Genomic DNA, 57,671 nt, shown 5'->3' with positions numbered 1-57,671 from the left:
ATTTCTTCTAATATATTCTAAAGCACAAATCAATGCAGCGGCCCTATCAAATTGCTGAGAGGTAAGAAGTCTAAGTGTATATCTCATAATAACACTAACCCCACTAGAATTTGTACGTGTTAATTTTCTGAAAAAAATGACTGCTGCTATTGCAAATAAGTACGCCTCAGTCTTTCCACCACCAGTACTTACCCAAATTAAGTCCAATTCATTTCGTTCATCACTTTCATCATTTAGAATCGATTCGAGTGAATTAAGGACAAAAGCCAATTGAAAAGGGCGCCATTTAAAATCAACTGAATCATAATCTTTAGTTTGATACAGCATCTCTTTCAATTTACCATCTTTAATTCGTTGAAGTACCATAGCCTCATTTGCATATTGAAAAGCTGTCCAAGCCGCTTCATTGTTTTGAAGGAAGTCAATTGTTTTTCTCATCCTTTGACTACTACATCTACAGTTATTCAAATTTTCCTGTGCCACATCCTTAAAATGATCTTCGATTTTTTCTAACTTTTCACTCAATTTATCAATCCAAGCATCATAAAGAGAAACAAACTCTAATAAATTATTTATTTGTTCTTCTTTATTTGTTCCTAAATAGGTATCCGGTCGAAGAATTTCCTCGCTCAATCCAGGTATATCAAATCTCATTGGTAAAATTTCATATGTTGGAATGTAAGTGGTCTCTATGGCAAAGCTACCTTTGCTCTCTCCCCAAATGACTGAAACTCCATGCCCTACTGCGTAGCTTTTTTTATTTTTGTAAAGAAAATAATTTTTTTGATCCTCTTTACTTAATTTATTAAGGCTTGGAAGTTTTACATCTTCTACTGGAAAAAATTCAAATAAATCGTTAGCAGTTATTTGAATTTTGGGCTGAAACACCTTTTTTCCAGATGTATTTTTTAATATTATTGTTAGAGAAAAAATATCAAATTCAGATAATTCTGATATCTTATTAACATTTGATATAATCTCTAAGAAGCCCTCATCAAGCGGCGATATTTTTTGTTTGTGATACCCTTCTCTCAATGGTACTTTCATTTTAAACTGGTGGGGAGAACGTTGATAGTAATCATTATTCTTATTTGCTGCCTCATAAGATTTCCAGAGATAAAATCTTAATTTCTTAAATTCGATTTTATCATTCGAATTAATAAATTCTTTAAAAATAGACCTTTCTTCTACACTTTCTAAGACTGCTCTAATCTCGTATTTTCCACCGTCCATGACTAATAATTTTTGTAACTTTTCTTTGTGTATAAATTTCTCAATCTGTCTGTTCAAAAGAAAATATATATCTTTGCCAATAAACACGTTAGGATTGGTTATTTTCACATAATTTGAATACTCCACATTAAGCTCTAAATCAGTCAGATTAGACTTAAAATAAAAAGTCATTCCCATAGAACTTGGCAACAAACTGTTATCAAACGTAATCGTTTCATCATCTAACTCATCCAAATCATTATCGGATGTAGACTCTTTACTGTTACTAATTCTTCCTACTGGATATAAAATTCCTGTAACATACCTAGCTTCTGGTTTATCAGATATAATTTCATTTAGATTATCCTCATTCAGGCACTCTGAACCAGGTCCTAATAACAAACTAGAAGTCGCTTCCATCAATTTTCTTCTAACATTCTTTTGTCTTTCTACGTCTTCCTCTATTGTTTTCATCGCTCCTCTTCCCCCTCGATCATTTTATTTGTTAAGTATCTTGGAATATTGTTATAGTCAATTTTTTCTACATAAAGAATTGTTGACACATTCGGAGATGGAATGCTCTTCATCGTTTCGATTTGTCTTAAATCTTTTCCCTCAATGGACTCTAATAACTTCTCTCTGATGTTTTTCATATTCTCTTTTACATGCACACTCGCCTCATAATAACTCTGATAATTTTTTTCAATATCCATATCGCCTATAACTTTACCAACATAGCTAATAAACTCAATATCCTTTGGAACCATAGGCATTTTATAAGGATTAGTCCATAGATTATAGAATGTTTCACTTTTTGACGGATAACCAGATATCTTAAATTTAGCTGCCAAATCCGTTCCTTTCAAACTTCTGTTTGATTTGAACTCAATTAAACTTCTTTTCCAATGTATATCCATTCTCTCATATTCGAGGGCTTCAATTATTTCTGAAGATTCATTTTCTGATAAACTGTAAGTTAAAAGTCGATCATGATAAATTTCATTAGCATACGGTATATTAAACTGCACAACGACATCAAATTCTTTCACATTTTGTAACTCTCTATTTACCAATTTTCCGTGCTCAAGGGCATGAACTTTACCATACTCCGTACCTAAGATAACCATACCATTATCTAAAAGAATTTCAGTATTTATATCAACAAGATTATTATCTTCCCCTTTATTTTCTTTACTTAAACTAATGTTTTTCTCAATTATTTTTTCCAATTTACTATCAAAGATGCTTTCAAATAGTACCTCAACTTCAAGTATATCTTTATCTACTTCTATTTCATTTTCGTTTAGTTCAACTTTTTTATACCAATCAATATACGTTTCAATTGCATTCTCATAACTATCAAAAAGATTACTCACTTCTACGGATTTTGTTATTCTGTTTAAGAAGTTCCTATCATTTTTTATAGAACTGACGAAAATCTTCTCATTTACTTGCGGATACAAAATATAGTATTGTGCATTAAATGAAGCAGCAACCCATTTCCTCCTGTGAGTCGCTGTCATTGAGCTCAATATAACCACATCAAAGAAGTCTAGCATATCTTCCGTTATCAACAGGTCCACAGGAAACACTTCAACATTTGTGTTATTCCTAAACCTGATAGAGGTTTCTTCCGACAACTCATTATTTACTACTAATGCAACTTTCATTCCTGAATTCAGTGTATTTTTAATAACTTTATGTGTGTCATAACCAAATCGATTAGCATACAAATCATATAAATTTTGGTCAATGGTTTCGCTATCTTCAATGTCTATCACTTCTAAGTATTCAGATATCTTAATCATCATGCTTTCAAGACATTTATATGTTCCAACTACTTGTCCTAGAATACTTCTTAAATATATAACTAGCATTTTCAGAAGATATTTGTGTTGTGGACTAAATCTTATTTTTTCAATATCTCCCCTTAGCTTTTCAACTGACATAGTGAACTCTCTATTATGCTGGATTGGAATAAAATTAAACATCGTACTAGTTTCAGCAATAATTTTGATTGGCGAAAAGAGATGATTCATCTCCAGATTCTTTATTGGATCAACTCCATCTTTTTGCATCAAAATATCTGCTGAACCAAATAAGGCAATTGCTATGTTCTCATCATCATGGATATCAATCAATGAATATAAATAATCGCGTTGCTTTCCTTTAAAAAATTTATTTCCAAGTATGAATATTTTTTCCAGTACTGTCTTGTATAATACATCATCGTAGTATTGAGCCGCCACGCTAGTACTGCTACAAAAATATACCATCGGGTCAGAGTATGATAAATCATGAGGAATTCTTCTTTCCTCCCCCTCTTTTGTAATATAGACAGCAGAACAAAGTTCACCTATATAGCACTCAGTACCGCCAAATGTAAGTTTAATTTCAAATATTTTTTTCAAAATAGACATATCTGCAATAATCATGATTTTCTTGTTATTATTGGCATTATAATCTTCCAAATTTATATGTTTAGCAAGTATTTTTCGCAAATCTTTAGCTTTTCTAGTTTTAGTGTTGCTAGCTGTTGCTACTCTATTTTTCAAAATCGCCTCAGTCACAATTAGTTTTACAGGATTTCCAACTTTTTTTACGCTTTGTAAAACATAACCCCCTTTTCCATCCTCAGACTCACCTTTATATTTATAATATTCTCCTTTATACAACAATGAATCATCTTTTTGTAGAGTGCTAATATCTAATCGGCTATCGTCTTTCATATTCTCCATTAACTTATTCATTAATATTTCATAAATTAAATTTCCATAATAATCTTCATGGTAATAATAGTATGAATAAGACCTCTTTTCCAGTTCTAAATAATCGATAGTTTCCATCATTTTCTTAATATTATTTGATTTGTATCCAAAAGGATAGTTCTTATTCACAAAATTTTTTTCCAGTTCCATCTCATTCCCTCCCTGTCCCTATCATTATACAATAGCGTTTTCACTTTTTGAAATCTATTATTTTTCTTTTTTTGTTCTATTTATTTAACAAACCTGGTATAATATCATTGAGGAGTGATATTGCATGATTACTATTATTGATCTGTTTTCAGGTGCAGGGGGGCTAACCGAAGGATTTAGAAACGAAAATTACGAATTAATCGCTCATGTTGAAATGGATTCCCAGGCCTGTAAAACACTTCAAGCAAGAGATGCTTTTTATTACTTAAAAAGTAATAATCAATTAGAAATATATAAAAAGTACCTTAACAATGAAATTACATTAAGTGAATTTCTTAATTTAGTTCCAAAATCTGTTACTGACAAAGTTATTAATCTTGCTATTTCTGAAGAAAATCTCTCACAAATCTTTAGTGAAATAGATGTAAAACGATCAGATAAAAAAATTAACGGAATAATCGGCGGTCCACCTTGTCAAGCCTACTCAACTATAGGAAGGGCGCAAAATGAAAGAATTAAACATCGTGACACGAGAATTTATCTTTATCAGTATTACACATTATTCCTAAAACAATATGAGCCAGATTTTTTTATATTTGAGAATGTAAAAGGTCTACTTTCCTTTAAGGATTTAGACGGCACCAATCTTTTACCTAAGATAAAAAAAGCGTTTGAAAACTCACTTCCAAAGAGCGGTTATCATATTGACTATAAAATAGTAAATAGTGCTGATTATGGAGTTCCGCAAAAACGAGAGCGTCTTATCATTTTTGGGTATAAAAAAGATTATTCTAGAGTTAATTTCTTTGAATCACTTAAAAAGTATGAAGAAACCCCGCCAACAATTAATCAATTATTTAAAGATTTGCCGATTCTTGAATCTGGTCAAACACTCAATATCTATAATGAATCCAAACCCGCAAAGTATGTTGATAACCATATCAGAAATTTTGAACTTCCATTAACTCAAAATATAGCTAGAAAAAATAACTCCAATGATTTAGAGATTTATAAAATTGTTGCAAAAGAAAAACTAAAAAAAAATAATGTGCGATATCCTGATTTACCTTCCAAACTAATCAAACATAAAAATGCAAATATATTTCTTGATCGGTTCAAAGCAATAGATGGTACAAGCGTTTGTCATACAGTTGTGGCCCATATTTCAAAAGATGGACACTATTATATACATCCAGATTTCAAACAAAATCGTTCAATTACTGTGAGAGAAGCTGCAAGGATTCAAACGTTTCCAGATGATTTCTATTTTGAAAATTCAAGAACTGCAGCCTTTAGGCAAATTGGTAATGCCGTTCCTCCATATCTTTCTAAGGCGCTTAGTCAGACTATAATAGATGTACTCTATAAATAAAAGATGTTGTATCTTTCAGATTCTGAATAGGTACAACTTTTTTTATTTTTGTAAAGAAAAGACACTTTCAGGACTTATAATTATTATTTATGAATAAGACATAACTTACGATCTTAATATTTTTTTCTTTAACCTGCTATACTTAAAAGATTTTAGCCCGTTTTCTGCATTAACTACATCCTTTTTCATATTTGAAAAGGCAATGGCTTGAGCAATGACGAAACCTCAATACCACTTTATAATAGTTCAAAACTATGAAAACTCTTTAAATTTTTATACTCGTTTTCATACTTATCATCTTTATTAATGGTCCAATCTCATTCAAGTATTTAGAAGTTTTTGATAATTTTTATTTGATTGTTATGCTTACCAATACTATCATTTTCTTTCAACTGAAATTTCTTTATACATCTCAATTATCGAGATACTGAAATGCCCTATCAATTTTGAACTTCCCTAATATTCCCTCGATTGTTTAGTAGTTTGTTGCGAAAGTACACCTCAAATAGTGAGGAGTTGCATTTTAAGCAATTCCAAAAAATATCTTGGTATTTATAGAAAATATTTTCAATTCCGTAATTTAAAAGTTCGTTGCCCGCATCTGAACTCCGACACTGCCGCAAGCTTCTCTCCCAGACTCAAAAGGCTCAACTTCCCTTTTCGGTTTGCATATAGTTCACATTTCGATACAATTGACTCACTAGGTTTCTTGATAATTGCTCTCACTACTTCAGACAAAAGTTTTCACAATTTCTTTAGCCCTTACTCTAACTGGGCGCTCTCCAGTTAGTAATTAGCGGCTTACTTGACCGAAAATCAAAAACGAACTGCTCTTTTATAGTTTTAAGAGCAATCCTTGAAGAGGTATAAGTAAGTTTTTATATACCTAATCGTTTTCACAAGTGAATATAGAAATTTCTTCGTACAAAAGTCTCAAATCCCCTTCATTTTCAACTTTTTGGCATGTCATTCCATTCATTTTTAATAAACTATATGGCTCCGATTTGTAGTCTCTATACTCCACTTTGACTTGACTTTTTCTAAATATTTTCCAAACCTTGTAGAGTATAAATGGTAAATAAGTATAATTACTCAAATATTTACTTTCTTCTTCAGTTTCATCAATGTACACAACAATCAACTCTTTTGATTCATCATATGATTCCAATCTCAAGTTCATCAGCGACAAAGTAATTTCAAAGTCCGCTATTAATAGTTCTGACTTAATTGCCGGTATTGACTCTTTTAACTTCATCATTTCAATTTTAGAAAGCTCCGTAATTTCACCTGTAAAATCCGCAATAAACAACTCTCTCGCTAATTGCAGTAAATTAGCGATTCTAGTTATCTCGGCGTAATATCTTAGCATTTCGTCTGTCGACAATTCATGAGAAATGTATTTCCTTCCAGTTTCAAATCTTAATTCTGCCTTCAGACCATCAATTACATAATTTTTATGTTGAGCCAAATTTCTCCAATTACTAATTTTATATCGAACAGGTAATTCAGTTCGAAATAGATGACTCATATTTAAATTACATTTTTTTAGTAAATAGTCGTTCATTACTCCCAATTTTATTTTCTTCAACTTACCTGTTTCTAGTTTATACCCATTTTCTAAATAATAAATTATCTTATATAATTCTCTAAAATGGTACTTTATCATTCCCTCTGTCATGTCGCCAATAAGGTTTAATGCCGTTTCAAAGGTATCATAAGGATCACTATTATCATATAGTTTACTAATTTGATCATGCTTTTTTTGCCATAAATTATTTTCGTTCGTGATATCTTTATCTTGTTCAATAATAAATGTTAGTATGTTGGGGCCGTATGTATCAAGTCCTTGCCTGTATATTTTTATTACTTCTAACAAGTCGTTTTTAAAATCGACATCTCCGGCCTCCTCATAGTTACTAATAAAGGAAGCAGCTCTTATAGATAGCGGATCTACAGATGCTTTGTCCAATTGATGCTCATTTGCGAAGAACCCTTTTAAAATCCTCTTTGTATTAAATTTAATATCATTATCTCTTACATCCATTACGTCCCCCCTAATCTTTTTGATTTTCAGCGGAAAGCGGTTAAATTGAGGAATTGCTTGTCAAGTTAAATTTCAAATCTCCTCACTAAAAAACTTCTTAATAAACTTCAGACACTAACTTTGATGCTGGTCTCTCCATAATGACCAAAAGGCGGGTTACCTATATCATGCAATAAACCTGCAGCGCTAACAATTGCGGACATTTGACCAATCATCTCGACCATAATCGCCTTTCTACTATATTAACGTAGAGAATTTTTGAATGATCAATTTAGCAAAGTAAGAGACTTCTATAGAGTGAGTTAGCCTCGTTCTAACAAAATCATTTTTATCCAGTGGAAATACTTGCGTTTTATCTTGTAGCCGTCTAAAAGCCTGATTCGTCACAATTTTCAAATAGTCAACTTCATATTCGCTCGTTGTCCCTCTGACATGAATATTATTCTGTGATTTGTACCATTTCTCCAATAATAGCTTAGATCAATCCATCGTCTTTTTTTTCATCCTACTCCTCCTATTAACTTATTACGAGGGTTAATTAAATAACTCCTTCTAATCAAATTAACGTTTTAATAATTACAGTTTATTAATTTTTATTTGGATATAATAAACATATCATAAAATAACATGCTTAAATAAATAGTTTCATATAGGAAAAGGCGGAATATTGGCTGAGAGATTTGCCTCTTTTTGACCTATTTGTATTTTGGCACAAGTTCTATATGATAAACGGTTTGATGAAATAGTTATTTCCATTTTTCGAATACGAAAATAGAAAAAATGTAATCACGTGTGTGCTAAATGATTATATAGAAAAGAAAAGGGACAAGCAAAACCACAGAGTCATTAACAGTATTTTAAATGACTCTATTATTTTATTTAGGTATTATGGATTATTTAATAGGCGAAAACTTTTGGGGGTGTTTATAGATGAGCGAAATTAGCTTGTTATTGTCATTAAGAGAAGTAGGAGTTGATATTTATTAGAAAAATACTAATATGCATGTTTATTTTTTTATTATCAGGATGCAAGGAAAAGGAAGTTGAATAAAATACTACTAATTATGTAAACGAACGACCACCTGTGGTATTAAAAGGTGAAATTATTTCTAAGTCCGCCGAAAACAAATACCTTACATTTGTACCAAATGAAAGGCAGAATAATGTTCCAGAAAAAAAATTTTGGATCTTTCTGCCATTGAACTGGATGAGAATGGTAGGAAACCTTCAGAAGCTAAAAATTAAGTAAAATGTCGATTCATTTAATGAAAATAGAAAAGTTAAAATCACTTATAGCCGGGGATCTATTACTTCAAAATCAAAAGAATATAATCTTGAATCATTCAATGCTATAAAAAATAGGCGGCTATTATGTGAAGAATAAAGATTGCATTGATTAACTTACTGTTAAGATCCACTGTATTTACCAATGCAGATACTACAATATCAACGAACACTCGTTTTCAACGTCTTTAAAACATCGAATAGAATTACTTATTATTACCATTGTACAAACAAATTTCTGTTTTTCCTATTGATAGCTTACAGGCAATAGACGATTTTCGCTCTTGTATTTGCTTAGAGATGGGTTTGTCTGCAAATTAAACGGGAACAATCTTTGAATGTCGACTCATTCAGTTTCCCGCCTCGGATATTTCATAACCCCAGTATAAACCGAAAAGGAACCCCCCAATCCGTTTGGGACTAGCTACTTATGAAACTTATGTAAAAATCGAGCAGATATGACACTATTTGCGCATCCATGCTGTAATACTCGCTTACTCATATTCACGTATATTTTAAGCAACACAAAAAAGCAATTTCACCACAATTGATGAAATTGCTTAAGAAAATTCATTTCAACCAATTTCTAGCCATTCACACTATTTGAAAAATAGCCATTTTAATTAAGGTTTTTCAACCAATTGAAAACTCTCAATTCCTTTAATTTAATGAATTGAGTTTACTTTCTTGTTTAGCTCTGTACTATCAAAAATGATAATGATTGTAATTTATTTACATTGCAATTCCATTATGTGAAACAATAGAATAACTATCATAATTATCTATAACTAATCCTGAAGCAATAAATGGTTGAATCTTTTTTCTAATCTCATTTGAAGACAGTTCAATTTCATATTCTTTCAATAAGGATTGAAGTTCTTCAACCGAAATAACGCTTCTCTTCCTATCAAAAAATAAATTATAAATTATAAAATTCACATTCTTCATTGATTTTTCTACATAGATTTTGCACATGAATACATCTCTCCTATTATTTTATAAATTTTTTATCCAGTCTTCAATATTATCTAATAAATCTTTTCCAATTTTTTCTCCCAAACTTTCTAAAAAAGAATTTTGCTGGTTTATTATATCACTTCCATTGTACACAAAAATGTAGAACATTGGCAAGCTTTTCACTTTGGCTTCGAAAGATTTTTGTAACCCACTAATTGTATTGAATGATGTTAACTCATTATTATGCCCATAGAGCATAAAAGAATTACTAGTTTTTGAAGCAATCTCATTGAAAACAACAAAAATGTCTTTATCCTCATTCTCAGTGTGTTTAATTACAATATCTTCTAAAGACATTGTTGTTCCCAAAAAATCATACCATGCACTTATATTAGACAATAAGAACGGTGTATTTATAAAATCAATATGTGAGATTTTTAAAAAGTACTTTATAGCCTCAATCGACGGATCAGCTACTATTTCCTTCTTATCTTTATCTTCACCTCCGTCCCCATGATGAATAGTCTTAGTTTCGAGTAACTCAAGAATTCTATCTATTTGACTTCCACTTTGAGATAAGAATTTACGAAATGTAGTATCTATTATTTTGAAGTGTTCGCTTCTTTTTATAATACTATGATATCTTTTCTCACTAGTCACAATTTCAGTCAACATATCTATTACAGGTTTCTGCAATTCAGCGCGCTTCGTTCTATCATAATATATTTGTTTTAGCAACGTCATTAACCATGAATCATTCCATTGGGCAAGCGCACTTTCTTTTTTCACTTCAGAATTAGCCTCTAAAAACGTCCATAGACCTGATATATTTTCAGGTAATTTCCGGTTAAATGCTGGCTGAAAGTTTTCTCTTAAAAGTATATTATTAAACGCTTCTTGCTCTGTTTTTGGAATTTTATTTTTTTCAAATAATTTTTTCAGTTCATCTTCAACTGGTTCTTTACTTTGATTGTTTATAAAGAAACTTTCAATTAAAAGTTCTATACAATTTTGTAATAAGTAATCCATCTTTCGAACCCTATGATGACCGATAATATTTTTATACTCATCGAACCTCCTATCAAAAAAATCCTCAATTGCATCGACTGATTTAACCGGTGCAAGAAATAAGAAAGATTCATCCTTTTTGATTAATTTCATTTCATTAATAATTCTTTTGTAATCAATTGAACCTTTTTGTAGCCCTGAATTTAATGGATCTCTAGTAACATAATCAAGTCTATCACCATCTAACGGGGAGTCAATTATCTTATGTAAATCTTTAAAAAAATCACTATCTGCCAAGATTTTATTCACTAAATCTCCAATAATCAAATAATTCAAGTTTTTGTCATAAGTCTTATCACTCTGGTTACTATCAAGGTCACAATCCTTAAGTTCTGTAACAATTCCTTTCAAAACCGTTTCAGAAATTGATTGTCCCATTTTTTCGTGAAAATCCGCTTCACTATCATCTTTTGGACAATACTTTTCTAAAACTTTCTTGTAATTACTTTCATTTGTATTTAAATTTTCTTTCTCGCTTAATTTGTTGAATACACCGTTCATTGCATTTTCAATTGTGTGACTATAAGGAGGATGACCTATATCATGAAGTAAAGCAGCAATTCTAATTGATTGCATTAATAAATAGTGAATATTCATATGCTCTTTCTGTACATTATACGGAATCAATTTATAATCTGATTCTTTATAATCTATGACAGGAATCCCCTGTGCCTCAGAATTTTCTTTGCCACCAGCAAGATAGGTATCAATATTTACGGTATTCGCACATACTTCTGAGATACTTTTTACTATCTCAATCTTTGCCCGATCAAAAAAAACATTTCGAATTGATTCATCTGCATTCAAAATTGAGTTAAAAAAAATCTCACTACACAAACTCATAGTTCCAATCGAATGTTCAAAACGTTTAGTTCTATTCGAAGGAAAAGTAAGATACACTGTGGCATTTTGATAAACATCATGCAGCCTATTAAATCCTGTGCTTGATAATATTTTTTTTTCCATCTCAGTCAAAAATATTAATCCATGAATTGAATCATTTATATATGTGCCTTTCCCCATTAAACCATCTCCTTTATAATCAGATAATACAATTATACAACAAACAAACGATAAAAGTACATAATAACCTTAAAAAAAAAGCAATCTATATAATTGTATAGATTAAGCGTTATCACTTACATATAATTATATTTTAAAAATCAAATTACGTATCAGGAAACAATTAAAAGAATATTTACAACAAAAAAAAACCAAACAGCCCCTATCTCTATTAAAAAATCATGTTACTAATCCAACCTTCACAAAATAGAGTCTTGAAGAAGATTACGTTAAGAAAATAGTAAAGTGCTTTGCTTAATGAAAAAAACCGTAGTAGTCTCTTTCTTCTATAAACTTGAAAATTAAAATAAATAAGTATTTCTCTGTAACTGAATCCTTTCAAATTCTATTTCGTAAAAATTAACTATATCCATCCCGTATAATAATCCGAACAGACAGTTCCATTGGATTATCAACATAATGACGAGCGAAGAGTCATACTTTCAGCTTCTCTTTAGTTGGAAGTTTAACGACTGATCGTGATTATTTAATAGTAACTAGATAGCCAATCATTTTTATCCAGATTAAAATATAGAATATCACCTAAAAAATTGAATACAAATTTTCATATTTCTTAACATAGTTCTTCCTGCTTTTCCGCTTAAATTATCCCTAACAGTTAGTTACGTTTTGACTGCTCTAACAAGCATAGGCTACATATTTCCACCCATTTTTCTAGATCACCAATTTATTGTCGTACTGTTTAATTTAAACATTCACACTACGGTTTCATAGATTTAAACTTTAGCTTAGTTACTTTAATCATTATTTTACTTAAACTTAAAATACTTGAAGCAGTTATCAAATCTTGAGCGAAATATTGAATACTAATTAAATCAATTTCAGAATTCACTTTTTTCTAAAACAAACACTTGTCCATTTTCAAAGAATCTTCTTTTTTGAGATTAGACAGCTAAGACAATATCTTCCATAAAACAGATAGGCAAACCATCTCGAGTAGGAAAATTCCGTCGTATTCTCTAACACTAAGCTGTCTATCTTATTTGATATCATTTAATCCCAAAAACCGCCTATTTTCCTACAATTTAATTTTGTCCTTAATACAAAGGTCATCTGCTTCATATGATTTGTGTGAAAAATAAAATTCGGCAGATGGCTGACCTAGTTCATTAATGGCCATAATCTCTATCTATTTTAACTGACAGAATTCTGTAATTTTTGTTGGTAATGAATAGGCACCATTCGATTTTCTTATGTATTCTCCATCATTATTTTGAGTATAGTACTTTTATGTTTTTATTATGTGGAAGAATCATAACAGGAGGGGAGTAGTTAATGATAAGGAGACTGATTAATAATTTTGTAGAACCCTACCGAAAGAAAAATGGTGGATTAATAGTTAGACCTAATGACGCCCCTTTATTGGAACAACAAATGGTAGAAGTGAAACCAGAAGGCCAACTATGGGATATCTTATGTTTAGTGGCCTTTGGAATAATAATTAGTGGAGTTCTTGCTGTCTTTTGGTTGTATGTGACCCGGAACGCTATGAGAGGGAAACAGATTGTAGTTTCAGGAGGTCAAGACGTTGGACGAGCTACGGCAGCGGCGGCATCATTCATGGAAAACGCCCGACAAACCGACTTGCTTAAAGAAGCGGTTAGAGATAAGGGGCCGGGCGACATGGTGTTATTAGATGTCACGAGTGTTTAAAAACTTCGCCATTAAGAAGGGTTCAGCATTTTTACTTATGCGAGAAGCATTATGCAGAGCGGAAAAAGGTATCTGTGTAATAGCTATTGAATTAGGAAGGTGGAAAATAATGGAACAACAAACTTTAGCTCAGATTGTCCGTAGTCGAGACATACTGTACTATGCGATTAAGCACAATATTGGATGTTGTAAACCTCTTGTGCCATATTTCCAGTTCAATTCTTAATTCGCATTATCGTCCTGAGCCGCAAAAGCGCATTATGCAAGGATAGAAAAACTTTTACCATCCCATTTAATAGTAATAATATCGACATTTTTGATTTTAGGCTTTTTTCGCAACATTTCTTTTGAAAACAAATACAGTAATGTTTTAATAGTAAAGGCATGAGTAACAATCAGGACGTTTGGATTGTTTAAGTGAGTAAATTTATCAGCTGTATCTTTGAGAAAACTTTCCAATCTATCTGTAATCATATCAAACGGTTCAACCATTCCTGTGATGTCGGATTTATAAATAATCTCATGAACTTCTGGCAGACGGAAATTAAGTTCTGAAAAATCATTTTGTATCTGTAATTCATTCATCATACTGGAAATAAACTTATCATTATTTTCTGCTTCCCAGCAACCCAAACACCACTCACGGAGTCTTTTATCAGTAATAACTTGCAGTTCATTTTGCCCCTGTGCAGTTAATATGGTTTTTCCAGTCTGTAAAGCTCTGGATGTATCACTGGAAAATGCGGACGAAAATTGAACATTTTTCAGTTGCATTCCTAGTTGTGAAGCTGCTTGGATTCCTCTTTCAGTTAATGGGGAATCTACCCAACCTTGTGCTTTATGTAAATGGTTAAGTAATGTTTCCCCGTGTCGAGTCACATAGAAAGTAACTGTTGAATTCATGTTTTATCCTCCAAAATAATTCTATTTAATAGCTTCACCTTATCGGCAGTAGTCAAGCCAAGAAATTACTAACATTGTACCAGAACCCCCCGCCCAAAACAACGCTAAAGTAAAAGCGTAATGGCGGGATGTAGATATTACTTAAAGCAATAAAAAGAAGGTTATTAAATGGAGTACAAAGTAGAATTTACCCTAGAAAGATACTATGAAGGGACAATTGAAGCTGATAGCTTGGAAGAAGCTAAAATCAAGTTTGACAATGTAGAAGTTGAGAATGTGGTTTGTCGTAACAGTGAAATTGACCTAGTGGAAATTAAAGAGTTGTAATACCTAGAGGATTAGTAAGGTGGATACGGTGAGTAAAAAAAGTGATGTACTACAACAAATCCAAAATTATTTCATGTTTCTGAATTATGAAGAGAGGTTTATAACCGTGGTCGTGACAGACTATCTTACTCAAAAAAAGATAGTCTGAAAGTTGGGCATATTTGGTTTGAGGAATTAAGTAGTAGAATATAAACGGATTATCAGAAAGATGAATCTACTGATTTTGGGAGCGGGCAGTGTGCCAGCAACGGAGCAAACCGAAGTTTTGGCAAATATCATAAACGGGCAAATCAAGAAGGACTCTAACAAATTAATTTCATCACAGCTGACTGATTTATATAGTAAGCTTTTCCTTGATATCCGTATCCATAAATTCTATATATGGTATCAAACTTCCGTTCTGTGATGTTCATCTATCACTCTCCTTCTCTGTGAACAATTCATATCGTTTTTGATAGTTGATACATTAAGAACATAGAATTATTTTCTGTGTGTAGTTTTGTAGGGTTTTCCTTCGGTATCATATGTAATCCATTCACCAACAGTTTGCCCATTGATGAAATTGCCTGATCTTTTGAGTGTTCCATCGACTCTAAACCATTCCCAATATCCATCTGGTTGGCCGTCAACGACTTTCCCTTTTGACCATACAGTATTTCCATTCGCATGGTATTTAATAGTATAACCATTTATGATTTCTTCCTTTTTAGTCATTATATCCACTCCCTTTCTAATCGTTTTTGAAAACATCAAGTTGCTATGATTAACAAATTTTAAATTTATTTTTTTTCATATATTTCTAACATATTATTGTTTGGATAAATCAATTTTGTTGGCATAAATTCATATTTTTCATATAAGTATTTAGCTTGATCATTTTGTTTGTGACAAGCTAATTTTATTGATTTAACAGTTCCAAAAGGCGCTGTTCGAATATATTTTATAACTTCTTCAAAAGCCATGGAACCGTGACCTTTACTTTGATAATTTGAATCAATGATAAAAGCATCAATGAAGTAACTATCCTCTAAAAAGAAATGTGGTTCCGTTTTAGCTGGCATGAATACAATTTTTGTAAAGCCAATTATTTTACCATTTAATGTAATTCCTAAACAAGCAGCAGGATATCCAAGTTTCAAATTTACATATCCCTGAGATAAAAATATAGCCACTGATGGTACATATACTTGTTGCTGTTCATTCAATTTTATATTGACCGTATCCCAAAAATTCTCCCAAGTAATTTCAACTAATTTAACCATATTGTCCTCCTAATTCTTTAGCTATATAGTTCCCATTAAATAATAGAATTGCGACAAAAATTCTATTATGTGAGTCTTTTATCGATGCGATAAAATGGTTATTGCTTTTTTATCTCTTTCATCTTAACACTAATAAGTTACCAGTAACTTTACGATATCATGTCTAGTTTAATGTTGCTAGTATTTTTGAAATGAATTAGACGATTTAAATGGTGTGTACGGGAATTTTAGGATATTATTTTTAAAACAGCTTAAAATCTCTTGTTATGCACTATTTTCTCTCTGTTTTAGGTATCGGTATAAGGTTGAAGCACTTAATTCCGTTACAGTTTCCATCTCTGAAATGGTATACTTTTTTTATCATAGAGCTTCATAGCTTTTTCAATTTTTGTTCTATTGATTTTGGGACGTCCGCCAATATGCCCTTTTGCAATAAGAGAACTTAAAGCTTGTTGTATACGGTTTTATAGTCTGCCAAAAATCAATTTTATGATAGTTTTACCTTCAAATACTTTAGGTGGTCATGTATCATTAAGTTAACATAGACCTCTTTGAAATGAATATCACATTTAAAACATACTTACATTAGTGACTAAAAGTATCACTGTTTGATTAAGAAAGGAACTGAATTATGTATAAAACTATCGTACTGTATCTTATTATGCTTCCTGCTATATTTATCGGAACTATGGCTATGGTGAAAAATAACCTACCTTTGAGTATCTGGATTCAAAATATTATTATTTGGATGCTGGGTTGTTTCTTAGGGCTTCTTTTTTTGAACCTTTCGAAAAAAAGGAAGTCAACTAAAAGCCGCTCTGATTTCATCCCAATCTTGATGACTATCCTCTTATTGATTATTCCTTTTTTTACAAGTAATTCGAATAACATTCATCGCTGGTTGTCCATTGGTCCCATACTAATTTATACGGCAAGTATTTTTTTACCATTAGCAATCATTTACTTTGATAAAACGATCATTCACTATCCCGAAGGTTACACTTTAGGACTAGTATTGATTATCCTACTTATTTTACTATTTCAGCCAGATGCTGGACAATTGACATCTTTCTCATGTGCAATTTCCCTTATTATTTTTAGAAAAATAGATAAGCCTGTACTAAAATATACCTCTTTATTTGTTCTGATAATTTTTATCACGTTAACATGGGTTTTTATTGATAACCTTGCTCCAGTTTCTTACGTAGAGAATATTCTTTTTCTAGTTAAAGATATGGGGATGCTTTGGTTTATTTTTGGGATCATCTCTTTGATATTACTAGTGTTGCCATTTTTCACATTAAGAGCATATCATTGGAGTTACGTTTCATTAGGTGTCTATTTCTTGACTGAGATACTAGTGACTTTTTTCGGAAACTTCCCTATGCCAATAATGGGGTATGGTATATCACCTATCATTGGGTACATGATTGCAATGACATATGTTATTAAGCATTGCAATTGCGGCATGAACTCGATAAGTCCTATGAGCAAAGATGCCCGAAAAGGCTATCAGAGTAAATGACGATGGTGGGATTCAATCGAAAGTGAGGTGGTGCGCGTGAGTGTAAAACCAAAATCTGGAGAAAGGAGCTAGCCTTTTGCTTGAGACTATTCTAGCAGTGACAGTGGCAGTTGTTGGTTTAATTCCCGCAATTGTTAAACTTGTGACAGCTATTGTAGAAGCTAAAAAGAGCAAAAAAAATAACCGTCAACTTTGCGAGTTCGGTTATTTTAGAATAAAGTAATTCTCTCATCACCATCTTTAACGGTGCTACTCTATGGGGACATGTTAGCGCATGTCCTTTTTCATTATCTTCATCATAACATGACTTTTCTAATATTCCAAACGAAAGAAGATATAGTGACAATTCAATAAACGGCAAATTTAAACCATTTACCAATATCAAAAACGAATATTATTGAGACACATTTCTTTGTCACTATTGAGATAGCTTTTTATCTAAAAATTCGAATAATTTGCTTGATGCATGATACACTCCTGCGTATGGTTTTTCAATAAAACACCTATTCTCATCTTTATAAACGTACAGTATATCAGATTCCTTTTGTATTTTCACTAATGTAATTGTATAAACTTCATCTACATAAGGTGAGTCATTTACTGACGATCTGTTAATTATTCTTGAATAAGATTTATTCATTTTACACGATCTGATCATATTGTGAAACAGAAGGAATTGATTACAACCTATTGCTCAAGACTCAGCCCAATTATCAATCTTTCACACTCAACCTGATAATTGAAATTGTCAGGTTGAAAATATCTTAAATCCTTTTTAAGGGCATATGCAAAAACAGCCATTATCTACTACTTTATTCAATATTATGCGCCTCAAAAAAATTCGACGTTGATATCCTGAATTAAGTAGCCATGAGTCTCATAGTTTTTTCCTTTATAACAAATAGTTTATTGTCGTATTATATGAATATAAAGAACCTTGAACTAACAAGGTTCAGTAGCATAATTTCACTGCTAAAAAGACGGTGGCAGAAATTAACCATCTAACTCGGCCAAAAGTTAGATGGTCAGAATAGCGGTTAAAAAGGGCAAAAATCCTCTTAAAGTGATTTTTGCCCTCTTTGCGACGATGAGACCTATTTTAAAAAAAATCTTCTTTTTATTAACCAACTAATTATGAGAAAAGATACAAAAACGATCAGAAACTCTGTTAATGTCCATGGATTATGCTTGATAAAATAAACATTAAATAACCAGCCTATGCTTATACCTAAAGCAACCCCGATACTTAATTTATTTTTTTTTAGAAAATTCTTCATTTATTTTACCTCCATGAATTATTTTACTGCCATCCCCAATTCCAAGTCAATACTCCAATTAGATAATTGTAGTCAAACCAGATGCCATTTTTCACTTGTTTGCTACCAACTATTGCGAGAACAGCACCACAAGCGACAGCAACACCTATACCTACACCTGGAATAAACCCTACCAACGCACCTAACCCACCAGTACCTCCTAGAATAATGTTATTAACAGAATTTTTACTAAGGAAGATTCGAGCAAAATTCCAATAAACCGAAACTTTATTGACACCAGCAGCTCTAGGTTCTCTCATCAAACTGTACTCAGTTCCATCCGAAGTGGCTGCACGAAGAATAAATGATCCATCTTTTTGAGCCTCTGTTATCGAATTCTTTAATTCAATATTGGTTTTTTCAATTTGATTTTTAACTTGAATTGTATAAATAGGGTTTAATTCATTATTAATGGCATTATCCACAATAAAACTTTGTTTTTTTGCATCAAAAGTTATATATTTATCAGCTATTTCTTCAATTTCAGTTTGACTTAAGGTATTGTTGGCAATAGTAACAACTTCACTCTGATTTGTAGATACGTTCTCTGCTGCCATAACAGTAGCAGACGATAATAGCGAAGTTCCTAAAATCATACTGCTCATTGTTACTAAACTAATTTTAAATAATTTCTTTTTCATAAACAAGGCCTTCTTTCTTTTTCTATTTGATAACTTAATATTACTCAATTATTGAGATAATCTACGGATTTATCACTAACTAACAAAATAAACGCATTAACGTAATAAATTCCTAAAAAAAACGGTTCTGATATCAGAATCGTTCTTTTTTAGGAATTAATTTGTTATACTTAAAAAGAATTGATAAAAGGAGCGATAAATTATGACTGATCTTCTAATTGCCTACATTAGTTTCGCTCATCTATTTGAGTTTACGCTTGCATACTTTTTTTTAGATCAACTATATTTGAAAACTAAAATAAATTATGCTTTGATTCTTCTCATTTTGCTTTTTGGCCTCTATATTGGCCAAAATTTTTCTAAGCTTGATACTCTTATTTTATTTATATTTTTCTTTTTTTTATCTCTCAAAAATTCAACTAAAAAAAATGTCGCACATTCTCTATTAGTTGTCGCTATTGCGCATTTACTTGAAATACTTACCAGCCAATTAATAAGACCTCTCTTTCTTAAAAGTATTGATGCTACTCAACCAATCGAACAATTTTTTCTCTTTTTTCTTATACTAATCACTACTTTTATACTTATTTTAATAGGGGCAAGGTCTATTAATAAATGGGTCCTTCCCATAATCAATGGTAGACGAAATGAATCTGCTATTTCTTATTTACTAACGCTCAGTCTATTGGCTTATCAAACCTACTGGTTATTAGCCAATTACGCAAAAAACACCCCTCTCTTACGAGGCTTCATCTTAGTGTTCTACGTAATTCTTGTTGCGCTCATTGTGTCAGTTATACAAACCTTTACAAAAAATGAAGAGTTAAAATTTCAGGCACAACAACGAAAACTAGAATATGACATGATGAGCAAATACGCTGAAGAAATCAAGAAACAATACCAAGATATGCGTAAATTCCGGCATGATTATGTTAACATCTTATCCTCAATAGAATATTATCTGGACCAAAATAAGATGGAGGAACTCAGACAGTTTTACTACACAAGCGTGAAACAAACAAAAAGCTTATTCAAGACAAATATGCTTCGCCTAGATGATCTTCAAAAAATTAATTCGATTGAAGTAAGGAGTATCTTAACAACAAAATTAATTACCGCTCAAGAAAAAAAAATTGACGTTCAGATAGAGGTGAATGAACCAATCCCTTCAGACTTATCTGTTGACCCTGTCATCTTAATTCGTATTTTAGGTATCCTACTTGATAACGCAATCGAAGAACTAGAATCGTTAAACGAAGGTAAATTATTGGTCGGTATCTTTATTATGAAGGATGATTTGATGTTTATCATACAAAACACTGTTAGGGAAAACGTGGAGCCACTCCATCTATTAAAAAAAGAAGGTTTTTCCACGAAAGGTGATAATCGTGGCCTTGGATTAGCTAATGTCGAGGAGCTCATTTTACTAGAACAGCGATTATTGTTAGAAACAACTGTTACAAATGAAGTCTTTATTCAAAAAATCACTATTACGAAAGGATGATTTTAATATGCTATCTATTTTTATTTGTGAAGATGATGAAGCACAACGCTCTAAAGTTGAAACCATCATTAAAAATTATATTATGATAGAAGATTTCGATATGGAACTTACATTAAGTACAAATAATCCATATGAAATCATCAATTATTTAGACAATCATACTGATGTAAGAGGAGTATACTTTCTTGATGTTGATCTAGGCTATGATATTAATGGTATCCAGCTGGGCTCTTACATTCGAGAGAAGGATCTTGAGGGGAAAATCATTTTTATCACAACCCATAGCGAGCTCCTGGTATTAACTTTTACCTACAAAGTGGAAGCAATGGATTACATTTTAAAGGACGATAGCGACATCGTCCAAAAAAGAATTTATGGCGCATTAAAACAAGCTCAAAAACATTACCAATCCAACATCACTCCTGACAAAAATAGAATCAAATTAAAAGTAGGAAATCAGGTTAGAGTCTTTCCTCTTGAAGATATCATGTTTATTGAAACATCCCCGATTCCCCATAAATTAACGCTACATTTGACTAACAGCACCATCGATTTTTATGGAAAAATCAATGAAATGGAGTCCTTGGCTCCAGTCATGTTTAGAGTCCATAAATCCTATGTTCTCAACACCGATAAAATTGACACCATTGATAAATCCAATCGTGAAATCACAATGATAAATGGTGAAACCTGTTTATTATCTGTCCGACAATTAAAAAAATTAGAAACAACGATTATGAGTAAATAACCTCCGTTCAATTCCCCTCTTTTCTTATATACTAATTATTATAGAAATCTTGTAGGAGGAATGATTAAGATGAAACGAACAATAATAAGTATAGCGTTAGGGTCTTTTTTAGTTGGAACCACCCAGGAGGTTTTCGCCACAGAAGAACTACCAATTAATCATTTAGAAATTAGTCAACCATCCAATAGAGCTACAGTCAGGTATCATTTTAAGTCAATTCCACCTTTAAAATATAAAGGTAAAAATCGAATCGATTATTTTCCTTATGACGGTGGCTATACAGGAGTATACTTATTAAAAAAAAGTCATTTTAGTTTGTTGGTTGTTAATTTCAATACTTACTTATCTGTTTAATATCGCCGAACCATTCGGTTGGATTTCATTTTTAGCGCTATTACTGTTGATATTAATTGATAGGTTGCTTTAACTCTTAAAGAATGGACGCCCTAGCGCCCCGTCGGTTCTGTTGCAAACTTTAAAAAAAGAAAAGTCAGTGCTTCTTATCAGGTCATTTTAAGCCAGTCCCTCAATTAATTGTTTAAGTTCATCGTATACTGAAAAATCGAAGAGATTTCAGTATGCGATGAACTGTTTTCAGCCTTTTAATCGTAGCAAAAGTGTAAAGTTGAAATGAGCTTAAAGTGTTAAATTTTATTTGACGGTTACAAATGATACATCGATTACACCGAACGCACCACAACATGTTTGTGTTGCGTTGGCCTGCCGTTTAATTTTAATCATTACTATCAATCATAAGATGGCAATATAAACCATTTGAAGAAGCGATAAGCTTCATTTTTTCAAGCATATCCATATTAGTCGTGATAACTTGGATAAACATCCCCGAAAATGTTAACAATGTGTTCTCTTCAGGTAACGAAATAATGGTATTATCATTTTCATTAAGAGAACTAACAATTATTTGCTCTAATATTTCCATATCATTCTTCGTACATATTTGGACAATCGCCGGTGCCTCAACTTCTTCAAAAATTGTCGTTTCAACAAAAATCTCATGACTGTATCCAAGGATAGAGTATATAAATTTTCTGAAATTAGTAAAGTACTCTTGATAATTACTTCGCCATAGCGAATTTGAAGAATTTCTATCATAGTCAAATTCTTCAAAAAATAGAGGATTAAGCATCGGTGCAGGCAATATATCAATACAATACTTAGGTATAGTTAATTCTAATTCAGTTAAATTTTCTAATAAAAAAAACTTATTGTATAATTGTTCCTGTTTATTCAAAAATATTGATTGATTTTCTAAGAAACCATAACTATTTTGATATAATTTTTCCGTTTCCATCTGTAGACGCCTTTCTATTGTTCCCCTTATCCTTAACTTTCCATTTTTTCCCAGCGTGGCCAGCCGTATCTTTTTCTATTACCCAACCTGTCTTTGGATTTCTATATTTAACTGTTTTCCCAGGTACTTTTTGTGTAAAATCTTTCAATTTTACATTACCGGCACCATCAAGTAAACGTTCCGGAATACCGTAAGTGTAAGAGATATATTTAGTTTTAGTGACTGTAACTTTTTTTGTGTATTTTACTGATGTTGTTGATTTTGGTTTTGGTCGGCTATTTATATGTGTTCTTATTTTACCATAAGCCCAGTGCCCGCTATAAACAATTGCTCCTGCAAAAATTATGCCTCCAGTAACCATAAGTGCAGCTTGACCCACTCCAGGAACTGCATAAAGATATGAAGTAGCCCAGTAGGTCATAGGAATAGCAAAGGCTCTTGATTGAGTAGCCGGAACTTCAGTCAAATCGATGTTTAGTTGTTCTGGATCCTCCATAGTTTCAAGTACTTTATCAAATTCTTCTGGGGTATAAAAAACACCATCAATTGTTACCCCTTCATCTGAGAACGTTACATTGGAATCCCCTTGTGTTTCCTCTATTAAGATGTCTTCAACCTGATCTTCGCTCATAGTTACTGCTTCCTTTTCAAGCTCGGTTAGTTGACTATCTTCTTGATTAATTTGATCTTCAGTAATGATTTCTGTGACCCAATCAGGATCTTCATCATTTATGGCCTGTACCTCCGTAGCCCCCGACACAAACTCTGCTTCTGATGCATAAGCTATAATGCTAGATGGAACTATTGTTGCTGCCAACATAGAAAGTGTTACAAACCCTATCAATACTTTTTTCATACATTTCACTCCTTATCGTTTAATACGATAATTATTACATATTATAAACAACAATGTAACCGGTTTTTATAACATTACATTGTTGTCATATTTGCAAAATGTACCTTTTAACGAAATTCGCTGTAACTACGCAAATAAGACAATGTCAACGAGACTTTTATTTCACCTTTGTAAGTTTATCTAGTTGATTATTAACTATAATATAACTAGTAACGAATGGGGGGGATTACGAATAAATATATGATTCCGGACTCGATAAATGAAGCAAAACTCTTCTCTCAAAATCAGTCGTCTTTTTTCAGTAATGAATAGGCAACATTTGATTTTCTTACGTATTCTTCGTCATTATTTTGAGTATAGTACTTTTGAAGTACTATACTGGCTTTAACATTAAGATCACGACCTCCTGAATTATCTGGAGTCTGACAAACTAATTTCATCATGGCAGACATCTTACCATGTTGAATTCATGTTTCCATACAAAATAAAAATTCAATTAACACCGTTACTTTCTAAGTCTCTACCACCTAAATCAGAACTGACTCAATTGGCGTACTACATTTCAGCTTATTTTTTTTAGATTGACGTTTCTCCATTTTTCTTGCATGACCATCGCCTTTTATTATATCTTTTTTCCTTAATGATTTGCAGGTCTCTCTTATCAGCTTCTCATCCTCAACTCCAAAAAATAGTGGGCACAGACCAAAAACAAATTATTTCAATTGGTAGAGTGCCACTTTAGTTTGCTTTCAATTTTGTGACTAAATCATTTAATTCAAGAACTTTATTATTCTCTAGAGAATTCAATTTGATCAGGTCTGCTAAATACACCGCCGATTTTTCTAAAATCTCTGTTCTAAAATCTGAAAACAACACTTTTTTGTCTTTCCAAAATTTATAGTCTACATCAGAAAGCTTTTCTCTACGCACCCATCCTCCTTGCTCCACTTTATCTCTCGAAACTTTACTAACAGATACAATTTCCTTATCTCTACACATCTCAATCCATACGTTAAATGATTCAATATCATTAATTAAAACATAGTTTTCTGTTTCTAAAATCTCTAAGGACTTTAAATAGCTAAAAAACCAATCATACAAAGAGACAGAAAAATCCTCTATTTCTTCTTCAATGATCATTCCGTAATTTTCATTATCAATAGTAAAACTAAAATATCCATATTCTCCAATAAACGCCTCTGATTCCTCAGTCTCAACTATCTTAAAATTTATTTCAAACATTTTTTCACCTTATTTCATAAGATTTTTAAATTCCTCTAGGGTGTAATGATTGTTTCCATAAGCTGTCCCCAAGTCACTTGATATTGTCATTATCGATCTCCCTTTTTAATTGTAGTATTTTAATAATATCGAAAAACGATCCATTTGTATACAAGAAATCAGTTTAAGATGAACCTGTTTAATTCCGTCAGGTATTGATTTATAAAGGTTGCCCCTCTAGTTTATCGAGTCCTCTGACATTAATTTCGTTTTGCAAATTGTACCATATAAAACAATCTAAATTAATTATTTTCATATATATACATCTCGTAAAATAATCCGAACATATAGTTCCATTGGATTATCAACATAATGACGAGCAGAGGGTGGTACTTTCAGCTTCTTTTTAGCTGGAAGTTTAACGATTGATCGTCATTATTTAGTAGGAGCTATATAGGAAAAGGCGAAGCCTTGGCTGGGAGTTATCAATGAGCTTTTTTATAGACAACAAAAAACGATCCAAGTTATGACACCTGAATCGCTCCTCTTAATTCTCTGATAATCCCTCTATAATCCAAACTTACTATGATGACTTTAGGTACGAACTGTGGACTCATCAGCGCACAGAGCATCGAAAAGATGACCAAGAGCCCCTTCTTTTAATCATTTATGACAGCTTCTTCAACTTTGGGTTTAACGTTCATACCGAATGTTTTCACTAGGATAATGACTTGAACTAAAAATAGAGCAACTAAAAAAATAAAACCATAATAGGCACCTGTAGCAGTTGTCTGAGCCAAACTTAATCTTTCGTTACCTTGACTTTGAGAGATAATCGCCGCAATAATCGACGTCCCAGACGCTCCCGCAAATTGTTGAAATGTCATAATAATCGCGTTTCCATCGGCCTGTTCCCTTTGAGGTAATTGACGTAATCCATTTGTCATCAAATTCCCAAAGGAAAAACCAACACCTAAGGTAAAAACAAAATAAAGGATACCGATTAGTAGATTACTAAGTGATTGACTTAGAAATGTAAATAACAGTAACGACATTAAAATAAACAAACTTCCTAATAAAATTGGTTTTTTCGCCCCGAATCGGTCCATAATTTTGCCACCTAATGGGGTGAACAAAGCGCCTAAACTGGCCCCAGGCAAAACAATTAAACCAGATACTTGGGCTGAACTACCATTCACAAGTTGAATGTAGTTTGGCAAAATAAACACTAAGCCCATCAAAACTAGTTGTAAAATGAAAAAACAGATGACATGGGCACGATAAACTTTATTTTCTAGTAACTTTAATTTTAATAAGGGACTAGATATTTTTTGTGATCGAAGGACTAAAATAATTAATCCCAAGATACCTAAAATAAACGCACCTAGAACAGGGAAACTTAAAAATGGCTGACTCCCCATATTACTAAAACCAAAAATGGTTCCACCGAACAATCCAGAAATTGCCGCTAAACTAATGATATCAAAACTGGTGGATTCTAAGGCTTGTTTTTGTTCAATCGTCAAAATGCCCACGATAAATGCGACAATCAATATTGGAATGAGCAAGATGAAGATGTAGCGCCATCCAAGACTCGTCGCAATTAATCCACCGAAAGTCGGACCAATCGCTGGGGCAATGGCTGGAATCATCGTTCCTACGCCCATCATCATGCCGATTTTTTTTGCTGGAACTTGTTCTAAAATAATATTAAACATCAAAGGTAAACCAATTCCTGTTCCTATTCCTTGAATGACTCGCCCAAGTAATAACAAAGAAAATGTCGGGGCAACAGCATCTAAACAGACACCAAAAGTAAATAAACTAATCCCAACAATAAATAATTGTTTGTTTTTAAACGTTCGCTTCAAAAAACCTGAGATCGGCACGATAATTGCCAAGACGAGTAAATAAATCGTCGTTAGCCATTGAACTGTGACGGTATTGACACCAAACTCGGTGTTCAAAATTGGAAATGTCACATTCATAGCCGTTTCTGCTAGTACACCACAAAAGGATAAAATACCCGTCGAAACGATTGCTCCGATCACTTTGGGGGAAATTCTTTCTTCTTGCATAATGCTTCTCCGTTTCTAAAATATATCAATCCAAATTGGATCTCCTTAACTAGAGATTCGCTCATGTAAGCTAATGATTTCTCTAGCGATATCTAAAAAACTCATTGCGGTCATCAAATGATCTTGACTATGAATCGTCAGCAAAGTCACTTCGATTTTATTGCCTTGTGCTTCTTTAGTTAGCATCTCTGTTTGCGCATGATGAGCTTCGACTATTGATTTTTCAGCCGCTGCTATTTTCTGTTGAGCTAAAGCAAAATCCCCTGCTTTCGCCGCTTCAATAGCTTCCATGCCATCACTTTTAGCATTTCCTGCATAAATTATTAACCCCATGATGGCTTCTAATTGTTCTTGATTATCCATTGCTAAATTCCTTTCAAATTAAATTAAAATGTTTTAAGGCAGTCACGACACCTTCAGCATCATTGCCACTAGTGATAAAATCGGCTGCTTCTTGAATGTTAGTTGCTGCATTTCCCATTGCCACACTTTGACCAGCAAATTCAAACATACTCAAATCGTTCTCATTATCCCCAATCGCGAGAATATCACTTGCTGGAATCCTAAGTTTGTCCGCTGCTCTTTTTAACCCTTGACCCTTATTGGCTCTTTTAGGTAAAATATCAAAGAAACATGCAAGGCTCCGCATTCCCTGATAGTCAGCAAAAACCGTTGCCGGTAAACGCTTGACGTTATCACTTAATTCAGCGGTAGTGCCGACAAGCATCAACTTATAAACGTTTATTTTTTTCAAATCAGCTAGGGTGCATTTTTTTACTTCTGTTTCATTTAACTGACTATCATAGAAAGTAGCAGGATGAATCTCTTTGGTCAAAGTGTACATCCCATCATTTGTTTGAAGGTGATACGGAATGTCATTTTCAGTACAGATACTTATTAAGTCTGCTATTTCCAACGGGGAAAAAAACTCTTCAAAAATTATTTCCTGTTGATAAGGATAACTCACCAGTGCCCCATTAAAGCTCACCAAAAGCGTCTCGTCATCAACTAAATTTAAACGAGTTAAGATCGGTCTTAAACTATAAGCAGGCCGACCAGTACAGATCACAATTTTGATCCCTTTGCGAATTAATGAGTCAATCGCCTTGACCGTGTTTTGACTGATTTCGCCCTGACTATTTAATACTGTTCCATCAAGGTCAAGGGCAACTAGACGGATCACCATTTTTCCTCAGCTTGATAAAGTTGCAAGCTTTCATAGGCTGCTCCTAGAACGCCCGCATCATTTCCTAAACTTGCTTGACGAAGAGTTAATCCTTCTCGAATTTGCGGGAACACGTATTGCTTTAATTTTTCTCTTAAAGGATCTAGTAATGCTGAGCCTGCAGCGGAGACACCACCACCGATGACTATTTCTTCTGGGTCAACTGTATTAATAATTCCAGCTAAAGCCCGGGCCAAGTAATCGATTGTCAGAGCAACTGTTTTTTGGGCTTCACTATTTCCACTACTTAATAAACTAAATATTTCCTCGGCGTTCGTAACACGTTCTTTAGGATTACGAATCAGTTCATTGATTGTCGTAATCATCCCAGCCGCCGAGGCATAAGACTCGAGACAATTTGTATTACCACAACCACAAATTCGTTCAGTTGATGCCACTACAGGAATATGGCCAATCTCACCACCTGAAGAGTGAGCCCCATTAATTATTTTTCCGTCAATGATAATGCCGCCACCAACACCCGTTCCTAGGGTAACAAAAACTAAATTCGTTACACTTTTGATTGAGCCTTGCCACAACTCACCTAAAGCGGCCGCGTTTGCATCATTTAATAAAACAACGGGAATATTTAAGCCACTTTCAAGTCGACTTTTTAAAGGCATAGTTTCCCACCCCAGATTGACGGCGCGCTGAACTACGCCCTTAGCGACTGGGCCTGGCACACCGACACCGATGCCAATAATGTCTTCAAGGGGAGTCCCCTGCTTATTCAACTCACCGTGAATACTTTCAATAATACTTTCTGGAATTCTCTCACCTTGATTCAGTGTTTCTGTGACGATTTCCCACTTCGAAAGAATAGTACCACTAAAATCAATGACTGCCATTTTTATGGTTGTGCCACCAATGTCAATGCCGATTATTTTCTTTAACATGTCTTCACCTATCCTTGATTTAAAAACAGAGAGGAAAAGTGTGATCACTTTCCTCTCAGTGTTTAGTTATTGACTAAATCTAATGCTTGTTTTAACACTTTTTCACCATTCATTGTGCCATATGCTGACATATCAATTACCGCGACTGGTATTTTTCCTTCAACGAGAGCGACAATTTGTTTTTCTTTAAATCTAACTTGGGGCCCCAATAAAATGACCTCTTTATTTCCAAGATGACTTTTAATATCGTCGACCGGCCGCGCCTCAACATGTGTCTCAACCCCAAGTATGGCGCCAGCCTTTTCCATTTTTTCAATTAAAAGACTCGTACTCATACCAGCATTACATACTAATAAAATATTAATTTCCTTCATTATCCTTCACCCAATTCTACGCCTGCAAAGTCCTCTTCACTTGCTTCAAGTGTTGCTTGCTCACGTTTATATTCTGTATTATCCGCCATTTTAAAGAACGGGAAGTAAATCGCAACTGCCACAATCACACAGACCATTTGAGCTAAAAGTGCTCGCCAACCACCGGCAATAATTGCGTTTACAAAAGTTGGCGTTCCAGTTGGCAACTGAGCTCCTATCATGCGCGGAACTAAGCCGGTCGTAATCGAGAGATAACCAATCAACCCCGTTACTAAGGGTGTGATAACAGTTGGAATCAAGAAATGAGGATTTAAACACACTGGGGTACCAAAGGTGATTGGCTCATTAATTCCAAAGAATGTTGGAATCCCAGTAATTCGACCAATATTTTTATACTGATCACTCTTAGCAAAGAATAAGAAACAGATTGCTAATCCAAGGACGCAACCGCCACCACCAATTTCTAAAAAGACAGAGGTAAAACCAAAGTCGATCAAGTTAGGTGGTGTGGTACCTGCTGCTGCCGCATTCATGTTTTCAATGGTCATTGTTTGGAGAATGGGTGCATAAACGCCAAAGATAATTGCTTTACCGTGGATCCCAAACCACCAGAATAATCCAATCAAAGCGTAAGCGACCATGACACCGCCAACAGAACCACCGATTTTTTGAATTGGAACTTGTAAGACACTGTAGACCAGATTATGAATGCTACCAAAACTAGTTAACTTAAAGAGCCAGGAGACTAAAGCGCTTAAAAACGTTAAGCAAAAGAACGGTATAATCGAACTAAATGACTTAGAGACAAAACTCGGAACTGACGCGGGCATTTTAATCGTTATATTTTTATTGATAAACCAGCTGTATAAACGAGCGATAACTAGCCCAACTAAAATACCGACGAACATTCCTTTTGAACCAATGTAATCAAAACTAATAAAATCAACTGGACGAACTGTGTCGTGAACTTGTTGTTCAATGGTTGCTAGCGGTGTCAAAATTAAAAACGAAACAATCGCTAAAAATCCTGGGAAAACACCCTCAACTTTGAAAGAGCGAGACAGATTGTAAGCAATAAAGTAGACGACAATTAATCCCATAATATTACTAGTAAAAATACCTGGTAGTAATAAAAGTGATTTTAAGCCATTTCCTTGAATGAAAGTTTGGTAGCCTTCAAAAGGTAAATTGGCAATTAAGGTACACATGGCACCGGTAATGCTGGCAGGAATAGTCATTACCATTCCTTTACTGACTGCTTTCAAATAACGATTATCCGAAATTTTTTCGGCTACTAACTGTATTTTTTCAATATTATCCATAAAACTCATAATATAATCCCCTTTAAGTTTTTTCAAATAAGCTAGATAAATCTGTTGATTGCTTTGCCGACTCCATCGGCATTATTTGATTCTGTCAGATACTTTGCTTGGGCTTTAACTTCGGAAATGGCATTCCCCATGGCCACTGGATAGCCGAATTCGGAACTAAGCATTCCTAAATCATTATAACTATCACCGATGGTCATGATTTCTTGTAAGTCAATGCCTTGCTTTTGGGCGTATCGCTTTAAGGCCTCCCCTTTGTCGCCCAAAGGATTGGTAATTTCTAGATTGATTGCAAAGGATCCGGTCACATTGACTGGAAAACGCTGTGGCAAAGTTTTTCTCAAATTAGCCAGCAACGCTTTTTTGGGTGAAAAACTAATAATTTTGCCTACTTCAAAATCGTTTTCAAAAATATCATTTAAGGATGAGATATGCCGAATATTTTGATAAAGAAAATGATTTTCCGCTTCAGCATAACCTTCTTCTAATGACACTTCTGGATGAAAATTATTTATTTTTGTGGCCACTGCCCATTTACTTACTTCACTATCGCTTGGCGAAAATGTTCCCCCCGTTGTGTAGAGCTCTATAAAGAGTCCCAGATCGGCTAATTCAGTGACAATTTCACTGACTACTTTTTGCTCCAAATAGAGACTTTGGATAATTTCTCCCTTAGAATTACGAAGCTCACTGCCATTCATCACTAGGTAGTTACATTCAAGATTAACGGCTTCAACCTGTGGCGCTGCATCTTCATAGCTTCTGCCAGTTGTAATAATAAACTCAATCCCTTGAGACTGGGCGGCTTTAATCGCCGCCACATTGGTCTCTGAAATTTGGTGCTGACTGTTTACTAAGGTGCCATCCATATCGACAGCAATTAATTTAATCATGGTCTTCACCTACTTAACCGATTACTTTTTTCAATACAGCCTGATGGCGTTTTACTTGTTCAATACTATCAACTTCCATATAATCTTGAATATGTCGATTGCCTTCATACTCACTACAAATATAGCCTTTATAGCCACCATTTTTCAAGGTGTTAATCACATCTGCATATGGAATACTTGTTTCTTCTAGTTCCGGGGTAATATCGTAGAACTTACCATGAATATGGACGATGTAAGGCATATTTTTAACTAAGATTTCTGGATCAGTATAAACAAAATGGCGACAAAATTCAGCAAATGCTTTATCAGCCTCGGTTGCCTCAGGCATCTGGGAGACTTTTTCAAATGTTTCGTCTCGATTAACGCCTTGTTCATAATTATCGCTAACCCATTTAATAATTTTTGGCGTGCCACCTTTGCGAATATAGCTATCTTGGAAAATTGATCCAATACGTTTTGTAAAAATACCAAAGTCAGGCATGATTCCAAACCATTTGGTCCCGCTTTCTTTGATATAGTCTAAACGCTCCTCAAACCATGGTGTGCCAAAAGTAAATGGCGCATGGACTTCTAACGCGATTTTAACATTCACTTCTTCTGCATAAGCCAGGCTTTCTTTGATTACCTCAAGGGGGGTTGAAACCAAGGTTCTTAAAATTTTAAAGCCTAAACGGCTTGCAATTTTTAAATCACGTTTCATCATCGCCACGTTTTCAGAAGTCGTCAACATCCGATTAGCAAATAATTTATTATCTAAAAAAGCATCATAAGAAACAGCTTCAACGTTATACTTTTTCAACCAACCTTCCCATTGAGCGACAAACTCATCAGAAATATCAGGGAATGTCGGAATCATTTGCTCTGGTAAAAATTCAATTCCCGTCGCACCTGCTGCGGCGGCTTCACGAATACAATCTTCTAATGTCATTTTACCGGTGTAAAACTCATCTTGATAGCTATAAAGCGATACACCGCGTTTAATTTGATTACTCATTTTCTCAGCTCCTACCCTTCTAATACTAATACTTTTTCATCTTCGCCTGTGTTGTTAAATGGTAAATATGAAATACGTAAACTCACAAATGCATGAACTTTATGTTCGCCTGCCTGTAAACCACCAGGCTGATTGACAAAAACCGTAATGGTTTCAATCATTTCCCACCGATGATTAATTGCTGTTGGTAATTCTGCAAAAGTAAAGGTTTCCCCTTTAACCGTGATTAACATCGCTTGATTACTCACACTTTCTTCATCGACTGTTAAGTCAATTACTTCCACACAACTCATTGCTAAACCGCGATAATAAGGAATCCGCAGTTGAACCTCATAACCGATTACCTCACCGTCTTTTTCTACATTGCGAAAGCCAGTTGGATTTACTAAATACTTTTCAAACATATCGAAGCCTCCTTCTTTATTTTTCAGTTAGATAGTTCCCTTTAAATAAGCCAATGGAACTATCTCTCTGATTATTTACCACGATGGATAAATGATTTGTTTATAATTTAACTTCACTACCAGTCGCAGCCGCTTGGTAAATGGCATCTAAAACTTGTGTCACTTTAAAGGCTTGCTCTGGTTTAACTAATGGCTCCGCATCATTAATGATCGCTTCTAACCACTGTTTTGCTTCTAATTTTTCAGGAGCTGAGTCGCCCCCTTCAAAAAAGGCAATGTTTCCTGCAGTGCTAATATTTTCTTCCGTTAACAAGCCATTTTTAGCTCGGTTATAAGTTAATTGATTGACAGGAAAACTCATCCCTGCTTCAATTTGGGCACCAGCTTTTGTTCCACATAATGTCGTTGCAGCTTCTTTTGATTCTAAAACATTTAACGCCCAAGATGCTTCTAAGAAAATCGTTGACCCATCTTTCATTTTAATAAAACCGAATGCTGAGTCTTCTACTTCAAAATTGTTCGTATCCCAAGGCCCAAATAAGTTCCCTGCATCAGCACCTGGTAAGTTGCCTAATTTATGAAAAACTGAGCCAGTGACAGATTCAACTTCATAGTTATCCATCATCCAAAGAGTGATATCTAATGCGTGGGTACCGATATCGATTAATGGTCCGCCTCCTTGTTGAGACTTATCGGGAAATACGCCCCAAGTTGGAACTGCTTTACGACGTATTGCATGTGCCTTAGCAAAGTAAATCTCACCTAAATCCCCGTTCGCACACGATTCTTGTAAGGCTGTCACTTCTTTTCTAAAACGATTTTGATAGCCAACGGTAAATTTCTTACCTGATTTTTTCCAAGCAACAATCATTTTTTCTGCGGCTTCAGTCGTGTGAGCCATTGGTTTTTCACATAGGACGTGTTTGCCCGCTTCGAAAGAGGCAACCGCAATCGGACTATGACTCACATTTGGCGTACAAATATGGACGACATCGATTGATTTATCTGCAAGTAACTCGTGATAGTCAGCATAGAATTTCGCCTCTTCACTCCCAAATTTTTCCGCAGCTTCTCGGGCACGTTCAACTTGTGTATCGCAAAAAGCAACGATCTCACATTTGTCACTTTGACTTGCTAAGGCTGGGAAATGTTTATTATTTGCAATCCCTCCACAGCCAATAATTCCAATTCTTAATTTTTTCGACATGTTATTCTTCCTTCCTTACCCCTTTTGGGAATCACTCTTTATTTATTCAAAATGAATACTTTGATTATATTTTGCCGCTACGCGAATAGCATCTAAGACTTCCATTAACCGTAATGTTTCACTTGGTTTAACAACTAAAGCTTGTTGGCCTTGAGTAAAGGCATAATAGTTATCAAAGAACATTTGATGATTAACCTCAACCTTTGGTAATTCTTCCACTAAAATCCTACCAGCTGGTGCCGGACCAAAACTTCGGGTAGGACCAGCATGAGTCATGGTGATTTGTCCGGGAACATTGCTTAACAATTCCGAAGTTCGGGTAATTTCTCCAACTGGATTAAACCCATCAATTTTAGCACTACCTTTATTTCCCCCAAGGAACCAGTGACGTTCGAACCAATTGTCAGAACTATTTAAAAAGTAAGTCCCTAGTTCTATTTGGGCGTTCACACCATTTTCAAAATAAAGTTGAATGTTAAAATAATCATCGACTTGCTCATTGACAACGTTGTTGACATGAGCATAGATGGTTTTCAACTTGGCTGGAACGAGCCATAAAATCTGATCGATTAAATGTACCCCCCAGTCGTATAGCATGCCACCTCCACATTCGGGATAAATATGCCAGTCATGCATGTTCCCATTAAAGCCATAAAGAGCACTCTTAATCGTGTAAACCTCACCGAGGGTTCCTGCTTCGTAAACTTCTTTGGCCACGCGATAATCATGATCCCAGCGTCGTTGATGATGAGTTGTAAATCGAACAACCCCTTCTGTCACAGCGATCATTTTCTTAACTTCTTGGCCTGTCATCCCTAGTGGTTTTTCACAAATAATATCTTTTTTCGCAGCCGCGGCTTTAATTACCATCTCTAAATGAAGTTGATTTGGTACCGCAATAATGACCGTATTGATGTCTGAATTTGCTAATAGCTCATCTGCGCTCGTATGAGTTTTAACTCCTTCTGGTGCAAATTCGAATTGCGCCTCATTTGTGTCACAAACCGCAACTAACTCAGCATAGTCGAGTCTTTGAATTGTCTCGCCATGAGTCTGCCCCATAAAACCATAACCGATAATGCCAAATTTCAATTTTTTCGTCATTTTTATGACCCCCTCTTATCAAAATAATCCCAGTGCTCGACAAATTGATTGTTTTCAACTCGATACAAATCAACAACATGGGCCTTCGTGCATCCTTGTTCCGTCACACTTCTCAAAAAGACTGCCACATAATCATCAGCTAAAAGAATGTGATCTATCGCTAATTGAAAGTATTCTTGGGAACTAAATTTTTCTTGAAAGGCTGCTATTAAGCCGGCTCTTCCTTGTGGCACATTTGGATTATGTTGAATATAATTTTCAGCAATCAAATCATCTGCATGACTTACCTCTTGCTTATTAAAAAAATTGGTATAGAAACGTTGAACACTGTTTTTAGTTATTTTTTGATTCGCCGCCATCTATTTCATTTGTCCTAAAAGTTGTTTCGCCATCTTCATTTGTCGTTTAGTGAATTCTGTCCCACCACAATAAAGTTCATCTTCATACTCACACATTAAGTAACCAACGAAATCTGACTCAGCCACAACCGCTAAAATTTCTTCATATGGAATGCTTGGCTCCCGTAAATCTTCACCTAAATAATGAAATTTACCATGCAGTTCAAAACAATAAGGTAAAATTTCTTTTAACTCTGACAGTAATTGTGGCAATTGCTCTTTACTCTTAAATTGAACAAAACCATACATCCCCTGAAGTGCTTCATTGATTGCAGGATGAGCCCCACGTTCTGAAAGTTGCTCGCGGGCCTCGGCTAAGCTCACCCCTTGATAACGTAGTTCAGCTGCCAATTCTAGATGCTCCTCGGCTACGCCGCGCTCTAACGCTTTTATCCAATGAGCTTTATTGGGAGCAATCGCAAAACAACCAAAATCAGGAATAAACCCTAAATGATTGGATCCGGTATTTTTAATCACAGCTAAATACTCTTGCATCAATGGCGATAGCGGAGTTTCTGGATTATGGATTTCGATGCCTACTTTAATCTGATAAAGTTCAGCATAAGGTGCTAAACGTTCAAAGGCTGCCGGTGATAACATATACTGAGCACGCATCACACTGCATCCTAGTTTATGGGCAGCTTTTAAATCAATAATTGCATCGGCCAACATCTCGTCATCAGTTAAGTTTCGCTCAGGCATTAATCCTTTATCATTATTTGCAGCGTATGCCACTGGACCAATACCATAAGTCGCTCTTAATTCCTGAATCAATCCTAAAAATTCTTGACTGACTTGAGGATATGAAGGAATCATTTGTGTACCTACAATCTCATAACCACTGGCCCCTGCTAAAGCTGCCGCCTTAACACAGTCCGCAAAATCATATTCATAACGAGCATATTCGGTGCCATAACAAAACAGTGTTGCCCCTAATTGAATCTTACTCATCTGCTAATCTCCTTTCACGCCACCTCAAAAGTAAGTTTATCCCCAGAATCTAAGGGCATAAATTGATGGTTCGGACCTAATTCCATATAAGGAATGCGTAGACGCAATTTTAGTTCTAATTCATGGCTCCCAGCATCTAGCCCTCCTGGATATAAGACGCGAATTTTAGCCAACTCAACTTGACTCCAAAATTCTGTTACAGCATAATTTAATTTATAAAGTGGTAACTCTTTGCCTTTTAGTTCAAAGGTGATCGCCTCTGGTGCTATTTTTTCCTCGCCTAGATAAAGCTCAAAGAGTTCAATATCTGATAAATAATGTCCACGGTAATAGGCCAATTGAATAGCAAACTCAAATCCATTTGGTTGCCCATTGATATACAAGTTCGTCATCGATTCTTTCTTGATTATTTCTTCATTTAATTTCATTCGCATTGCAAACATCGGCGAACCTCCTTTTATTTCTTTAAATTACAAAATTTCTTAAATAGCGCGTACTTAATGTAATTGATTGTTGAACCGCCTCATAACTCCCTTCAAAGGCTTTATCTTCAACTTCAATACAAGTGTTGCCAGTATAGCCAATATCTGTTAAAGCGGAAACGTAGCGACCCCAATCAACGTCACCTAAGCCTGGTAGTTTGGGACTCATATAGTCAAGGGGCGTTGCCATTACGCCGACATCTTTTAATTTTTCAGGATACACCTTTATATCTTTATAGTGAACATGGAAAATCTTATCCTTGAATTCATAAAGAGGAGCAAGATAATCAATCTGTTGCCAGACAAAATGAGACGGATCATAGTTTAAACCTAAATACTCACTATTCAAACGCTTAAATACCTCTCGCCAAATCGCCGGCGTCGTCATTAAGTTTTGTCCTCCTGGCCACTCATCTGCTGTAAATAACATCGGACAATTCTCAATGCCTATCCTTACCTTTGCCTGCTCAGCATATGCTAAAATTGGTCGCCAAACGGTTTCCATCTCTGTGAGGTTTTCTAAAAGAGATTTCGACTGCATTCGTCCGATAAAAGTCGTCACTAAGTTCACGTCTAACAACTTGGCTGCATCAATTAAATGATACAAATGGTCAATGGCTTCTTGTCTTTTTTCTAAGTTTTCATCTAAAGGATTAGGATAATAAGCTAACGCAGAAATGCTTACCTGTTTACTTTCAGCATATGATAAAATGGCCTTTGCTTTTACGGCGTCTAAATTCACCACATCTATATGAGAAACACCCGCATAGCGCCGAGCTGCCTTTCCTTGTGGCCAACAGGCAAGTTCCACACAATCGAGTCCATTCGCCGCCACAGTATCGATTACTTCTCTAAAATCACTCTGATCTAAAATGGCACTGACAATTCCTAATTTCATTCCAACACCTCAGTTTCTTCTTCATTTGTGCTACATCCATATTGTAAAACGGTTTCTTTTACGAAGAATTCCTATTTTTGTGTAAATCTCACTCACTTTTTTGTGTAAATATAAAATCAGCACAAAAAAGACAATAATCATCTGACGATTATTGTCTTCTTCTGATCTATTGTCGTTTAATAATGTTAATCAAATAAAATTCATTGGTTGTTTTTATTTTTTGCAAAACCAGTGATTTATCGGTCACTTCAATTTCTTCTAATGTTTGAAGATGATTGTTTTTTGCATCAAGGTAACTTAAATCTGATGCACGTAAGTTACTCGAATAATTAAAATTAGCCCATTCTTCAAGTAAATCACCATGTCCTTTTAAACAACTAAACATTCTCAATTCGTAGTTTCCATTAGGGATATCTCTTAAAATAATCTGATCAAGAAACTCCTCTTCCTTAAAAAAATTAGTTACTTCATTTAATTTTAATTGAGATTCATCTTTTAAAAAGTAGAGACTGTTAGGATGAGTGTATTGATGACCTAAAATAAAAAACTCCTCTTCTTCTGTTGAACAAACTAAATGGTAATCATCTTTGTACAAAATTTTTAAACCAATTAACTGATTAAAAAATATCATCGCAGTCATGGCTGGTTTAGCTAAACCATTCTTATTAATCAAGCCACTCCCACCGGATAATAATTCAGCTCCTTTGTGACTCTTCTGAGCTAAATCCGTTCCAAGCCAATAGCCTAATCCAGCCACTTCTTCAAATAAATCCAACAGACTTTTCACCATAAAGGCACCTTTATAAAGACTGTCATTTAATAAATTACTTCGCGAAACGGTATTACTCCACTCAGAAATATAGACGGGCTTTTCCAACTTTACTTCATTGATTAGTTTGACTTGCTGACGCAAGAAATCCGGGTCACTGATTCGTTGTAAATTCCGTTTCTCCCGCACTAATTTGGAGGCGTATGGGAATAAGCCAAAAGAATAAAAATCAAATTGACAGCCTGCCAACTCTACTTCAAGAAAATGAGCTAAATCAATATCAGTAGTTGCAGGAAAATTGCCACCCCCTATTTCAATTTCTGGCAATGTTTGTCGCAAAATAGTGGTTGTCCGCTGATAAAAATCGCGATAGTTAGTACTGACCTCTTCATCTTGATAATCATCTAAAACAATTTCAACTCGCCAATTCTTAATTCGCTGACGCCCATATCGATTTAATAAATGAGTTGAAAAGCTCGCCATAATTCGGGCCCAATTCCCTGGTGAATATTCACTTTCACGAAAATTCGCCGCTGATTTATTCAGACTAATCCAGGGGATAAGCCCCAATTCCAAGAGTGAATCTAAAATTTCATCGACACTTTCAAAATGATAACTGTCTTCGCCTAAGATTTTAGGTGTGAAGAGGGCCCAGATTCTGCCGTACTTAAATTCTAGTTTTCGTTGTAAAAGGGCCAAGTGTTCTTTCAAATTGCTTTTTAAAACAATCTCTGCTTGTCCGATATTTAAAATAGAACGCCATGTATCCTTGACTAAGCGCGGTTCTAACGAAGAAAAATTTAATTCTAGCTTAAATTCTTTTCCACCAACAGCTAAGTTTTTACTATCCTTATACTCCTGGTAATGAGCTTTCATCTCCGTTGTCGGCTGAGTTAAGACAAGTTCTTCTTCCAGTTTATTTTGCTGACGGTATTCCGACGGTGTACTATTATAGACATCTTTAAACTTTTTATTAAAGGCATTAACACTAAAAAAACCATTGTCGACCGCCACACGGGTAATCGACTTATCTGAACTTAATAAATCTCGATAGGCAAAACGTAGTCGAACATCACTTAAATAGTCTTTAAAATTAAGTCCTACTTCTTCCTTAAATTTCTTGGATAAATAAGCCCCATCCATATGAACTAACTCTGCCATATCTTGCAACGTGACTTTCTCATAGTATCGCTGTTTAATTTCTCTCGTAATTTGAGAAATGCGCTCATCATGATTGAGTCCAGCCTCATTTTGAATGCTGAATAAGCTACTTAATTCATTCAATAGCTTATAAATTTTACTAAGCTGCAAAAAATTAGTGCGCTCATTCTCAAATAATAACAATTCAATAATAGTCACAATATTTCGACGTAATTGTTCATAATTTTTATTGGTTTTCGCAATAGAATTACAATTGAAACTAATATGTTCCGCATCAAACGCCTGTGATAATAAAAAATCTGAAATGGAAAAACGAAATAGGAGGTTATCTCCAGCTTGACTCTTTAAAAGAAACTCCTCATGCTTATTGATAACAATCAAATCATCCACTCTCATCACATAATCAACCTCTTCAAGTTTAAGATTTGCTGTACCTTTTAGTAATAAAAAAAGTTCTGTTTTTCGCAAATCACGATGACTAAGATTAAAGTCTGACATGAGCTGTATATCACTTTGAGTATCTAAATAGCCAATGATATTACTCATTTAAACCATCACTCCTTTAAATTATCCAATTCTTACCTACTTGAATGACTATATCGTAACCGCTTTTTTTGTAAAATGCAAGCTTAGGAGGAGTGAGTGATAGGTTGAGATAGAGGGAAAGGAGAACTCAGGTTTAATAGGGGGAATTGCATTTTACATTTTTGTTTTGACTTGAAGAGATTCTGTTGCAAAGTTTGAAGTAGTTGCCTGATCCACGTGCCAATTCAGTGAGTTTCTTTCTCCGATACTCCCTGTCAACTCGCCATTTCCTGACCGTCAGTTTAGGAGCTTTTCTTCATTTATGATGCCCCAGATAATAACTTTTGGTACAAAATTAAAGAAAGAGATTGGACAATTGTCACAATCTCTTCTCCTTTATCCCGCTCTTTTTCTCCACAAATCGATTCTGCCAATAGGTTTATTTCGCTTGTCATCACTGTCACTTATCGCTATTAATCAAGGCAGGACTTTTTTGTTTCCTTACCTAATCGAACTGTCTATTCACAACAATTACTATTACTTAGGTTGCATCAAGTTAATCTACAAAACTATTTCTCTGATAGAACACTAATCTCTAAAGAATCAAGGGTCAATTGTCCCAGACTAGCTGTTAGTGTTGTTGTGCCTTGTTTAGTTCCAATAATCTTTCCGGGTTCTAAAACTGTTTGATAGGTATCACGTTTCTTCCATGTGATAGGAGCATTAACGATTATCTCGCCTAATGAGGTCTTAAAATTTAGTTCTTTCGATTCCCCTAGTTTCAAAAATGAACTCTCTAGATTTATTTTGCCGGCGTTAAAATCTGAAATGATCACTTTCTTGGCGTAGGATTCTCCTCCTCGGATGGTAATATAATAGGTTTTTCCTTTCTCTAACGCCACTTCACTTACACTCGATATCAAAATCGAGCGATCTTCGTTGTAGACATTCATCAACGGTACTTTTATTCCTTGGTCCGCTAAACTATAATACTTTCCTGTCTTCTCAGGTGTGAATTTATAATAATGGAGATAGGATTGATCACTGTAATCCACCCAATTATTTACGGTCAGTTCATGAGCTAAGTCAAAGTCTGCTGGTTCGTTTTCTCCGTGAACCAAAATTTGCCTACTATCTAATTCCAGTTGACCTAATTTAGCAGTAATAGTGGTCGTTCCGCGTTTAGTACCTGTTATTTTTCCAGGTTCCAAAGTGGTTTGATAGGTGTCTCGCTTGGTCCATGTGATAGGAGCGTTAATGATTATCTCGCCTAATGAGGTCTTAAAATTTAGTTCTTTCGATTCCCCTAGTTTCAAAAATGAACTCTCTAAATTTATTTTGCCAGCGTTAAAATCTGAAACAATCACTTTCTTGGCGTAGGATTCCCCTCCTCGGATAGTGATATAATAGGTTTTTCCTTTCTCTAGCATCACTTCACTCACACTCGATATCAAAATCGACCGATCTTCGTTATAGACATTCATCAACGGTACTTTTATTCCTTGGTCCGCTAAACTATAATACTTTCCTGTCTTCTCAGGTGTGAATTTATAATAATGGAGATAGGATTGATCACTGTAATCCACCCAATTATTTACGGTCAGTTCATGAGCTAAGTCAAAGTCTGCTGGTTCGTTTTCTCCGTGAACCAAAATTTGCCTACTATCTAATTCCAGTTGACCTAATTTAGCAGTAATAGTGGTCGTTCCGCGTTTAGTACCTGTTATTTTTCCAGGTTCCAAAGCGGTTTGATAGGTGTCTCGCTTGGTCCAAGTGATAGGAGCGTTAACGATCACCTCACCTAATGAGGTCTTAAAATTTAGTTCTTTCGATTCTCCTAGTTTCAAAAATGAACTCTCTAGATTTATTTTGCCGGCGTTAAAATCTGAAATGATCACTTTCTTGGCGTAGGATTCTCCTCCTCGGATGGTAATATAATAGGTTTTTCCTTTCTCTAACGCCACTTCACTTACACTCGATATCAAAATCGAGCGATCTTCGTTGTAGACATTCATCAACGGTACTTTTATTCCTTGATCCGCTAAACTATAATACTTTCCTGTCTTCTCAGGTGTGAATTTATAATAATGGAGATAGGATTGATCACTGTAATCCACCCAATTATTTACGGTCATATTTTGCGAATTTTGAAAAGAATTATTGTTTACTTTTCTTATTTCTAATGACATTTGATCCTTCGCTCTTGATGACACATGCTCGGCGGTTATCACAACACTTCCTTCTGCTACACCATACATCACTCCATTTTTATCAACCTTAGCAATTTTTTCGTCGCTGCTCGCCCATACTATGTCTTTAAATGTCGCATTATTTGGTGTGATAATAGCTTGAAGTTGAGTGGAACCATTTAAAGGTATAGTGGTTCTATCGCTATTAATTGTTAAAGAAGCTCCTTCTACATAATTTTTAGGTTTAGCTAATAGTGCAGTTGAAATAACTCTTACAACTCGTATTGGCCCCATACTAGATTGATAATCACATTCAACCCCATCAACAGATATTGCCAGCTCCTTTAAAGTAGGATCCATATATATCGTGTGATGACCAGTCGAATTTTTCCAAGAATTAAATATGGCGGAAGCCCATGCTTCTGTACTTCCAATATCACTAGACATCATCGCATGCCTAAGCTCACCAGCTAAAGCAAACTGATAGTTTATTTCATTGAAAACTGTCTGCCATGATGATCCATCTGGTCTCATGTGTCCCGGTAAATAATTACCTGTTTCAACTATATATTTTAGCTCTTCTGCACTGCGAATAGTTGCTGCTTTATCTAATTCTTCATTTACAAATAACGGTGCCAAATTTTTTTCTTGTCTTTCTTTATTTATACTAAGTATAATTAGATTCTCTATTTTTGAAAAATCTACTATTTTTCCTAATAGTTCTTTTTCTTCATTTGTTTTTAATATCATATCTGTCGAATCACCATTCACTGAATTCTTACGAGTTTCAGAAAATACTTCTTCCGATGAAATCGTATTTGCACTATTAATTTCTATGACTTCATCAGAAGCTTCAACTTTAGCAAAGCACATAAAAAACACCATACATATTCCTAAAATACACAAACCCCTAACATTTTTGTTCATTATTCTTCCTCCTCGCTTTTATTTCTTTTACATTTACTATGCACTTCAAAGTGTTTCTATTCATATGAACTCATTTTATTTAACTGTTATAAATTGAACTAGCCCCTCCAAAACAGTTAGTGTTTCTTTCAAAATCACGTTGAACTAATCAACATTTCCATCTCAAGAAACGATTAGTGACTATGAAAAAAATATTATCCTTTACTAATTGTCCGCTTTCCTTTTCCCCCTTGAGAAAAATGGCCATTCTCCAATAAACGTATCCGTTCATTTGCCTGTATCGTTAATTGTTGTTGAGCCAGAATTTGTTGCTGAGCCCGCTCCAATTGATGGTTTTTTTCATCCAACTCTCTTGCTAACACCGCCATGACTTCGGCCATGGTGGCTTTTAGGTCTGTTGCGACTGCTTCAATCTCTGTTGACATATTTGCCTCCTTTTCTAAGGCAAGTGTAAGACTTGCCCTAGAGATAATTGTTCGGTTTGTAAATGATTGGCTTGCTGAATGGCCATGACATCAACTCCGTATTTTCGTGCAATGCTGTAAAGAGTATCTCCTGCTGCTACCACGTGTTCAGCTGAAGGTAAAACTGGTTCGACTTCTTTTGAAGGAACGGGAGCTGGCTCAGGTTCTGGCGCTTTTGCTGTTGCGGGCAAGGACAGTTGGCTGCCTGCGTAAATCGTCAACTCTGTTAACTGATTGGCCGCTTGTAAGTCCGCCAGACTGATTTGGTAGGTTTCTGCGATTGTGGCCAAGCTCTCGCCATCTTTAACGGTATGGTTAAAGTCGGCTAAGGCAATTGTTGGTTCCTCTTGAGCCGTCTCAATGGGCGGAACGGTGACTAGTACTTGATTAGGCTGAATCTGATAGTCCGTTAACTGGTTCCATTTTTGTAGGTCAGCTAGACTAATTCCCAGTGCTTGAGCGATGTCTGACAAGCTCTCGCCGGCTTTCACTCGGTAGGTTCCCGGAAGCTCTTCAGCTAAGCTGACTGGCAAGGTCTCTGAGGTGGCACTGACTGTTGAGTCAAGGCTATTAATGCTTGAGACTGGCCCTGTTTGAGGTAAAATCGGCTGAGTCGTGGCTTTTAAGCGAGGGTAAAGAACAAAAAAAGCCAGTCCCATCAGGCCTCCTAAAAGTCCCAGACTTATTAACCAGTTATAATTGCTTTTGGTTGGCTGTCGCTGGCGGCGGCTCGGCGACTCGGAAACTGGGGTGTCTGCTTGGTCTTCTACTTCGATTGGTTCCTCAAGAACTGGTTCTTGCTCCACTTGGCTGAGGGCCACCACTTTTGATTGCTCTATAGTCTCTGGTGGCTCTTCAATCAGGGTTTCCTCGATTTGTCCTTGATAGCCTTCTTCCCAAAATTCTTGTTGCTCCTTCAGGCTTAAGCGCTTAATTTGAAAATAGTAATCGTAATAGGCCGTCAGCACATCGGTGACGTTGCCGTGTTGTTTTAGTTGACCAAACTCCAACCAGATCAGGCGATCACAGTAGGTTTCAATTCGTTTGACTTGTTCTGTTTCAATCCAGATGCTTGAGCCCAACTCTTTAAGCTTCTCCAAAAACAAAAAGACTTTAATGTAAAAATGCTCCTTGACCTGCAAGAGGGACTCGTCAATGTAGATCACCGTCGGCGCCACATGTAACAACAGACTAATGGCCAGTTGGCTTTTTTCCGACAGTGAGTAATGCTTCATTTTCACGCCAAACTGGCCACCTAATTCTGAAAAGGAGAGGATCTGCTCCATCGTTTCCCCGATTTTTTTCTTGGGAATGCCCCATTTTGTCAATTGTTGGCGGGTATAGCTTTCCCCTGTCCGTTCATCGTAACGGTGATCTGGCAGGACGAGCGCTTTGCCTGTTTCTGAATTTCCTGAGATCAACCCTTCGCTCGGTTTTTTACCTAATAAAATAGCACCTAAGGTGCTTTTTCCTGAGCCTTTGCCGCCAATCACCCCGACGATTTCACCGTAGGATTGACTAAAACTTACCCGATCCAGAGCCAACAACTGTCGTGTTCCTTTGCGTTGTGGGCGTAACTGTTTGACTGTGTAATAGTGGCTGAGCCCGATCACTTTCCATTTTTCCCGTATCACATTTGTTCCTCCTCGTTAACGCCTGTCTCTTCCCTCCCCATTTTTCTTCCCTAAAAAAGACCAGCTGTTCGTTTGTAATAATTCAAATGGAGCTGTGTGCTCCAACTAATTAACCGCACTTGTTTGCTTTTTAGTACGTTCATGATGTGAATGGTATCCGCTGCTGTTTTGCCAAACACCTGTAAACTGGCAATGACGACCGTGTCACCTGGTGCCACTTGATGAATCAATTGCCTTAATTCCCGTCGTTCACGGCTTCTGGCTTTTTCGATAAAAATCGCAACACAGTGGTAGTCTTTGACAATTTTTAATTGATCATTTGTCGGCAAGGGATACTGACAGTTAACATAGCCGTAAGTTGCCATGGTTCCCCCTCCTTCTTAGTTGTGGTCCTGATTCTGATAAAGTGCGTCACTTAATTGCGTCAGAAAACTCCGCGAGTTGTGGATTAACAACTGGCAGGCTTCTATTGGTTCTTCTTTTGATCGTCTTTCTGCCTCTAAAAGGTCTTCTTTAAAGCAATCAATTAGGGCCAATAATCGTGGACTAGCGCCTTGTCTGTGGGTCATGTGACTCTCCTTTAGACGGTTAATCAAGTACTAAACCGTCGGTGTAATAAACGACCTGTTCAGGAAGGGGCTTCGCTTTGCCCTTCAAGGGTCGTTTGCGTTTTAAACTGGTTCTAAGTAGCCGGGACAGATGGGCATAATGTTTAATGTCCCCATAATCACAGGCTGGTAAATAGTAATAGCTGGTGCCTAAGATTTTTTTGGCCCTTCTAAACAATCGTCGGTAATGACTGGTGTCAAAGCTTGCCAACTCGGATTGATAGGGGCATTGCCGGCTGTGGCGAGGAAAGGTCCGTTGATAGTTATACCAATAATACTCGAGATAACGAACAGAACTGCGCAATCGTCTAAGATCACTTTGTGTTACTAGCATCATCGCCTCCCCTTTCCTTGCTTTTTGGTTAGCTCCTCCAACCTTTGGCTACTTTAGCACTCGCAACTGAGTCGTTCTTTCTCGTTCTTTGGCTCGGTAACTTTCCAACTCCTGTTCCACTTGATACAAGCGGGCTTTATCCGCTAAATGGGCTTGTTTTTGTTCAAACAAGACTTGTTCCAACTGATAGATCTGGGCGGTCTTATGACTGATTTCCTTTTTTAACACGCCTACTAGCTGGCTAACACTTTCTTTGATTTCCTCTGCAATTTGCGACAATGAGCTTCCTCCTAATGAGTGGTTTTAACGTATTTGTGAACGGTGCCTAAAGAGACCCCGCTGATTTCTGATATTTCTCGTAAGGTTCGTTTTTTATCGTAAAACAAGTGGTGAATCTCTTCAATTTTACTGGCATCAATCTTAGGACGTCCGCCTTTTCTGCCGGCTTGTTTGGCTAGTTCTAGCCCTACATGGGTTCGATGACTGACGATTAGTTTTTCTTGTCGCGCCAGTTGGTACAACCAGGTTAAATACCCGCGATCAGAGTTGGTTTCTTTTTCAATAAATTGCAGGTTAATGTCATGGTTAATGATGTATTCGTAGATGGGAATGTATTGATTGATCTGCAAGCCAATGCTTTCAATATTGACCACGACAATGTGATGCTGTTTATGTTGTTTCAAACAGCTTAAAAAGCTATCGACTGGAGTGGTTACTTCTGTTAAGGCGACGAGTTCGTCACAGCGTCCTTCCTCTGTTAGTCGGTCCCGTTCAACCTCGTGGTGACCTAAAATGGTATAGCCGATTCTCATGGTTGGACTCCTCTCTTGTGTCTGGTTTGTGACACCGTTTGTTGCTCAACTTGTTGCTGCAATTGTTGGCATTGGGTTTCGTATGTTTGAGTGACAGCTCGCAATCTGGCTTGGGGGCTTGGTTTGGTTTTAGCCGCCCTTTCGGCAGGTTTGCTTGGCTGTGGATTGGTTTGTTGATTGGTTGGTTGCTTCTGGGTGAAAGGTCTCTCCACTGGGGGACTCTTTTCTACAGGTAAGTTGTCCACTACGGTCAGGGCTTGACTGACAATGCGTTTGGCTTCTTGTTTAGCCCCCATCAGGTATTTGCCAATCCACTGATTGAGTGTCTCACCAGAGCCTATCACCTCTTCTACTAATAGAGCTTCCGTAACCAATTCCTGAATCAGGATCAATTTGTCGGTTGCTTGAAACACGGGATCCGTTAAGATTGTCTCCATCTTTGAGACTAAGAACAAAACGTAAGTCGTCATTTCTTTTCTGGTGGAGTCAACAGCCATCGCAGGTCACATCGCCAAAGGGAATCACAAAATGACGGTTGTATTCCCGACTTTTGGGTTCATCTTGTTGGCTACATCGCTGGCTTTCCACAATCACCGTTCGATCCATAACTTTGACTACCTGACCGGTAAAGGCTTGTGACAGAACAGGGGAGACACACCGGTAGTGGCCGCCTAATTGAATCTCTTCTTTTAACACGAGGACGCCACCTCCAGTTGCGTCTCGGTTGCTTGTCGAAGTCCTTCGGTCACGTATTTATGGACACTACCTAAAGACACGTCGCATACCTCGGAGATTTGTCGTAAGGAGTACTTTTGATGGGCCAGTGTTTGAATCTTTTCAATGGTTTCTTGGGAAATGGCCGGTCGACCAATGACGCCTCCTTTGGCACGCACCCGTTCCATGGCTTGCTTGCTGATTTTCTTTTGACAGGCTTGTTCGGTTTGAGCCACTACGCCATACATTTGATAGACATAAGGGGAGTGTCTGGTGTCCAACTCTTCCCCAAGACTGATTAAACGAACTGACAGCTCCCATAAATGAGCCATGATCTCTCCTAAGGTCTTTAGCTTTTTGCCAAAAACGGCCAGTGAAGGGATGACCAAGGTGTCTTGTGGGCCCAAGGTTGCCAGCAATCGGTTAAGCTCCTTGTCCTCTGTTAGTTCTTCGGTGTCAATATAGACATCGGTACAGTCATAGGTGGCTAAGAGAGCCAATTGTTCCACCGTTCGTGTGGGAAATTCTTTTCTAATATAGCCGTAAATTGCCATCTGTCTTTCTCCTTTCCTTAGCGCGTAACCAATTTAAACTGATCCGCGGTTGCTGTAAATAAATGACTGCCATCAGGTTGAGGGCTAAAATGGCCTAAAAAATTAGTGAAGGTGATTTCTTTGATCTCCGGAGTGTTAAAGGCGGCACACGCAATTTTATCGATTACCTCGACTGTGATTTTGGTATACTCCCGCCCGGTCAAGGCGACGGTTAAAAGGGTCCCGGCAGGCCCTTCAGTTGGGTGTTGAACAGGCTCGGCCTTAACTAAGACAAAGCTTCCGCCATTTAGTAAGGCGGCTTCTGATAACATAATGGATTCAATGGTTAGCATGTTTGGCCTTCTTTCTTATTAGTTACTTCATCTTTGATGCTGTCAGAGAATGAAAATCGTCCTGTGTCTGAGCTTGTAACTGTTAGTTGTCTCATGGTTTCATTTATCTGCCAAGGTATCAGAATAAGTAAAGTAGACGATTAATAGGGTCATGACACCACAGATCAGAATTTGTAAAAACAGATTAGAGGAATAGGTTTGAACCAATTTCAAACTGATCACAGTCAATAAAAAAGTCCCGACCAGCAACAAAGTTTGTTTTAATTTAACGTACTCTTTGCGAATTCGCACCACCGTTGAAAGTGGGGCCGTGCTTTCTTTCGTAATTTGCCGCAAGGACCGTTTGGCCATGACTTGTCGAAAAATATCCCAATAAGCCCGTCTAAAATAAGGATCACGGGATAGTGCGCTGTACTGGGCTTTTTCATGACTTCGTTCTTTACTGAATTTGGTCACTCGGATGGAGCTTTGTGATTGGAGCTCCTGCTGATGAACCCACTGAAATAATTGAGCCCAATCTGATAGATGCAGTTGCGGGTAATCCACAATCTCCAATTCAATTCTTAATCGCTTCAATTCAGCGATCAGTTCCAACCAGACTTGATAACGCTGACTAACTTGGTCTAAATTCATAATGACTAAGGTGTCCCCTGGCACGGTATGATCCAAGGCCTTTAACAGGTCGGTTTTCGATTGCCAGTCTTTTTTACGGTTCTGGTAGCGTTCAAGAAAGACTTTATCACAGGAGGCTTCTTTTAAAACGCCTTGTTCATGCCTCCCTGAATCGTTACGCTGGGTGATTTGTCCGTACCCTACTCTCATGGGTGACTGCCCTCCTGACTGCCTTCGCTAGTCAGCGCCGGCTCCTGTAGAGAACCGTATGGCGGATGATCAAGCACATCTTGTAATTCCAGACAAATAGCGGCCAGTTCCTTTAATTCTTGGTAGACTCTTTTGGGAACTCTCATTCGTTTTAATAAGCGGACACGAGAGGCTTGAGAGAATAATCGCTCTTCTTCTTCGTCGCCGATAATCAGGCGCAGGCGGCTTTGGTATTTAAAGACAAACCAGCCATCTGGCAGTTCACGCTGATACCGTTGCCAGACCCAAGGAAGTTCCACAACCAGTTGTTTTAACTGATCGTATTCTTCTATGGGAATGAGCTGGTTTTTCCTGAGACTGCCCTTCATCTGCGGTTCCTTTCTATTAGTTAGTTCCATCGCTTGACTCCTTTATGAGTTAAATTTTGGTGTTTTTGAACGGTTTTTAATAAAAATACGGTAAGTGATTAAACATTTTCTTCATTCAACTGTGATAAAAAAGAAGATAGGCTTACAGATGAACGATTCCTATCTTCTCCTTTAATCCCAGTACTAAAATTTCAATTGATACTATTAATCAATTGAAATTGAACCAAACTCGTTGGTTAGATGGCTCAAACTATATGGTCTTGGGCTTTCTTCTGCTTTAGATTCAGCATCCTTCCCGTATTTCGGTTGGATATAAACTGTTACCCAATACTCCTCTTTCAACGAATAATCTAATCGTGGATAACTATTTGCGACAAACGAGGGACTACCAGAAACATGGTCCAAGCTTAAAGTTGATTTGTCATCACTCACCGTGTATCCTAGGTATTCATAATACTCAGGAACGGTGTGGGATACATCAATATATTTAATGCCTTTATGCACTTTTAGCACAAAAACGCGAGTTGTAAATAATTTTTGATCGATGACGGGTCCATTATCTATTGAAGAGTTAGCAACCGTATTGAACTTATTTCCAATTAAACCGCCATCACCTAGATTAGCTAATTCAAAGTACGCTGACTTAGGGATAACCAACTCACTTCCGTCGTTGTTAAGAACAGCTTGTCGTAAATGAATTTTAAATCGTGTAAAATAATTGACAATTTCTATTTTCGAATATTCTTCTTTACTTGTTGAAACAATATCAAACAATTTTGGCGTCGTATCAATTTGATATCCCTTAGGAACACTTACTTCGGTGATTGTGTATTTCCCTGGATACAAATCAAGAATTTCAATTTTACCGTCAACATCTGTCTTGTTATTAGGAGCAGGTAAATGTTCTTTTCCAGATGAATCTTTGACACTAAACTCAACATCAGCAAGATTTTCACCATCTTCAGTTACTTTCGTTAACTCCAAATTGCCATAAGGGATTTTATTTGAGACTTCATTTGTCTCTTGAATAAGGGTTTCAATATTACTTGACCCTTTATTTTTTATAATGGTCTTGACAGGAACATCGCCTTTCACTTTAACTTTAATCCGCAGTATATAACGCTCTCCTGTATACTTGGCAACTGTATTTAAGAAATAACTGTTAGCTGTATAAGTAACCTTGTGTGTCCCTGGGGCATACTGAATGGTTCCAACACCGGTTAACTTAACACCTGCTTCAGTGTAGAGGTCAGCGGATACATAATCAACTTCCGCTGGGAGGCTATCCATAATAGAAAAGCTTGCCCATGGGGTTAGAATATTCGACGGGATGATCGCAGTTCTCTGCTTGATTTCATAATAGAGGGTTTGATTTCTCAGAACTTCCGCCCCATCAATATCCACTAACTGCTCATTCTTTACAGACTTTTTAGGTGGGCCAGGATTTCCTCTAAATAGATTCATACTTTCAGTAGCAAACCAGGCTGTACTATATTGAGTCGCCGGCAATATCACAAAAATATGCGACTCACCACCTAAATCAATAGCCACGGAGTTTCGATGAAATGTTATATCCTTTGAACCATCAACGAAATTATCGCTAAATCCTTGGTAAGCTTCACCAGTATAATAACCTGGCGCAGGACTTCCAGTTAACCCAACATTGGATGCGCCGGCTTTGACAGAATCAATAATATAGGCCTTTCCATCGGCTGGCATAGTGAGCGGCGCAACAGTTTCTGCATTTCCCCATTTGCCTTCCGTATAACCATTTAGACTAGTAAATGTCAAAACAGCATTTCTATTCGTAATATCGACTTTTTGTCCTGCTTTTGGACCGGTCTCCCAATAGAACTCATATTTTAATTTCATGGATGCCATGCCACCAAAGGCATAACCATTAGTCACTTTTTCCCCAAGTTGTAAGTACCATAAAGTCCTTCCACCAATATTTTTAATCTTGAAATCATAAAAAGTGAGAACCGTTGTTATCACTTCTGGATCATCATCTAAACTCTCCTTGTATTGACCGCTTTTTTTATAAGTTGCTTTTACCCAATCTGTCGACTTAATGTTAGTTAAGCCATTAACTTCAAAACTAGTATAATTTACTCCTAATGTAGCCGCACTTCCATTACTATATTTCACTATATTAATTGGCGCAGTAAAACTTTGTTGAAATGTGCCTACTGTGCCAGGGCTAGGATAAAAATATAAATCGTTAGAATCTTTGATTGTCACATTATTATACGGATCAACTTTAGTAGGATATGGTAATGCTGCTTTTGCTACACTTGGAAAAAAATACAGTGAGCCTATGGCAATTAACAGACTAACAATATTGATAATTATCAGTTTCCATTTACTCATCGTATCACTTCCTTTCAACTTCATTTTATTATCATTTTGCAATCTATTACTCATTAGTTAGTCACATACACTTTCAAGCTATCATCAATCGTTTTTAAAACGCCTGTCGACCACTTGATTGCATCCCCATTCCACCAGGCATCTTGATAGGCCCATTTCGTCACGTTAATGCTTTCCACTTTGACATCTATTGTTAACTTAGCCCCATCATAAGCAGACTCATCAACAAGATTACTTAGAGTCACTGATGAAAAGAGTTGCGCGCTTTCTTTTCCTGTATCAACTGGCTTTAAATAGTAATAATAGCCATCCTCACCATCAACCCAATCAGTCGTATTCAAATCCAATTGGACCTCAGTTCCGATAGTAGCAGGTAATAATAACTGATTACCAGTGACATCTTTTTTAGACAATATTTGCGGTACAACGAGTACCCGTATAAAAATTGGAGCTTCTCCCGTGTTCTTCACTGTCACTTTTTTTGTGTAGGCCTGATCTACTTCTGTTTTAGTGGGCGAGGTAAACTCTTCAACAAGTGTTGCTTTGACATCACCGACTGAGAAATCATTTGGTTTACTTTCTGTATTTCGATTGAGTGCCCAGGTACTTCCAAGCAATCCATTGACTATGACCAGTAATGAAAGGAACACAAGGGATCCCAACAGGTAGCGAGTTAGTTTGCGCCTTTTCTTTTTCTTTTGCGTTGCCATCTGTTCCTTCCCTCCTAATTCGACGTAACTTTATTTTTTAACATGATAAAAATAGGATCCGTTGGTCCATCGTGATTCCATTCACTTAGGCTGGTTGTAATAGCCAGATCGCCATCCATTCTTATAGATAGTTTATACAACGATTCTTTTAAACGATTGGGGGTTGAAGTCGAAAGACTGGCACTCTTCAAAAAGTGCGTCGTCACTTCCCCTGGCTCTAATCGTTCGGAATAATAAAAATACCCGTCATTACCGTACCGCCAATATTGGCTTGTTAGCGTTGGAGTATAGTCAATGACTTCACCGAAATTAAGCGTGAGATACCTTAAATCACTCGCCGCTCTTGCCGCTTTATCTTTCTCATAAATCAAGCCATTTCCTGTGATTGAGATAGCTGCTGGAACTGTGCTTAGTCCTTTCAAGCGGTCTGATGTCTGAGATTTTTCATAATACTCTCCTTTTTGCCAAGTTGTCACATCTGCTTGGTCGATCTTTGGCGTCGGGGTGGTTGTGTCGTACACTTTAGCATTACCAGTTCCCTCTGCTCCTCCTTGCCCCTCAATGTCCATCTCAAAATTGAGTAGAAACTCCTCTGCTTTTAGTCTTACAAATGCAGGATATTGACCTTCATTGGCAACGTAAACTTCCTTTACAGTTTGTCTCCCTGGTTCCCACTTATCATTAGGCACAAAGTTTTCACGCAAGACCACACTAAAATCAGCCGAACCAAATTGATTTTCACGTTCACTACTATAGGTTTCCCAGGCATAAGTTGCTCTAACAATCAGCAATCCTGATAAAATGATTGAGAAAAATAAAAATAGACCATTTGTATGTTTCACAATAAACCCTATTAACTGATTAGATGTTCGTTTTTTCTTTTTATTTCGATTCACTTTTTTCACATCCGTTTCTCCTCTCATGACGTTAGTTTCGCTTATCTTAGAAAGTCATCATTTAGTATGATGACTTTCTAAGGGAAACGAATCCCTTTTTGACTCTAGTATTGATGATCACGTCTCTTTTTAACGACTAATAAAATTACCACAATAATAAAAATACCGGTAATAATTTTATAGATAAGTGACCGCCACTCTTCACCTGTCTGTGGCAACAGTCCAGGTTTTTTGATCGGCTTCTTCTTATCTTCTACCTTTTTTGTGGCAATAAACACCCAATTAATGGTAGCTTCACTTTTAGTTTGCCATAAGGACTCATCTAAATCAGAAGCTACTTCAAACTCAACGGTCAATGTTGCATAATCACCATATGCATAGGTTCCTAATGCCAAGCGTTTGTTTTCGTAATTAGGTGAGCCATTTCCAATTAAGTTGCCACGATACACTTCCTTGCCATCTAATGACATCACCACTTGAATGGCTTCTTGAAAGTTAATGACTCCCTTAGTTTGATTGGGTGACATTTCCATTTCCAACACATAAGGACGATCGTTTTTTTCTGTGTTCATCAGTTTTATTTCTTTAGAAAAGGTATCTCCTGGCATCAGCTCTTCTTTCTGAATATAATAAGCGCCTGTGCCGTCCACAGATATCCCTTCTGAATCCCCAATAAGCATCCCAGAAGGGAGATTGTCAGCATGACTGATAGGAACCCCTACTAGTAAAAATCCCAGCAGCATGCTCACAATTAGAGATAATTTTTTGATACTCATCTTTTTTCTCCCCCTAAGATGTTACTTAGTTCCTATAGTAAGGCAATTAACGCATCGTAAATTGTTTTTGATACACCTGTTGATGCAGAAGTTAAACCAAATTCAGACTCGATAGCTGCTTTATTTGGTAAAACTGCTTCTCCTTCAACTAACAATGAGTAATCTAAATACGCATACTCAGTTCCTGCTGTAGCTGCTAAAGCCACATTTGACAACAACATTTCTGTTGATTCTGCAGGATCTAACACTTTAATAAAGTAGAAGAAACCATCTTCAGGGTTATAAATCCATTTAGCAGCAGTTGGTGTTGTCACTAGTGCTGCATCATACTTCAATGAAATATTTGGATCAAGAGCTGATAAAGCAGATGTTGCTGGATGAGAGTCCCCGACAGCACCAAATTGTTTTACAGTTCCTGCCCAGTTATGTTCAGCTGCAGCAGTTAACCCGTCATAGAAGTCATACCCAAACCCGACTAAGTCATAACCACTAACCGTACCAGCATCTTTGTCAAAGCTAATTTTGAAATCATCTTTTGTCTTAGCTGTGGCTGACAGAGCAACGTAGTCTGTTGTGCCAGGGTATTTAACCACGATATTTTTAGAAATATCTCCCATGTTAGAGTTAGCTAAAGCAAATTTACGGAAAGCAATGTACTCTCCTTTAATTTGATACTCTTTTGTTCCATCAGAAGCTGTAATCGTCTGTTTGGTTAATTTAGCCAAAACAGTCACATCTGCTGGCAAAGCGCCACCATCGGCTTTAGCTAGAGTACTAATATCTGCCCAGCCTAAAAAAGGATCTGTATTAGAGGCAGCTTGATTCACATAGTATGTCGCATCTACTACAACTGGAATAGCATTAGCATTGGCTGTTGGTAAATAAGTCGTTGCATTAATCGCAGCCGGTAGAATGTGATCAACGTTCGGATCATTTTTACCAGCATTTTCCAAGAGACGTAAAGACTCTTCGAAAGAGGCACGAGCAATTACTTTGCTTGAACTGGTGTTAACTAACTTCACTTCTTTGACTAAATCTTTTCCTTGTTCAAGATGTGGATCCGGGAAGTTTTCTTCAATCTCGATACTCCCGCCTACTAGCGCATTCCCGAACTTATTCTCTTTCTCCGCTTTGTAAACGTCCCAAGCAAACGTGCCTAGCATTAATGTTAAGAGGGATGCTGAGGCAGCGACAGCCATTAGCTTTTTCCGCTTGTTTTTCTTTTTGTCAGTGACCTTTTTCATTGGTACTAACCTCCTATGTTCTTTATATTTATATCAACTTTTCAACCAATCGTTAAAAAGTAAATACCTACTTTAATGACGAGTTATCGTCGGGCGTAACTAGGGGATGGGGGTCCTTCAAAAGGATCGCCACTAGGTGAATATGAAAAGTAATACCGCAAGCTGATGATTAAGGCAAATAACGCGACCAGGACACCTAAGCTAACAAAAAAATTCTCTCTCAAGTAACCAAGAATCACACCTACCTTGGGAATCGAATAAACAACCTTGCCTACTACTTGATCAACTGAAACAGGAGTATCTTCCCCATTATTCGCATCACCTTTAGTAATAAAATATTGCCCTTCCGCTCTATTAGGGACGTCCTCTTGTATGTCGATGATTCTATGAGTCAGCACTGCATTGGATTTCGGATCCGTCGTTAAAATATTATATGTAATAATATCGTCTACTTTTAATTGCTTCGGATTAATCATTTGGACGATAATAATATCGCCCGCCGAAAAACCGTCTTTATGAGGTGACCCCTTCGGAGAAACCATCGAATTGGTTAAAACCGAATAAAAACGATACCCAAAAAATGCCTTATCAGAATCTTTACTGACAGTAAACAACGCTGCGCCAGCTAAGATACTGACTGTTAATAAATAGAACAATAACGTCATAATTCCCTTTATCACCCGCGTTTTTTGTGGCGGAACGTTTGGCTGACTATCTCTCGGCCGATTCTCTCGTCTTTCGTAGCGAGGTTCCTCATCGTATCGCCTGTTAGTTGAACGAGACTCTTCATCATACCCGCGCCTTGTCGAGTAAGGCTGCCTTCTACTATAACGCGAGTCTTCTTCATACCGTCTGCTAGATGAGCGAGAATTTCTTCTAGATGAAGTCGATCGCCTAGATCGTTGTCTTTTTCTGTTTGGTTCTCTGCTCACGTTGCGCTTCACTCCAATTTTTTTGTTAATTTTGCGGCGTTTAACAATTGATTTTCATAGTAAACTTAGCCACTCGCCCTTATCTATTAAGG

60 protein-coding genes (1 of these 60 running past the window's edge) are annotated in these 57,671 nt (G+C 36.1%); 8 read left to right on the top strand and 52 right to left on the bottom strand.

Annotation, left to right across the window (positions count from 1 at the left end):
* Both I6N95_RS15295 and I6N95_RS15290 read right to left on the bottom strand, forming a co-directional pair.
* Positions 1-1,686, bottom strand: partial view of a helicase-related protein gene (locus tag I6N95_RS15295; RefSeq protein WP_209529523.1) — the beginning only. 1,749 nt of this gene lie to the left of the window's left edge; 1,686 of the gene's 3,435 nt are visible here — the first part of the coding sequence; the start codon lies at positions 1,684-1,686; its stop codon lies off the left edge, out of view.
* Positions 1,683-4,130, bottom strand: a complete 2,448-nt coding sequence (locus I6N95_RS15290) for a hypothetical protein (RefSeq protein ID WP_209529521.1) — start codon at positions 4,128-4,130, stop codon at positions 1,683-1,685. The genes I6N95_RS15295 and I6N95_RS15290 overlap by 4 nt, the downstream gene beginning before the upstream one ends.
* Before the next feature lie 124 nt (positions 4,131-4,254).
* Here I6N95_RS15290 and I6N95_RS15285 point away from each other — a divergent pair, with 124 nt between their 5' ends.
* Positions 4,255-5,502, top strand: a complete 1,248-nt coding sequence (locus tag I6N95_RS15285) for a DNA cytosine methyltransferase (protein ID WP_209529520.1) — start codon at positions 4,255-4,257, stop codon at positions 5,500-5,502.
* Positions 5,503-6,388: 886 nt separating this feature from the next.
* On the opposite strand, the gene I6N95_RS15280 is transcribed toward I6N95_RS15285, so the two are convergent.
* The 4 genes from I6N95_RS15280 to I6N95_RS15265 form a co-directional block, all read right to left on the bottom strand.
* Positions 6,389-7,546, bottom strand: a complete 1,158-nt coding sequence (locus tag I6N95_RS15280) for a hypothetical protein (RefSeq protein ID WP_209529519.1) — start codon at positions 7,544-7,546, stop codon at positions 6,389-6,391.
* Positions 7,547-7,653: 107 nt separating this feature from the next.
* The gene (locus I6N95_RS27850; protein ID WP_430727545.1) at positions 7,654-7,761 is read right to left on the bottom strand and encodes an HD domain-containing protein; all 108 of its coding nucleotides are present in this window, start codon (positions 7,759-7,761) and stop codon (positions 7,654-7,656) included.
* A gap of 1,801 nt (positions 7,762-9,562) precedes the next feature.
* Positions 9,563-9,805, bottom strand: a complete 243-nt coding sequence (locus tag I6N95_RS15270; RefSeq protein WP_209529517.1) for a hypothetical protein — start codon at positions 9,803-9,805, stop codon at positions 9,563-9,565.
* Between the two features lie 21 nt (positions 9,806-9,826).
* Positions 9,827-11,878, bottom strand: a complete 2,052-nt coding sequence (locus I6N95_RS15265; protein ID WP_209529516.1) for an HD domain-containing protein — start codon at positions 11,876-11,878, stop codon at positions 9,827-9,829.
* A 1,335-nt stretch (positions 11,879-13,213) separates the two neighbouring features.
* Between I6N95_RS15265 and I6N95_RS15260 the strand changes: the two genes are divergently transcribed.
* Positions 13,214-13,591: a hypothetical protein gene (locus I6N95_RS15260; protein ID WP_209529514.1), complete on the top strand. Its 378-nt coding sequence runs from the start codon at positions 13,214-13,216 to the stop codon at positions 13,589-13,591.
* A gap of 258 nt (positions 13,592-13,849) precedes the next feature.
* Here the strand turns inward: I6N95_RS15260 and I6N95_RS15255 are convergent, their stop codons facing one another.
* Entirely contained in the window at positions 13,850-14,494 is a 645-nt protein-coding gene (locus I6N95_RS15255) for a histidine phosphatase family protein (protein WP_209529513.1), read from the bottom strand.
* Between the two features lie 168 nt (positions 14,495-14,662).
* On the opposite strand from I6N95_RS15255, the gene I6N95_RS15250 reads away from it, so the two are divergent.
* On the top strand, positions 14,663-14,821 hold the full coding sequence (locus tag I6N95_RS15250; RefSeq protein ID WP_209529511.1) for a hypothetical protein: 159 nt from the start codon (positions 14,663-14,665) through the stop codon (positions 14,819-14,821).
* A 480-nt stretch (positions 14,822-15,301) separates the two neighbouring features.
* Here the strand turns inward: I6N95_RS15250 and I6N95_RS15245 are convergent, their stop codons facing one another.
* Both I6N95_RS15245 and I6N95_RS15240 read right to left on the bottom strand, forming a co-directional pair.
* Positions 15,302-15,535: a toxin-antitoxin system YwqK family antitoxin gene (locus I6N95_RS15245; protein WP_209529509.1), complete on the bottom strand. Its 234-nt coding sequence runs from the start codon at positions 15,533-15,535 to the stop codon at positions 15,302-15,304.
* 65 nt (positions 15,536-15,600) lie between these two features.
* Positions 15,601-16,083 (bottom strand): GNAT family N-acetyltransferase, encoded by a 483-nt coding sequence (locus tag I6N95_RS15240; RefSeq protein ID WP_209529507.1) that lies wholly within the window; start codon positions 16,081-16,083, stop codon positions 15,601-15,603.
* 631 nt (positions 16,084-16,714) lie between these two features.
* On the opposite strand from I6N95_RS15240, the gene I6N95_RS15235 reads away from it, so the two are divergent.
* Together I6N95_RS15235 and I6N95_RS15230 are read left to right on the top strand one after the other, a co-directional pair.
* Entirely contained in the window at positions 16,715-17,608 is an 894-nt protein-coding gene (locus I6N95_RS15235; protein ID WP_209529505.1) for a hypothetical protein, read from the top strand.
* 76 nt (positions 17,609-17,684) lie between these two features.
* Positions 17,685-17,831: a hypothetical protein gene (locus tag I6N95_RS15230; RefSeq protein ID WP_209529503.1), complete on the top strand. Its 147-nt coding sequence runs from the start codon at positions 17,685-17,687 to the stop codon at positions 17,829-17,831.
* 195 nt (positions 17,832-18,026) lie between these two features.
* Here I6N95_RS15230 and I6N95_RS27845 read toward each other — a convergent pair whose 3' ends face one another.
* The 3 genes from I6N95_RS27845 to I6N95_RS15215 all read right to left on the bottom strand — a co-directional run bounded on the left by I6N95_RS27845 (position 18,027) and on the right by I6N95_RS15215 (position 19,565).
* On the bottom strand, positions 18,027-18,248 hold the full coding sequence (locus I6N95_RS27845; protein WP_209529501.1) for a DUF5301 domain-containing protein: 222 nt from the start codon (positions 18,246-18,248) through the stop codon (positions 18,027-18,029).
* A gap of 454 nt (positions 18,249-18,702) precedes the next feature.
* A complete protein-coding gene (locus tag I6N95_RS15220) occupies positions 18,703-18,885 on the bottom strand; it encodes a hypothetical protein (protein WP_209529500.1) in 183 nt (60 codons plus the stop codon).
* Positions 18,886-18,908: 23 nt separating this feature from the next.
* Complete coding sequence (locus I6N95_RS15215) at positions 18,909-19,565, bottom strand: hypothetical protein (protein WP_209529498.1); 657 nt, start codon at positions 19,563-19,565, stop codon at positions 18,909-18,911.
* 202 nt (positions 19,566-19,767) lie between these two features.
* Here I6N95_RS15215 and I6N95_RS15210 point away from each other — a divergent pair, with 202 nt between their 5' ends.
* From I6N95_RS15210 to I6N95_RS15200, 3 genes are all read left to right on the top strand, one after another.
* Positions 19,768-21,069 carry a GHKL domain-containing protein gene (locus I6N95_RS15210; RefSeq protein WP_209529496.1) on the top strand — a complete coding sequence of 434 codons (1,302 nt, stop codon included), beginning with the start codon at positions 19,768-19,770 and terminating at the stop codon, positions 21,067-21,069.
* A 7-nt stretch (positions 21,070-21,076) separates the two neighbouring features.
* Positions 21,077-21,817 carry a LytR/AlgR family response regulator transcription factor gene (locus I6N95_RS15205; protein ID WP_209529494.1) on the top strand — a complete coding sequence of 247 codons (741 nt, stop codon included), beginning with the start codon at positions 21,077-21,079 and terminating at the stop codon, positions 21,815-21,817.
* Positions 21,818-21,886: 69 nt separating this feature from the next.
* Entirely contained in the window at positions 21,887-22,171 is a 285-nt protein-coding gene (locus tag I6N95_RS15200) for a hypothetical protein (protein ID WP_209529493.1), read from the top strand.
* A gap of 379 nt (positions 22,172-22,550) precedes the next feature.
* Here I6N95_RS15200 and I6N95_RS15195 read toward each other — a convergent pair whose 3' ends face one another.
* The 40 genes from I6N95_RS15195 to I6N95_RS15005 form a co-directional block, all read right to left on the bottom strand.
* Positions 22,551-23,129 carry a hypothetical protein gene (locus I6N95_RS15195; protein ID WP_209529491.1) on the bottom strand — a complete coding sequence of 193 codons (579 nt, stop codon included), beginning with the start codon at positions 23,127-23,129 and terminating at the stop codon, positions 22,551-22,553.
* On the bottom strand, positions 23,101-23,985 hold the full coding sequence (locus I6N95_RS15190; protein WP_209529489.1) for a hypothetical protein: 885 nt from the start codon (positions 23,983-23,985) through the stop codon (positions 23,101-23,103). Before I6N95_RS15190 ends, I6N95_RS15195 begins: the two co-directional genes overlap by 29 nt.
* 738 nt (positions 23,986-24,723) lie before the next feature.
* Positions 24,724-25,227 (bottom strand): hypothetical protein, encoded by a 504-nt coding sequence (locus I6N95_RS15185; protein WP_209529488.1) that lies wholly within the window; start codon positions 25,225-25,227, stop codon positions 24,724-24,726.
* Between the two features lie 638 nt (positions 25,228-25,865).
* Positions 25,866-27,284 (bottom strand): DHA2 family efflux MFS transporter permease subunit, encoded by a 1,419-nt coding sequence (locus I6N95_RS15180; protein WP_209529485.1) that lies wholly within the window; start codon positions 27,282-27,284, stop codon positions 25,866-25,868.
* Positions 27,285-27,329: 45 nt separating this feature from the next.
* Complete coding sequence (locus I6N95_RS15175; RefSeq protein WP_209529483.1) at positions 27,330-27,647, bottom strand: PTS lactose/cellobiose transporter subunit IIA; 318 nt, start codon at positions 27,645-27,647, stop codon at positions 27,330-27,332.
* Positions 27,648-27,660: 13 nt separating this feature from the next.
* Positions 27,661-28,467, bottom strand: coding sequence for a Cof-type HAD-IIB family hydrolase (locus tag I6N95_RS15170; protein ID WP_209529482.1), 807 nt, complete (start codon positions 28,465-28,467; stop codon positions 27,661-27,663).
* The gene (locus I6N95_RS15165; RefSeq protein ID WP_209529479.1) at positions 28,464-29,405 is read right to left on the bottom strand and encodes an ROK family protein; all 942 of its coding nucleotides are present in this window, start codon (positions 29,403-29,405) and stop codon (positions 28,464-28,466) included. Before I6N95_RS15165 ends, I6N95_RS15170 begins: the two co-directional genes overlap by 4 nt.
* Before the next feature lie 62 nt (positions 29,406-29,467).
* Positions 29,468-29,779: a PTS sugar transporter subunit IIB gene (locus tag I6N95_RS15160; protein WP_209529477.1), complete on the bottom strand. Its 312-nt coding sequence runs from the start codon at positions 29,777-29,779 to the stop codon at positions 29,468-29,470.
* A complete protein-coding gene (locus tag I6N95_RS15155) occupies positions 29,779-31,110 on the bottom strand; it encodes a PTS sugar transporter subunit IIC (RefSeq protein WP_209529475.1) in 1,332 nt (443 codons plus the stop codon). Before I6N95_RS15155 ends, I6N95_RS15160 begins: the two co-directional genes overlap by 1 nt.
* A gap of 32 nt (positions 31,111-31,142) precedes the next feature.
* Positions 31,143-32,000 (bottom strand): Cof-type HAD-IIB family hydrolase, encoded by an 858-nt coding sequence (locus I6N95_RS15150; RefSeq protein ID WP_209529474.1) that lies wholly within the window; start codon positions 31,998-32,000, stop codon positions 31,143-31,145.
* 13 nt (positions 32,001-32,013) lie between these two features.
* Entirely contained in the window at positions 32,014-32,994 is a 981-nt protein-coding gene (locus tag I6N95_RS15145) for a sugar phosphate isomerase/epimerase family protein (RefSeq protein ID WP_209529472.1), read from the bottom strand.
* Between the two features lie 11 nt (positions 32,995-33,005).
* Positions 33,006-33,398, bottom strand: a complete 393-nt coding sequence (locus I6N95_RS15140; RefSeq protein ID WP_209529470.1) for a C-glycoside deglycosidase beta subunit domain-containing protein — start codon at positions 33,396-33,398, stop codon at positions 33,006-33,008.
* 100 nt (positions 33,399-33,498) lie between these two features.
* Positions 33,499-34,605 carry a Gfo/Idh/MocA family protein gene (locus I6N95_RS15135; RefSeq protein WP_209529468.1) on the bottom strand — a complete coding sequence of 369 codons (1,107 nt, stop codon included), beginning with the start codon at positions 34,603-34,605 and terminating at the stop codon, positions 33,499-33,501.
* Positions 34,606-34,647: 42 nt separating this feature from the next.
* Entirely contained in the window at positions 34,648-35,709 is a 1,062-nt protein-coding gene (locus I6N95_RS15130; RefSeq protein ID WP_209529467.1) for a Gfo/Idh/MocA family protein, read from the bottom strand.
* 2 nt (positions 35,710-35,711) lie between these two features.
* Positions 35,712-36,068 (bottom strand): nuclear transport factor 2 family protein, encoded by a 357-nt coding sequence (locus I6N95_RS15125; protein WP_209529465.1) that lies wholly within the window; start codon positions 36,066-36,068, stop codon positions 35,712-35,714.
* Positions 36,069-37,058, bottom strand: coding sequence for a sugar phosphate isomerase/epimerase family protein (locus I6N95_RS15120; protein WP_209529463.1), 990 nt, complete (start codon positions 37,056-37,058; stop codon positions 36,069-36,071). It lies immediately after the preceding gene.
* 14 nt (positions 37,059-37,072) lie between these two features.
* Positions 37,073-37,501, bottom strand: a complete 429-nt coding sequence (locus I6N95_RS15115; RefSeq protein WP_209529462.1) for a C-glycoside deglycosidase beta subunit domain-containing protein — start codon at positions 37,499-37,501, stop codon at positions 37,073-37,075.
* 22 nt (positions 37,502-37,523) lie between these two features.
* Positions 37,524-38,438 (bottom strand): sugar phosphate isomerase/epimerase family protein, encoded by a 915-nt coding sequence (locus tag I6N95_RS15110; RefSeq protein WP_209529460.1) that lies wholly within the window; start codon positions 38,436-38,438, stop codon positions 37,524-37,526.
* A 166-nt stretch (positions 38,439-38,604) separates the two neighbouring features.
* Entirely contained in the window at positions 38,605-40,914 is a 2,310-nt protein-coding gene (locus I6N95_RS15105) for a GH39 family glycosyl hydrolase (protein WP_209529457.1), read from the bottom strand.
* A 299-nt stretch (positions 40,915-41,213) separates the two neighbouring features.
* The gene (locus I6N95_RS27465; protein ID WP_283808980.1) at positions 41,214-41,348 is read right to left on the bottom strand and encodes a hypothetical protein; all 135 of its coding nucleotides are present in this window, start codon (positions 41,346-41,348) and stop codon (positions 41,214-41,216) included.
* 114 nt (positions 41,349-41,462) lie between these two features.
* On the bottom strand, positions 41,463-44,009 hold the full coding sequence (locus tag I6N95_RS15100; RefSeq protein ID WP_209529454.1) for an Ig-like domain-containing protein: 2,547 nt from the start codon (positions 44,007-44,009) through the stop codon (positions 41,463-41,465).
* A 194-nt stretch (positions 44,010-44,203) separates the two neighbouring features.
* Positions 44,204-44,434 (bottom strand): hypothetical protein, encoded by a 231-nt coding sequence (locus I6N95_RS15095; RefSeq protein WP_209529452.1) that lies wholly within the window; start codon positions 44,432-44,434, stop codon positions 44,204-44,206.
* A 14-nt stretch (positions 44,435-44,448) separates the two neighbouring features.
* Positions 44,449-46,107 carry a LysM peptidoglycan-binding domain-containing protein gene (locus I6N95_RS15090; RefSeq protein ID WP_209529450.1) on the bottom strand — a complete coding sequence of 553 codons (1,659 nt, stop codon included), beginning with the start codon at positions 46,105-46,107 and terminating at the stop codon, positions 44,449-44,451.
* 50 nt (positions 46,108-46,157) lie between these two features.
* Positions 46,158-46,472: a recombinase family protein gene (locus I6N95_RS15085; RefSeq protein WP_209529448.1), complete on the bottom strand. Its 315-nt coding sequence runs from the start codon at positions 46,470-46,472 to the stop codon at positions 46,158-46,160.
* Positions 46,473-46,487: 15 nt separating this feature from the next.
* Positions 46,488-46,676: a hypothetical protein gene (locus I6N95_RS15080; RefSeq protein ID WP_209529446.1), complete on the bottom strand. Its 189-nt coding sequence runs from the start codon at positions 46,674-46,676 to the stop codon at positions 46,488-46,490.
* A gap of 19 nt (positions 46,677-46,695) precedes the next feature.
* Entirely contained in the window at positions 46,696-47,049 is a 354-nt protein-coding gene (locus tag I6N95_RS15075; protein WP_209529444.1) for a hypothetical protein, read from the bottom strand.
* Positions 47,050-47,097: 48 nt separating this feature from the next.
* The gene (locus tag I6N95_RS15070; RefSeq protein ID WP_209529442.1) at positions 47,098-47,328 is read right to left on the bottom strand and encodes a hypothetical protein; all 231 of its coding nucleotides are present in this window, start codon (positions 47,326-47,328) and stop codon (positions 47,098-47,100) included.
* A gap of 11 nt (positions 47,329-47,339) precedes the next feature.
* A complete protein-coding gene (locus I6N95_RS15065) occupies positions 47,340-47,861 on the bottom strand; it encodes a recombinase family protein (RefSeq protein ID WP_209529440.1) in 522 nt (173 codons plus the stop codon).
* Positions 47,858-48,358, bottom strand: coding sequence for a hypothetical protein (locus I6N95_RS15060; protein WP_209529438.1), 501 nt, complete (start codon positions 48,356-48,358; stop codon positions 47,858-47,860). Before I6N95_RS15060 ends, I6N95_RS15065 begins: the two co-directional genes overlap by 4 nt.
* Complete coding sequence (locus I6N95_RS15055) at positions 48,348-48,557, bottom strand: alpha-crystallin domain-containing protein (RefSeq protein WP_209529436.1); 210 nt, start codon at positions 48,555-48,557, stop codon at positions 48,348-48,350. The genes I6N95_RS15060 and I6N95_RS15055 overlap by 11 nt, the downstream gene beginning before the upstream one ends.
* On the bottom strand, positions 48,551-49,129 hold the full coding sequence (locus tag I6N95_RS15050; RefSeq protein WP_209529434.1) for a recombinase family protein: 579 nt from the start codon (positions 49,127-49,129) through the stop codon (positions 48,551-48,553). The genes I6N95_RS15055 and I6N95_RS15050 overlap by 7 nt, the downstream gene beginning before the upstream one ends.
* A gap of 17 nt (positions 49,130-49,146) precedes the next feature.
* The gene (locus I6N95_RS15045) at positions 49,147-49,461 is read right to left on the bottom strand and encodes a hypothetical protein (protein ID WP_209529431.1); all 315 of its coding nucleotides are present in this window, start codon (positions 49,459-49,461) and stop codon (positions 49,147-49,149) included.
* Positions 49,462-49,560: 99 nt separating this feature from the next.
* Positions 49,561-50,283: a hypothetical protein gene (locus I6N95_RS15040; protein ID WP_209529430.1), complete on the bottom strand. Its 723-nt coding sequence runs from the start codon at positions 50,281-50,283 to the stop codon at positions 49,561-49,563.
* Positions 50,280-50,681: a hypothetical protein gene (locus tag I6N95_RS15035; protein ID WP_209529428.1), complete on the bottom strand. Its 402-nt coding sequence runs from the start codon at positions 50,679-50,681 to the stop codon at positions 50,280-50,282. The genes I6N95_RS15040 and I6N95_RS15035 overlap by 4 nt, the downstream gene beginning before the upstream one ends.
* A gap of 174 nt (positions 50,682-50,855) precedes the next feature.
* Positions 50,856-53,021 carry a SpaA isopeptide-forming pilin-related protein gene (locus tag I6N95_RS15030; RefSeq protein WP_209529426.1) on the bottom strand — a complete coding sequence of 722 codons (2,166 nt, stop codon included), beginning with the start codon at positions 53,019-53,021 and terminating at the stop codon, positions 50,856-50,858.
* 53 nt (positions 53,022-53,074) lie between these two features.
* Positions 53,075-53,731: a hypothetical protein gene (locus I6N95_RS15025; protein WP_209529424.1), complete on the bottom strand. Its 657-nt coding sequence runs from the start codon at positions 53,729-53,731 to the stop codon at positions 53,075-53,077.
* A gap of 14 nt (positions 53,732-53,745) precedes the next feature.
* Positions 53,746-54,636, bottom strand: a complete 891-nt coding sequence (locus tag I6N95_RS15020) for a BsaA family SipW-dependent biofilm matrix protein (protein WP_209529422.1) — start codon at positions 54,634-54,636, stop codon at positions 53,746-53,748.
* A 95-nt stretch (positions 54,637-54,731) separates the two neighbouring features.
* Positions 54,732-55,403: an LPXTG cell wall anchor domain-containing protein gene (locus I6N95_RS15015; protein ID WP_209529420.1), complete on the bottom strand. Its 672-nt coding sequence runs from the start codon at positions 55,401-55,403 to the stop codon at positions 54,732-54,734.
* 32 nt (positions 55,404-55,435) lie between these two features.
* On the bottom strand, positions 55,436-56,647 hold the full coding sequence (locus tag I6N95_RS15010) for a hypothetical protein (RefSeq protein WP_209529419.1): 1,212 nt from the start codon (positions 56,645-56,647) through the stop codon (positions 55,436-55,438).
* Positions 56,648-56,730: 83 nt separating this feature from the next.
* Positions 56,731-57,579: a signal peptidase I gene (locus tag I6N95_RS15005; protein ID WP_209529417.1), complete on the bottom strand. Its 849-nt coding sequence runs from the start codon at positions 57,577-57,579 to the stop codon at positions 56,731-56,733.
* Positions 57,580-57,671: the final 92 nt, after the last annotated feature.

Origin of the sequence: Vagococcus allomyrinae, assembly GCF_017829975.1 — a bacterium.
Lineage (GTDB): Bacteria > Bacillota > Bacilli > Lactobacillales > Vagococcaceae > Vagococcus_D > Vagococcus_D allomyrinae.
This window is presented reverse-complemented; position numbering and strand designations above follow the sequence as displayed.

Excerpts from the sequence above, each read along its gene's own strand:
- I6N95_RS15290 (WP_209529521.1), bottom strand. The coding sequence starts at position 4,130 with ATGGAACTGGAAAAAAATTTTGTGAATAAGAACTATCCTTTTGGATAC.
- I6N95_RS15115 (WP_209529462.1), bottom strand. The coding sequence starts at position 37,501 with ATGTTTGCAATGCGAATGAAATTAAATGAAGAAATAATCAAGAAAGAA.
- I6N95_RS15260 (WP_209529514.1), top strand. The coding sequence starts at position 13,214 with ATGATAAGGAGACTGATTAATAATTTTGTAGAACCCTACCGAAAGAAA.
- I6N95_RS15025 (WP_209529424.1), bottom strand. The coding sequence starts at position 53,731 with ATGGCAACGCAAAAGAAAAAGAAAAGGCGCAAACTAACTCGCTACCTG.
- I6N95_RS15280 (WP_209529519.1), bottom strand. The coding sequence starts at position 7,546 with ATGGATGTAAGAGATAATGATATTAAATTTAATACAAAGAGGATTTTA.
- I6N95_RS15285 (WP_209529520.1), top strand. The coding sequence starts at position 4,255 with ATGATTACTATTATTGATCTGTTTTCAGGTGCAGGGGGGCTAACCGAA.
- I6N95_RS15110 (WP_209529460.1), bottom strand. The coding sequence starts at position 38,438 with ATGAAATTAGGAATTGTCAGTGCCATTTTAGATCAGAGTGATTTTAGA.
- I6N95_RS15210 (WP_209529496.1), top strand. The coding sequence starts at position 19,768 with ATGACTGATCTTCTAATTGCCTACATTAGTTTCGCTCATCTATTTGAG.
- I6N95_RS15205 (WP_209529494.1), top strand. The coding sequence starts at position 21,077 with ATGCTATCTATTTTTATTTGTGAAGATGATGAAGCACAACGCTCTAAA.
- I6N95_RS27465 (WP_283808980.1), bottom strand. The coding sequence starts at position 41,348 with ATGACAAGCGAAATAAACCTATTGGCAGAATCGATTTGTGGAGAAAAA.
- I6N95_RS15220 (WP_209529500.1), bottom strand. The coding sequence starts at position 18,885 with ATGAAGAATTTTCTAAAAAAAAATAAATTAAGTATCGGGGTTGCTTTA.
- I6N95_RS15240 (WP_209529507.1), bottom strand. The coding sequence starts at position 16,083 with ATGGTTAAATTAGTTGAAATTACTTGGGAGAATTTTTGGGATACGGTC.
- I6N95_RS15120 (WP_209529463.1), bottom strand. The coding sequence starts at position 37,058 with ATGAGTAAGATTCAATTAGGGGCAACACTGTTTTGTTATGGCACCGAA.
- I6N95_RS15185 (WP_209529488.1), bottom strand. The coding sequence starts at position 25,227 with ATGTTTGAAATAAATTTTAAGATAGTTGAGACTGAGGAATCAGAGGCG.
- I6N95_RS15270 (WP_209529517.1), bottom strand. The coding sequence starts at position 9,805 with ATGTGCAAAATCTATGTAGAAAAATCAATGAAGAATGTGAATTTTATA.
- I6N95_RS15100 (WP_209529454.1), bottom strand. The coding sequence starts at position 44,009 with ATGAACAAAAATGTTAGGGGTTTGTGTATTTTAGGAATATGTATGGTG.
- I6N95_RS15045 (WP_209529431.1), bottom strand. The coding sequence starts at position 49,461 with ATGCTAACCATTGAATCCATTATGTTATCAGAAGCCGCCTTACTAAAT.
- I6N95_RS15040 (WP_209529430.1), bottom strand. The coding sequence starts at position 50,283 with ATGAGAGTAGGGTACGGACAAATCACCCAGCGTAACGATTCAGGGAGG.
- I6N95_RS15265 (WP_209529516.1), bottom strand. The coding sequence starts at position 11,878 with ATGGGGAAAGGCACATATATAAATGATTCAATTCATGGATTAATATTT.
- I6N95_RS15245 (WP_209529509.1), bottom strand. The coding sequence starts at position 15,535 with ATGACTAAAAAGGAAGAAATCATAAATGGTTATACTATTAAATACCAT.
- I6N95_RS15015 (WP_209529420.1), bottom strand. The coding sequence starts at position 55,403 with ATGAGTATCAAAAAATTATCTCTAATTGTGAGCATGCTGCTGGGATTT.
- I6N95_RS15010 (WP_209529419.1), bottom strand. The coding sequence starts at position 56,647 with ATGAAAAAGGTCACTGACAAAAAGAAAAACAAGCGGAAAAAGCTAATG.
- I6N95_RS15035 (WP_209529428.1), bottom strand. The coding sequence starts at position 50,681 with ATGGAACTAACTAATAGAAAGGAACCGCAGATGAAGGGCAGTCTCAGG.
- I6N95_RS15085 (WP_209529448.1), bottom strand. The coding sequence starts at position 46,472 with ATGGCAACTTACGGCTATGTTAACTGTCAGTATCCCTTGCCGACAAAT.
- I6N95_RS15175 (WP_209529483.1), bottom strand. The coding sequence starts at position 27,647 with ATGGATAATCAAGAACAATTAGAAGCCATCATGGGGTTAATAATTTAT.
- I6N95_RS15130 (WP_209529467.1), bottom strand. The coding sequence starts at position 35,709 with ATGACGAAAAAATTGAAATTTGGCATTATCGGTTATGGTTTTATGGGG.
- I6N95_RS27845 (WP_209529501.1), bottom strand. The coding sequence starts at position 18,248 with ATGAATAAATCTTATTCAAGAATAATTAACAGATCGTCAGTAAATGAC.
- I6N95_RS27850 (WP_430727545.1), bottom strand. The coding sequence starts at position 7,761 with ATGATTGGTCAAATGTCCGCAATTGTTAGCGCTGCAGGTTTATTGCAT.
- I6N95_RS15165 (WP_209529479.1), bottom strand. The coding sequence starts at position 29,405 with ATGTTAAAGAAAATAATCGGCATTGACATTGGTGGCACAACCATAAAA.
- I6N95_RS15215 (WP_209529498.1), bottom strand. The coding sequence starts at position 19,565 with ATGAAAAAGAAATTATTTAAAATTAGTTTAGTAACAATGAGCAGTATG.
- I6N95_RS15075 (WP_209529444.1), bottom strand. The coding sequence starts at position 47,049 with ATGCTAGTAACACAAAGTGATCTTAGACGATTGCGCAGTTCTGTTCGT.
- I6N95_RS15190 (WP_209529489.1), bottom strand. The coding sequence starts at position 23,985 with ATGAAAAAAGTATTGATAGGGTTTGTAACACTTTCTATGTTGGCAGCA.
- I6N95_RS15125 (WP_209529465.1), bottom strand. The coding sequence starts at position 36,068 with ATGGCGGCGAATCAAAAAATAACTAAAAACAGTGTTCAACGTTTCTAT.
- I6N95_RS15235 (WP_209529505.1), top strand. The coding sequence starts at position 16,715 with ATGTATAAAACTATCGTACTGTATCTTATTATGCTTCCTGCTATATTT.
- I6N95_RS15200 (WP_209529493.1), top strand. The coding sequence starts at position 21,887 with ATGAAACGAACAATAATAAGTATAGCGTTAGGGTCTTTTTTAGTTGGA.
- I6N95_RS15095 (WP_209529452.1), bottom strand. The coding sequence starts at position 44,434 with ATGTCAACAGAGATTGAAGCAGTCGCAACAGACCTAAAAGCCACCATG.
- I6N95_RS15180 (WP_209529485.1), bottom strand. The coding sequence starts at position 27,284 with ATGCAAGAAGAAAGAATTTCCCCCAAAGTGATCGGAGCAATCGTTTCG.
- I6N95_RS15080 (WP_209529446.1), bottom strand. The coding sequence starts at position 46,676 with ATGACCCACAGACAAGGCGCTAGTCCACGATTATTGGCCCTAATTGAT.
- I6N95_RS15140 (WP_209529470.1), bottom strand. The coding sequence starts at position 33,398 with ATGTTTGAAAAGTATTTAGTAAATCCAACTGGCTTTCGCAATGTAGAA.
- I6N95_RS15150 (WP_209529474.1), bottom strand. The coding sequence starts at position 32,000 with ATGATTAAATTAATTGCTGTCGATATGGATGGCACCTTAGTAAACAGT.
- I6N95_RS15195 (WP_209529491.1), bottom strand. The coding sequence starts at position 23,129 with ATGGAAACGGAAAAATTATATCAAAATAGTTATGGTTTCTTAGAAAAT.
- I6N95_RS15135 (WP_209529468.1), bottom strand. The coding sequence starts at position 34,605 with ATGTCGAAAAAATTAAGAATTGGAATTATTGGCTGTGGAGGGATTGCA.
- I6N95_RS15145 (WP_209529472.1), bottom strand. The coding sequence starts at position 32,994 with ATGAGTAATCAAATTAAACGCGGTGTATCGCTTTATAGCTATCAAGAT.
- I6N95_RS15105 (WP_209529457.1), bottom strand. The coding sequence starts at position 40,914 with ATGAGTAATATCATTGGCTATTTAGATACTCAAAGTGATATACAGCTC.
- I6N95_RS15250 (WP_209529511.1), top strand. The coding sequence starts at position 14,663 with ATGGAGTACAAAGTAGAATTTACCCTAGAAAGATACTATGAAGGGACA.
- I6N95_RS15060 (WP_209529438.1), bottom strand. The coding sequence starts at position 48,358 with ATGGCTGTTGACTCCACCAGAAAAGAAATGACGACTTACGTTTTGTTC.
- I6N95_RS15050 (WP_209529434.1), bottom strand. The coding sequence starts at position 49,129 with ATGGCAATTTACGGCTATATTAGAAAAGAATTTCCCACACGAACGGTG.
- I6N95_RS15160 (WP_209529477.1), bottom strand. The coding sequence starts at position 29,779 with ATGAAGGAAATTAATATTTTATTAGTATGTAATGCTGGTATGAGTACG.
- I6N95_RS15065 (WP_209529440.1), bottom strand. The coding sequence starts at position 47,861 with ATGAGAATCGGCTATACCATTTTAGGTCACCACGAGGTTGAACGGGAC.
- I6N95_RS15255 (WP_209529513.1), bottom strand. The coding sequence starts at position 14,494 with ATGAATTCAACAGTTACTTTCTATGTGACTCGACACGGGGAAACATTA.
- I6N95_RS15155 (WP_209529475.1), bottom strand. The coding sequence starts at position 31,110 with ATGAGTTTTATGGATAATATTGAAAAAATACAGTTAGTAGCCGAAAAA.
- I6N95_RS15030 (WP_209529426.1), bottom strand. The coding sequence starts at position 53,021 with ATGAGTAAATGGAAACTGATAATTATCAATATTGTTAGTCTGTTAATT.